Source organism: Nocardioides sp. P4_G10 (assembly GCF_056401175.1).
In genome coordinates, this window is the sequence record NZ_JBFUJV010000007.1 from 114629 (window position 1) to 165868 (window position 51240).

The following is a 51240-nucleotide window of genomic DNA, read 5'->3' on the forward strand; positions in this document are numbered from 1 at the left end:
GGCCGGCTCGTCGAGGACGAGGAGGTCGGGGGCGCCGACGAGCGCGGACGCCAGCGCGACCCGCTGCTGCATGCCGCCCGACAGCGTGCGGATGCGCTTGTGCATCGCGTCACCGAGGCCGACGGCCTCGAGCATCGTCACTGCTTCTCGCCGCCGCTGGCTCGCGTCCGTGTGCTCCTTGAGGATCGCGACGTAGTCGACCATCTCGAGCGGCGTGAACCCGCCGTAGAGCCGGGGCGACTGCGGGAGGTAGCCGAGGCGGCGTCGCACCTCGGCGCGAGCCGTCGGGTGGGCCGGGTCGAGGCCCAGCAGGGACAGGGTCCCGCGGTCGGGTGCGAGGACGGTGGCCAGGATGCGCAGCAGCGTCGTCTTGCCGGCGCCGTTGGGGCCGAGCACCCCCACGATGCCGCGCCCGAGCGTCAGGTCGACCTGGTCGACGGCGGTCTGGGAGCCGAACGCCTTGGTGATGCCGGCCGCGCTCAGCAGCGTGCCGGTGGGCGTGTGGGTGGCGGTGTCGGTGGTGCTCATGCGGTCCTCCGGTAGGCGACGGTGTCGCGACGGGCGAGGGTGAGGGCGATCGCCGCGAGCGCGACCACCAGGGCGGTGAGCTGGCTCGGAGCCGAGGCGACCAGGTGGGTGACGACGTCGGCGGGCACCCTGCGCGAGGCGGCGGGCCACGAGACGGCGACGACCCAGAGCGACCCCAGGGTCGCAGCGACGACCGAGGGATCCAGCCGGGTCGTGCCGGCCAGGACCACCAGTGACGCCAGGGCGGCGCCCGGCAGCAGCCAGCCGAGGGCCACCGGGGTGGGGAGCCCGAGCAGCAGGGCCACGCCGACGCCGACGGGCACGGCCGAGAGGGCGACCAGCACGGCCCGCGCCGCCACCACGCGCAGGCCGGCCGTCGGGGTGGCGAGGGCGAGCTCGCCGGCCGGCTCGGCGTGACGTCCGTAGGTGAGGGCCACCGCCGCGAGCGGGGCGACCGGTGCCAGCGCCATGAAGACGGGCAGGCGGAGGTCGAGGACGGACACGACGACCGGCAGGGCGAGCAGCAGCAGGACCGAGGCGAGCCAGGCGGTGCGCAGCCCGGGGGTGGCCAGTCCGAGGCGCAGCAGCGGGTTGGCGCGCGGCCGGTCGATCCGGTCGGCCAGCGCGTCCCAGCGTCGTACGACGTCGCTGCCGGAGGCGGACGGTGCGAGCGTGGCCATGCGACGGCGGCACTCGTCGCAGCGGAGCAGGTGGGCCTCGAGCGAGGCGGCGGGGACGGGTGCCGCGGAGCCGTCGGCCCACGCGCGCAGCGTCTCCTCGTCGGCGTGCCAGGTCTGCGTCACAGCAGGGCCTCCCTCAGCTCGGTGCGAGCGCGGCTCATCCGGCTCTTGACGGTGCCGCTCGGGATGCCGAGCAGCGCGGCGGCCTCACGCGTGGTGAGCCCGTCGAGGACGGTCGCCTGGACGACCGCCTGGAGGTCGGGGGAGAGGTGCGCGAAGGCGACCCCCACGTCGCTGTGCTCGACGCGGGCCAGCACCTCCTCCTCGGCCGACGTCGCCGGGTGGCTGCGGAGGTTGCGCAGTCGCTCCAGGACGTTGGCGCGGGGGCGGAGCTGGTGCAGCAGGGACCTCACGGCGATCCCCCAGAGCCACGCCGCCACGTCGCCCTCGCCGCGCCACCCCTGGGGCTTGCGCCAGACGGCGAGGAACGTGTCCTGCACGGCCGTGTCGACCAGCGCGCGGTCGGCGCAGCGTCGGGCCAGGCGGGTCGCCAGCCACGGCTCGTGGCGCACGAAGAGCTCGCGCAGCGCACCACGGTCGGACGCCTTCACGGCGTCGACCAGCTGCGCGTCGCTCCAGGCGGCGTACCCCTCCTCGGGGCTCCACCCGTCGTGCACCTCTCCCATCACGTCTCCTAGTAGCGCCGACGCCCATGATCGGTTCACCCGTGCCGCCACGTCGTGCGCCGGTCCAGACCAGCCGTGAACCGAACACCGATCGCGGAGGCACCTCCTGGTGGCGGCCCGATCGGTCCGCCGGACGAGCTCAGTCATGGAGGAGGACCCAGATGTCGAGGATCAGGACAGGAGTGGCGGCAGCAGCCGTCCTTGCCGCAGTGCCCACCGCCGCGGTGGCCGCAGGGGTGCTGGTGGACCACGGGCACGGGCCCACGGTCGTGCACGACACGGCGTACGACCAGGTCAAGACGCAGGTGCACGCCTGGTCCAGCGACGGGATCACCCGCGTCCGGCTCATGGTGACCGGGCTTCCGGCCGGACGGACGTTCGGGGCGCACGTGCACACGGGTGCCTGCGGCGCCGACCCACTCGCGTCCGGCGGCCACTACCAGCACTCGAGCGACGCGACGGTCCCACTCGCCGATCGGGAGGTCTGGCTCGACGTCACCTCGGACGAACGCGGTCGAGGCGTCGCCACGACCACGGTGCCGTGGGCGTTCGAGCCAGGCACCGCGGGGTCGGTGGTGATCCACGCGCTGCCGACCAACACGACCACCGGGGCTGCCGGCGCCCGGTTGGCCTGCACCAGCGTCGCGTTCGGAGGCTGACCGGTCGGCTGACTGGTCGGCTGACTGGTTGGATGGGGCCATGGGTTCCACTCCCGACGCGATCACCCCCGACACGAAGGACTGGACCTGGGTGCTCGAGCGACCGTGCCCCGAGTGCGGCTTCGAGGCCGCCACGCACGACGTGTCCGACCTCCCGGGGCTCCTCGAGGCCACGGCGTCCTCGTGGTCGCGGGTGCTCGGCCGCGGTGACGCGACCGACCGCCCGCGACCCGGGGTCTGGTCGGCGCTGGAGTACGGCTGCCACGTCCGCGACGTGCACGTGCTCTTCGGCGAGCGAGTGCGGCTGATGCTCGTCGAGGACGTCCCCACGTTCGCCAACTGGGACCAGGACGTCACCGCGGTCGAACGTGACTACGGCAGCCAGGACCGCGCGGCGGTTGCGGCCGAGCTGGTCGAGGCCGCTCGCAGCGTGGCGATGCTCTACGCCTCCGTCACCGATGCCACGCGCGGTCGCCGGGGGTTGCGGTCCAACGGTGACGAGTTCACGGTCGAGACCCTGGGCCGTTACCACCTGCACGACGTCGTCCACCACCTCCACGACGTGGCGGCGCCGGCGTGACCAGCGAGACCGTCCGGTCCTACGACCGCGACGCAGCGGCGTACGTCGCCCGCACCGCGACCGTGCCGGACTCGGTCCGCGCCGCCCTGGGGCACCTCGCCGAACGCGTCGGCCCGGGCGCGCGCGTGCTCGAGATCGGCTCGGGCGGCGGTCGTGACGCGCTGCTGATGGAGGAGCTCGGCCTCGCCGTGCGGCGCACCGACGTCACGCCCGCCTTCGTCGAGCTGCTGCGCGAGCAGGGCCACGCGTGCGACCACCTCGACCCCCTCGTGGACGACCTGGCCTCGCCCGACGGGCCGTACGACGCCGTGTGGGCCAACGCGTCGCTGCTGCACGTCGCGCGGGACGACCTGTCCACCGTGCTGGGGCGCCTGGCCGCGGTCACCCGTCCCGGAGGCCTGCTGTCCATGTCGCTCAAGGAGGGCGACGGCGAGGGCTGGTCCGTCCACGGGACGATCAGCGGCCCGCGTCACTTCACCTACTGGCGGGCTGCGGACGTCGAGGCCGTCGTCCGCGGCGCGGGCTGGGGCGACGTCGTCGTCGGGCACGGGCTCGGGGGCGACCGGGGGGAGACCTGGCTCGAGCTGTCGGCGGTCCGTGATGGGGTGTCGCCATGAGGCACACGGAGTTCTGGGCGCGGCTCGACGAGACCCTCGGGCGGGCCTACTCCCGCACCTGGGCCGAGCTCACCGTCGTGCGCGACCTCGACGGCCGCACGACCCAGGAGGCGCTCGACGCCGGTGTCCCGCCCAAGCAGGTGTGGGCCGCCGTGCACCGCCAGCTCGAGCTGCCGGACACCGAGCGGTGACCACGCGGCTGGCCGGAGGCCTCACCGTCGCCGACGTCCAGCGTCGTACGGTCCGCACCCTCGTCGTCTCCCAGGCGGTCGGCGCGGTCGGTGTCACCATCGGTGTCGCGACCGCCTCGCTCCTCGCCCGCGACATCTCCGGCAGCGAGACGATGGCCGGCCTCGCACAGACCTTCCAGGTCCTCGGCACGGCCGCGGCCGCCTACGGTCTCGCGCGTGTCATGCGCCGCCGCGGGCGACGTGTCGGGCTGGTCGCGGGCTACCTCATCGGGGCGACCGGAGCGGTCCTGGCCGTCGTCGCCGGCGTCGTCGACTCCATGGTCGTGCTGCTCCTCGGCGCGCTGATGCTGGGAGCCACCACGGCGGTCAACAACGGGTCGCGCTACGCCGCCACCGACCTGGCCACCGAGGAGCACCGCGCCCGCGCCCTGTCGGTCGTCGTGTGGGCGACCACCGTCGGGGCCGTCGCCGGCCCCAACCTCACCGGCGTCGGAGCGGCCGTCGCCCGCTCCATGGGCGTGCCCGAGCTGACCGGGGGCTTCGCCATCGGCGCGGTCGTCCTGGTCGTCGCAGCCGCGTGGGTGTGGTGGCGGCTGCGACCCGACCCGCTGCTCCTCGCCCAGGAGACCGCCGGGGTCGTGCCGAGCGCGGGTCCCGAGCCGCGCGGCCGGTCGTGGGGCCGCTTCGTCGCGGTCGTGCGTGACGTGCCGGCGGTCGGGGCGGCTGTGGTCGCGATGGCCTGTGCCCATGCGGCGATGGTGACCGTGATGATCATGACGCCGCTGCACATGGAGCACGGCGGCGCTCACCTCGAGGTCATCGGGTTCGTCATCTCGATCCACGTGCTCGGCATGTTCGCCTTCTCGCCGCTCGTCGGCTGGGCCGCCGACCGCTTCGGCAGGTCGGCCGTCCTGGTCACCGGGGGAGTGGTCCTGCTGGTGTCGCTCGTGCTGTGCGGCCTGTCCCCGCAGGGCACGTCGTGGCAGATCTTCGCGGGGTTGTTCCTCCTCGGCCTCGGCTGGTCCTGCGCGACGGTCGCCGCGTCCACGGTCATCGCCGACCGCACGCCCATCGACGCGCGCACCGACGTGCAGGGCACCTCCGACATGGCGATGGCGCTCACCGCCGCGGGGGGAGGTGCCCTCGCCGGGGTCATCGTCGGCGAGCTGGGCTACCCCGCGCTGGCGACGTTCGCCGCCCTGCTGGCGGGGGCGGTCGTGGTCGCCGGAGCGGTCACCCGCCGGCACTCCTGACCTGCTCCTCGCACCCGGGGAAGCTCGGGCCTCGACACGCCGGTGCCGGAGCGCGCGTCGAACACCTGTTCGGGCTACTGTGCATCCACAGGTACGACGAGGGGCGAGGTTGTCCACAGCGTTCGACCGTCCTGATCAGGGACTGTCGGTGGCTCGCCCTAGCGTCGCAGACGTACCCCTCACGACACGACGACAAGACAGGACACTGCAATGGCTGGTGCAGACCGCGAGAAGGCCCTGGACGCCGCGCTCGCACAGGTGGAGAAGCAGTTCGGCAAGGGCTCGGTCATGCGACTGGGCGACGAGACGCGTGCGCCGCTCGAGGTGATCCCCACGGGGTCGATCGCCCTCGACGTGGCCCTCGGGCTGGGCGGCCTGCCGCGTGGTCGTGTCGTCGAGATCTACGGTCCGGAGTCCTCCGGCAAGACGACGGTCGCCCTCCACGCGGTGGCCAGCGCCCAGGCGGCCGGCGGCATCGTCGCCTTCATCGACGCCGAGCACGCGCTCGACCCCGACTACGCGAAGAACCTCGGCGTCGACACCGACGCCCTCCTGGTCTCCCAGCCCGACTCCGGTGAGCAGGCGCTCGAGATCGCCGACATGCTGATCCGCTCCGGCGCCCTGTCGCTGATCGTCATCGACTCCGTGGCGGCCCTGGTGCCCCGCGCCGAGATCGAGGGCGAGATGGGCGACAGCCACGTCGGCCTCCAGGCCCGACTGATGAGCCAGGCGCTGCGCAAGATGACCGGTGCCCTCAACAACTCCGGCACGACCGCGATCTTCATCAACCAGCTGCGCGAGAAGATCGGCGTGATGTTCGGCTCGCCGGAGACCACGACCGGTGGTCGCGCGCTGAAGTTCTACTCCTCGGTGCGCCTCGACGTGCGTCGCATCGAGACGCTCAAGGACGGCACCGACATGGTCGGCAACCGCACCCGCGTCAAGGTCGTGAAGAACAAGGTGGCCCCGCCGTTCAAGCAGGCCGAGTTCGACATCATGTACGGCAAGGGCATCAGCCGCGAGGGCGGTCTGATCGACGTGGGCGTCGAGGCGGGCCTGATCCGCAAGGCCGGCGCCTGGTACACCTACGAGGGCGACCAGCTCGGCCAGGGCAAGGAGAACTCGCGCAACTTCCTGCGTGACAACCCCGACCTCGCCAACGAGATCGAGAAGCTCATCCTCGAGAAGCTGGGCGTGACTCCTGCCGTCGACAAGCCCGGCGACGACCTGAGTGACGAGCCCATCGGGGTCAATGACTTCTGACCGCACAGCCGCCCTCGAGGAACGGGAGGGCGGCGTGGGTGCGGGTAGGTCGAGCAAGCGATCGAGTGAGCCTGCGAGGTCGACGATGCGTGTCGAGACCCGCCGATGAGCGACGAGAACCGTCCCGCACCCGACTGGGTCGGCGACGTCGGGCTCGGAGTCAAGGCGTGGATGCCGACCCCATCCACGCCGGTCGAACCTCGTCCGGCCCGCCCCCGCGACGGGCGCGGGGGCGACGGTCGTCGCGAGGGCGGCAAGGGTGGCCGCAAGGGTGGCCGCAAGGCGACCCGCACGTGGGAGGAGCGCGAGGCAGCCAGGCTCGCCCGGGAGGAAGCTGCGGCCGCCGAGCTCGAGGCCGATCCCGAGGCAGTCGCCCGCAAGATCCTGCTCGACACCCTCACCGGGCAGGCACGCTCGCGCAAGGAGCTGGCCGACAAGCTGGCCAAGCGCGGCGTGCCCGACGAGCTCGCCGGCGAGCTGCTCGACCGCTTCACCGAGGTCGGCCTGATCGACGACGCCGCCTACGCCCGGCAGTGGGTCGAGAGCCGGCACCGCAGCCGGGGGCTGGCCCCCCGGGCGCTGGCGCAGGAGCTGCGTCGCAAGGGCGTCGATGACGAGGACTCCAAGACCGCGCTGGAGCAGATCGACGAGTCCGACCAGCGCGCCGCAGCCCGCGCTCTGGTCGACAAGAAGCTGCGCTCCATGCGCGGCCTCGACCACCAGGTCGCCACCCGCCGCCTCGCTGGGCTGCTGGCCCGCAAGGGCTACTCCGCCGGCCTCGCGTTCTCGGTCGTCCGCGAGGCGCTCGGCGAGGCGGAGGATGACGAGCCGCACCCCGACTTCTGAGTTCCGTCTCGCGAGGTGCCGATCGTTCGCCGCCCGCTGCGTCATACGGACTCGCACCCATCGGTTCCGGTCCGCATGACGCTCCGGGCGGGATCGGCAGACGGGCCGGTCTTCCGGCGAGCGCCGGGCTCTGGTGGGATGGTCCCGTGAGCAGTGAGCGCGAGGTCCTCACGTACGACCTCTTCGGCACGGCCACCCGCGAGCTGGCGCAGGAGGTGGCCGACTCCGGGTTCCGCCCCGACATGATCCTGGCAATCGCCCGAGGCGGGCTCGCCCTCGGCATGGGGCTGGGCTACGCCCTCGCGGTGAAGAACATCTCGGTGGTCAACGTCGAGTTCTACACCGGCGTCGACCAGCGCCTCGACGTCCCGATCATGCTGCCGCCGACGCCGGCGGCCATCGACCTGTCCGGCCTCAAGGTGCTCGTCGCCGACGACGTCGCCGACACCGGTCGCACCCTCGAGCTCGTCCACGCGTTCTGCGAGGGACACGTCGCCGAGGCTCGCACGGTGGTGATCTACGAGAAGCCCCAGTCGGTCATCAAGCCCGACTACTCCTGGCGGAGCACCGAGCAGTGGATCGACTTCCCGTGGTCGGTGCTCCCGCCCGTCGTCGACCCGGACGCCCTCGCGCACTGACGTGCCCGGGAGCGACGCGACGGTCGCCCGCCCCGTCGTCGTACGCCACGGGGACCGGGAGCTGACCGGCACCCTGCTGCCCGGGGAGCCGTGGGCAGCGGCCGCGTCCCGCATCGCCGCGCCGGTCGACGCCGAACCGGTCGCCCACGACCTCTCCGGCGAGACCCTGCGGTTCGACGTCGGGCCCGACCGGGCTGTCTACCTGCGGGCGATGACCCACAGCGACCTCCCGTCACTGACCCGTTGGTTGCAGGCGCCGCACGTCCACCGGTGGTGGCACAACGACGGTGACCCCACCACCGACCGCGTGACGGCGACGTACGGCCCCCGCGTCGACGGCAGCACCCCGACGCGAATGTGGGTGGTGGAGGTCAACGGCCGGTCGGTCGGGTTCGTCCAGGACTACCGGATCCGTGACTACCCCGGCTTCGCCCTCCTCACGCCCGACCCGGACGCCGTCGGCCTCGACTACGCCATCGGGGAGCCCGGGTGGGCGGGACGCGGTCTGGGTGCCCGCCTGCTGTGGGCGTGGATGCAGGATGCGCACCGTCGCTTCCCCGACGCCACGTCCTACTTCGCCGCGCCCCACCACGCCAACGCGGCGTCGCTGCGGATCCTGGACAAGGCCGGGTTCACCCGGGGCACCTGGTTCGACGAGCCGCAGCGCGACGGCACGACCGCGACGGTCGTCGGCTGCACCCTCGACGTGCGCCGCGTCCTCGGCCCGCCGGCACCACGCCGTGCGCCATGATGTGCCCATGACGGACGACATCGCCGCCCACCTGCGCCTGCCCGCGGGACCGGTCGACCTGACCGCGATCGAGACCGACGCCGCCCCCGGCTTCGACGGCGGGAAGAGCGACGGCAAGGCGGCGCTCGCCGGGATGGGTGCCGAGCTCGCCGACCTGCAGGAGCGGCTCTGGGCCGAGCGCACCGTCGGGTCCGAGCGCCGCGTCCTCCTGGTGCTGCAGGGCATGGACACGAGTGGCAAGGGTGGCGTGCTCCGCCACACGATCGGCCTCGTGGACCCGCAGGGCGTGCGGATCACCAGCTTCAAGGCGCCCACCGAGGAGGAGAAGAAGCACGACTTCCTCTGGCGCATCGACAAGGGCCTGCCGCAGGCCGGCTACATCGGGGTGTTCGACCGCTCGCACTACGAGGACGTCCTGATCGCCCGGGTCCGGAACTTCGCCGACGCCGACGAGCTCGAGCGGCGCTACGACGCGATCAACGACTTCGAGGCCCGGCTCGCCGACGAGGGGTTCTCGATCATCAAGTGCATGCTCCACATCAGCGCCGACGAGCAGAAGGCCCGGCTCGCCGAGCGGCTGGCCAACGCCGAGAAGCACTGGAAGTACAACCCCGGTGACCTCGACGAGCGCGCCCTGTGGCCCGCCTACCGAGACGCCTACGAGATCGCCCTCGAGCGCACCAGCACCGACGCCGCGCCGTGGCACGTGGTCCCGTCCGACAAGAAGTGGTTCCGCAACCTCGCTGTCGGCCAGCTCCTGCTCGACACCCTCCGCGGCCTCGACCTGCAGTGGCCGGCCGCCGACTTCGACGTGGCCGCCGAGACGGAGCGCCTGGCCGGGGAGACGCCGGTCCAGTGAGTCCCACCGGTCTTCCGAGCGTCACCGTCACCCGCTACGTCACCCCCCTCCGCGAGGGCGGCAGCCTGCCCGGCGTGGTCGAGGGCGACGACCTCGGCACCTACGTCTGCAAGTTCCGCGGCGCCGGTCAGGGCGCCAAGGTCCTCGTCGCCGAGGTGATCGTGAGCGCCCTCGCCACCCGCCTCGGCCTGCGCACCCCGCGCCTCGTCGTCCTCGACCTCGACCCGGAGCTCGCGCGCTACGAGGCCGACGAGGAGGTGCAGGACCTGCTCAACGCGAGCGTGGGTCCCAACCTCGGCATCGACTTCCTCCCCGGCTCGTTCGGCGTCGACGGACAGGTGAGCGCGGCCGACGACGAGGGTGCGCGCGTGCTGTGGCTCGACGCGTTCACCGCCAACGTCGACCGGTCCTGGCGCAACCCCAACCTGCTGCTCTGGCACGGCGACCTCTGGGTCATCGACCACGGCGCGTCGCTCTACTTCCACCACGGCTGGCGAACCGGCGTCACCGACCCGGAGAAGTTCGCTGCACAGGCGTGGGACGTCGGCGGCCACGTCTTCGAGGAGTGCGCGCACCGCGCACGAGAGCTGGACGAGGAGATCGCGGCGCGGTTGAACCGCGACGTCTTCGTGGAGGTGCTGGGCCAGGTCCCCGACGTCTGGCTCGAGCCGGTGCCCGGCGCCGAGACGCCCGACGCGCTGCGCACGGCGTACGTCGACTTCCTCGTCGCCCGCCTCGGCACCCGCCAGTGGCTCCCGGAGGCGTCGCGATGACCGCCGCCCGGCTGGCCTACCAGTACGTCGTGCTCCGCTGCGTGCCGCGGCCCGAGCGCGAGGAGTTCGTCAACGTCGGCGTGGTGCTGCACTGCCAGGCGGCCGACTTCCTCGACGCGACGTGGTCGGTCGACGCCGAGCGCCTCCGCGCGCTCCATCCCGACGTCGACGTCGACCAGGTGTGCGACGCCCTCACCTTCACCGACTGGGTGTGCCGCGGCGACGAGCGCGGGGGCGAGGCGGCACGGCAGTCGCTCGGACAGCGGTTCGGCTTCCTCAAGGCCCCACGCAGCACCGTGCTCCAGCCCGGCCCCGTGCACGGCGGGCTGACCGGCGACCCGGCGCGGCAGCTGGAGCACCTCCGCGAGCGGCTCGTGGGCTGAGCCGATGACGTACGTCGGCGCCGTGAGGGCCGCCCTCGCCGGGACCGGCGACCCCGAGCGCGCGGCGCAGCAGCAGGCCTACATGAAGTCCGACCTGCCCTATGTCGGCCTCGGCGCCCCGGCGCTCAAGGCGCTGCTGCGGCCCCTGCTGGTCGAGCACCGCTTCGTCGACCGGGCCCAGTGGGAGGCGGCCGTGCTCGAGCTGTGGGAGGACGCCGAGCACCGCGAGGAGTGGTACGCCGCGATCGCCCTGCTGCGGCACCGGTCCTACCGGGCATGGCTCGACCCCGACCTGCTGCCGTTGCTCGAGCAGCTCGTGCGCACCGGCGCGTGGTGGGACGTCGTGGACGAGGTCGCGGCCCACCCCGTGGGGCAGGTCCTCCTCGACCACCGCTCGGCCGCCACGCCGGTCATCGACCGGTGGTCGGTGGACCCCGACAGCCTGTGGGTCCGGCGTACGGCCATGCTGGCGCAGCTGCGTCACCGCGAGCAGACCGACACCGACCTGCTGGATCGGGTGCTGGTCGCCAACCTCGACGCCACGGCGTACGGCCGCGAGTTCTTCGTGCGCAAGGCGCTCGGCTGGGCGCTGCGTCAGCACGCGCGGACTGATGCGGCGTGGGTCCTGGCCTTCGTCAGCACCCACGCCGATCGACTCAGTGGGCTCTCACGTCGTGAGGCCCTCAAGCATCAGACCGGGACGAGCTCGACCGCGCCCACGGCGTAGCGGGCCAGGATCGCGCGGGCGACCGCGGGGTGCGCCCCGAGCGGGTCGGAGACCGCCACCGCACCGGCCTCGACGGCCAGCTCGGTGGCCCGGTCGGGCAGCCGGCCGGGCGCGAGGAAGAACGACGCCACGGCGATGTGGCGCTTGCCCTCGGCGCGGAAGGCGCGCACGGCCTCGCCGGCGGCCGGGGGAGCGGCCGACGCGAAGGCTGCCGTGACGGGCAGCCGGTGCCGTGCGCCCCACGTGCGGGCGATACGAGCGACCGCCTGGTTGGCGAGCGGGTCGGACGAGCCGGCGGCAGCGAGCACCAGCGCGTCGAGCTCGCGCACCCTCGCCGCCTTGAGCGCCTCGCGCAGGCGGACGTCGAGCACCTCGAGGAAGGCGGCCTCCATGCCGAGGATCCGGCTGGCCTGGATGCGGACGCCCTCGTGGCGGGCCATGGCGGCGGCGATCGCCTCCGGCACGTCGACCTTCGCGTGGTAGGCCTCCGTGAGCAACAGAGGGACGACGACGATCTCCTCGTGACCTGCCTTCACCAGGCGGTCGACGACCGTGTCGAAGCTCGGCTTGGAGAGGTCGAGGAAGGCCGTCTCGATCTTGAGGTCGGGGCGCATCGCCTTGACCTCGGCGACGAGCGCCTTGATCGTCGCGGCCGAACGCGGGTCCCGGCTTCCGTGGGCCAGGGCAACCAGAGCAGGAGCAGCCATCAGGGGTGCCTCCGATCGTGTGTGGTGCGGTGGTGGTTCAGGTGGGGGTGCTGCGGGGCGACGGCGCTGTCGCTCCGGTGAAATGAAGTCGCGGGGGGCTTAGGCATGGATGCCGCACTCGGTCTTCGAGGTTCCGGCCCAGCGCCCGCTGCGCGGGTCGTCGCCGGGGGCGACGCGGCGCGTGCAGGGCCAGCAGCCGATGCTGGGGTAGCCGTCGTGGACGAGGGGGTTCACCAGCACGCCGTTGTCGAGGATGTACTGGTCGACCTGCTCGTCGCTCCACCGGGCGAGCGGCGAGACCTTGACCTTGCCCTTGCGGGCGTCCCAGCCGACGACCGGCGCGATGACCCGGTTGTGGGTCTCGGCGCGGCGCAGGCCGGTGGCCCAGGCGTCGTACTCCGCCAGCGTGTCGGCGAGCGGCTTGACCTTGCGCAGGGCGCAGCAGAGGTCGGGGTCGGTCTTGTAGAGGTCCTTGCCGTACTGCTCGTCCTGCTGGGCGACGGTGAGCGGGGTGCTCACCGTGCGCAGGTTGACCGGCAGGGTCGCCTCGACGGCGTCGCGGGTCCCGATGGTCTCGATGAAGTGGTAGCCGGTGTCGAGGAACACGACGTCGATGCCGGGGGCGACCTTGGAGGCGAGGTGGGCAAGCACGGCGTCGCCCATCGAGGACGTGATCGCGAACCGGTCGCCGAACGTCGCGACGGCCCACTCGATGATCACCTCGGCGGGGGCCAGCTCGAGCTCGGCGCCCACGTGGGAGACCAGCTCGCGGAGCTCCTCGGGTGTACGTCCCTCGGTGTGGGTGCCCTTGAAGTCGCGGGCGGCGCGGGTGGAGAGGCTCATGGTGCGCCTCCCCCGACGGCTGGGTCCGTGCCGGGGTGGGGGATCATCCCGGTCATCTGCACGGTGAAGCTGCGCAGGCACGAGCGGCACTCCCAGGCCCCCGCACCCTCGCGGGGGAACAGGTTCTCGTCCCCGCAGTAGGGGCAGTGGAAGGGCTGTGCTCTCTCAGACATGGGCTCGCTCGGACATCAGACCGCCACCGGCTCGCCGCGCAGCAGGACCTCGTCGGCGCGGGCCACCCAGGCGGCGAACCGCTCGCCCTCGGTCCGGTCCTGGAGGTACGCGCTCACGACGGCCGAGACGTAGTCGTCGAGGCCGGCGCTGGTGACCTTGTGGGCGCGGAGCTTGCGGCCCATGGCGGGGTTCAGGCCGAGTGCGCCGCCGAGGTGCACCTGGAAGCCCTCGACCTGGCGGCCGTCGGCGTCCATGACGAGCTGGCCCTTGAGGCCGATGTCGGCGACCTGGGTGCGCGCGCAGGCGTTGGGGCAACCGTTGACGTTGACCGAGATGTCGGTGTCGAGGTCGGGGAAGCGCTTCTCGAGCTCGGTGACGAGCCGGCGGGAGCGCTCCTTGGTGTCGACGATCGCGAGCTTGCAGAACTCGATGCCGGTGCAGGCCATCGTGGAGCGGCGCCAGTTGCTCGGGCGGGCGGTGAGGCCGATCTTCTCGAGGTCGTCGGCGAACGCCTCGGTGTCCTCGGCCGCGACGCCGATCACCACGAGCTTCTGGTATGCCGTCAGCCGGGCGCCGCGGGCGTCGTAGCGCTCGACGAGGTCACCCAGTGCACTCAGCGTGGTGCCGTCGATGCGGCCCACGACGGGGGCGGCGCCGATGTAGAAGCGGCCGTCCTTCTGCTCGTGGATGCCGATGTGGTCGCCGGGGGTGACGGGCGACTCCGGGGACGGGTTGTCGACGAGCGCCTTGTGGAGGTACTCGTTCTCCAGGACCTCGCGGAACTTCTCCTTGCCCCAGTCGGCGAGCAGGAACTTCAGGCGGGCCTTCGAGCGCAGGCGGCGGTAGCCGTAGTCGCGGAAGATCCCGGCGACGCCCTCCCAGGCGTCGGCCACCTCGTCGAGGGGGATCCAGACGCCGAGCTTGTGGGCGAGCATCGGGTTGGTGGACAGGCCGCCGCCGACCCAGAGGTCGAAGCCGGGGCCGTGCTCCGGGTGGACGGTGCCGACGAACGCGACGTCGTTGACCTCGGGCGCGACGTCGTGGCTCGGGTGGCCGGTCAGCGCGGTCTTGAACTTGCGCGGCAGGTTGGAGAACTCCGGGTTGCCGAGGACGCGGCGCTTGATCTCGGCGAGCGCCTCGGAGCCGTCGATGATCTCGTCCTTGGCGATGCCCGCGACGGGGGAGCCGAGGAAGGGGCGCGGGCTGTCGCCGCACGCCTCGAGGGTCGTGAGGCCGACCGACTCGAGGCGCTCCCAGATCGCCGGGACGCTCTCGATCTCGATCCAGTGGTACTGGATGTTGTTGCGGTCGGTGATGTCGGCGGTGTTGCGGCCGTAGGCCGTGGAGACCTCGCCCAGCGCCCGGAGGGCGGCCGCGTCGAGGATCGCGCCGTCGGTGCGCACGCGCATCATGAAGTAGCGGTCGTCGAGCTCCTCCTCCTCGAGCTGGGCGGTCTTGCCGCCGTCGAAGCCCGGTGCGCGCTGCGTGTAGAGGCCCATCCAGCGGAAGCGGCCACGCAGGTCGGCCGGGTCGATCGAGTCGAAGCCCCGGCGGGAGTAGGTGTGGAGGATGCGGTCCCGCACGTTGAGCGGGTCGTCGTCCTTCTTGGACTGCTCGTTCTTGTTGAGCGGCTCGGTGTAGCCGAGCGCCCACTGACCCTCGGCGCGCTTGGGGCGCGGGATCTCGGTGTGCTGGGCGGCCTGGGGCGTGAACCGGAGGTCAGGCATGGTCAGGAGAGTCCTGTTCGCTGAGGTGTGCCGCGCGCGACGTTGAGCGCGGAAGGGATGCAGGGGCGGCGTCAGCGATGCCAACAGGTCGCGCTGCCCACGCGCATGAGGTCGACGTGACGTCGGACCACAAGGTGTGCGTGGGTGGAAGCGGTGACCATGTCAAGAAGTCTCAGGGATTGGACACGCGTTCCACAAGACGAAATCTTGCTATTCGAGATGGCACGCCACGATGTGAGACGAAGTTGCCGCGCCCCGCCCGGTCGCAGCCCCGGGTGCGGCCCAGGTCACACCGTGGTTACGCGCGGGTACGTCGCTCGCACGACGCGATGCCCAGCCAGGTGTGCCGGTTGCCCCACCAGCACCAGCCCAGCTTCGGGGCGTGGCGACGCTCCCGGCCGTCGCGTCCGGTCCCGTTGCTGATCCACAGCGCCGGCGTGCGGGCGTCGTACGACCCGTTCGCCCGGCGCAGCCGCGAGCCGGGTGTCATGAAGCAGGCGTTGCGCTCGAGGATGTCCGGGTCCTGCAGCACCCAGTGCAGCCCCTCGACCAGCGTCAGGGGCGATCGGCCGGCGGCCAGGACCTCCGGCACCGACTCCGCGGGCGTCCGGTTCAGGAACGCGTCGCCGCGGTCGAGCCCCACGACGACGTACGGCGCGGGCGGCACCTCGACGGTGGGGGCGAAGTCGTCGACGTCGGTCAGGTCCTCGACGACGAAGCCCGGCTTGTCGCCGAGGCGGAGCAGCGGGGCGAGCTCCGAGGCGGGCGCGGAGGTCACGAGGAGGGAGCCCGAGGGGCCGGACGCGGCGATCTCGTGCAGCAGGTCGGCCGGGATCCCGGAAAGGTCGTGGACGCCGAGACGGACGAGCCGCTCGGCCTGGTCGGGAAGGGAAGGGAGGGCCACGAGGGCTCAACGGACCGGGCTCCGACGACGTTCCCTCCGGGCGGTGTCCAGCGCCTGCGGGCCGCGGCGCGACGAGGGCCAGGGGCCTCTAGGCTGTGGGCCATGACGGACTCCCTGATCAGCAGTGCGTACTCCCAGGCCCTCGAGGTCATCGCCTCGGTCGAACCTCGCATCGCGGAAGCCACCCGCCAGGAGCTTGCCGACCAGCGGGCCTCGCTCAAGCTGATCGCGTCCGAGAACTACGCCTCACCGGCCGTCCTGATGACGATGGGCACCTGGTTCAGCGACAAGTACGCCGAGGGCACCGTCGGCCACCGCTTCTACGCAGGCTGCCAGAACGTCGACACCGTCGAGTCGCTCGCCGCCGAGCACGCCCGCGAGCTCTTCGGCGCGCCCTACGCCTACGTCCAGCCGCACTCCGGCATCGACGCCAACCTCGTCGCCTTCTGGTCGATCCTGGCCAACAAGGTCGAAAGCCCTTACCTCCAGAAGATGCAGGTCAGAGGAGTCAACGAGCTCTCCGAGGCCGACTGGGAGACGCTGCGCCACGAGTTCGGCAACCAGCGCCTGCTGGGCATGTCCCTCGACGCCGGCGGCCACCTCACGCACGGCTTCCGGCCCAACATCAGCGGCAAGATGTTCCACCAGCAGCAGTACGGCACCGACCCGGAGACCGGGCTGCTCGACTACGACGCCGTCGCCGCCAAGGCCCGCGAGTTCAAGCCGCTGGTGCTCGTCGCCGGCTACTCCGCCTACCCGCGCCGGGTGAACTTCGCGAAGATGCGCGAGATCGCCGACGAGGTCGGCGCCGTGCTGATGGTGGACATGGCCCACTTCGCCGGGCTCGTCGCGGGCAAGGTGTTCACCGGCGAGGAGAACCCGGTCCCCTACGCCCACATCACCACGACCACCACCCACAAGTCGCTGCGCGGCCCGCGCGGCGGCATGGTGCTGGCGCAGGAGGAGTTCGCCGCCGACGTCGACCGCGGCTGCCCGATGGTGCTGGGTGGCCCGCTGTCGCACGTGATGGCCGCCAAGGCCGTCGCCATGGCCGAGGCCCGGACCACCGAGTTCCAGGACTACGCCCAGCGCATCGCCGACAACGCCAAGTCGCTCGCCGACGGCTTCCTGACCCGCGGCGCCAACCTCGTCACCGGCGGCACCGACAACCACCTCGTCCTGCTCGACGTGTCGTCCTTCGGCCTCACCGGTCGCCAGGCGGAGTCGGCGCTGCTCGACGCCGGCGTCGTCACCAACCGCAACTCGGTCCCGTCCGACCCCAACGGCGCCTGGTACACCTCCGGCGTCCGGCTCGGCACCCCCGCGCTCACCACCCGCGGCTTCGGCCACGACGAGTTCGACACCGTGGCGGAGCTGATCGTCGACGTGCTGTCCCACACCGAGGCCGGMACGACCAAGGCCGGCGGGCCCAGCAAGGCGTCGTACGTCCTGGGCGACGGAGTCGCCGACCGGGTCACCAAGCGCTCGGCCGAGATGCTCGACAAGCACCCGCTCTACCCCGGTCTCGTCCTCAGCTGACCGGCGTCGGGTCGATGTCGAGGTACGCCGCCCGCAACCGGTTCATCCCCTTGATGAACATGTAGTCCTCCTGGCTGGCGTTGTGCACCCGGAAGGCTCGTCGGTCGGACGGACCGAACGTCCCCGCGGACACTCCGTCACGCGGGGGCCGCGTGCGCCAACGCTCGTTCGGTCCGTACGACGGTCGCCCGCAGCACCGCCCGGACGAAGTCCGGGTCGTGCATGACGTCCTCCCACGAGAAGCGGAGCACCGTCCAGCCGTTGGCGACGAGGAGGTCGTAGCGCCGTGCGTCACGCCGCAGGGCGGTGCGGTCGCCGTGCCACTCGAAGGAGTCCGCCTCGATGACGATCCGCAGGCGGCGATCGACCAGGTCCGCGCGGACGTTCAGACCGAGATCGCCCGAGATCCGAACCTGGGGTTCGACCTCGATCCCGGGTACGTCGATCGCGATGGCGCGCAGCACCGACTCGAACGGGTTGTCCGACCGGCCGTCCGCGTGGGCGGCCACGCGTCTGAGGCGCGCCGAGCCGGGACCTCGCGCTGCCGCGGCCATCGCGTGGAGCCGGGCGACGGGGAAGCCGTCGCGCAGTGCCGAGTCAGCGACGGCCAGCGCCTCGTCGAACGGCAGTCGTCGTCCGCACATCGCGAGCGTCGTCGCCGCGTTCGTGGCGAGCCCCTCGACCTGCGCGTCGTCCAGGTCCGTCCACGTCAGCGTCATGCGGGCCCGGAGGGCCTCGTCGATCCGGCGGTCCTTCGGAACGGCGACCTGGGGCACGGCGGGAACGACCTTCACCTTCCAGCCGTGGGCGAGGGCGGCCGAGACCAGGCACACGTGGCCCGTCACCATGAGGGCGAGCTCGGTGCCCTGGTGGACGCCGGGTACGGCGTACCGGCCCCTGTTGACCCTCACGAGCTCGCCGGTCGCGAGCGCCGACTCGAGCGCGCGTCGCGAGGTCAGGCGCACCAGCAGGTCGCGCGTCGCCACGCCGCCGAGGACCGGCATCAGGTCCGAGATCTCCATCCACCCAGCGTCGTGCAGTGTCAGGCCGACCGGATCGTTCTCCACAGGTCCGTCGTGCGGACCGAACGGACCCACGCGGAGCCGGCTCTCGCGGGCGGCCCTGCCCTGCCGGGTCGTTCGGTCCGATCGACCGTCAGCGCAGGAGCGAGGAGTAGAGGTCGAGGGTGCGGGTCGCGATCGAGCCCCAGCTGAAGGACTCCTCGGCCCGCCGGCGCCCAGCCTCGCCGTAGGCACGGGCGCGGTCGGGGTCGCTGACGGCGTCGGTCAGGGCGGCGGCGAGGTCGGCGACGTAGCGCTCGGGGTCGAGCGGGGTGCCGGTTCCGTCGGTGGCCTGCTCGATGGGGACCAGCCAGCCCGTCTCGCCGTCGACGACGACCTCGGGGATGCCGCCGGTGGCGGTGGCGACGACGGCGGTCTCGCAGGCCATCGCCTCGAGGTTGACGATGCCGAGCGGCTCGTAGATCGAGGGGCAGGCGAACACGGTGGCGGCGGTCAGCAGGGCGACGACGTCGGGGCGGGGCAGCATCTCGGCGATCCACACGACCCCGGACCGCGTCGCGGCGAGGTCCTCGACGAGGCCGCGCACCTCGGCCTCGATCTCGGGGGTGTCGGGCGCACCGGCGCACAGCACGAGCTGGACCTCGGGCGGCAGCGCGGCGGCGGCACGAAGGAAGAGCGGCAGGCCCTTCTGGCGGGTGATCCGGCCGACGAAGATCACGCTGGGGCGGTCGGGGTCCACGCCGAGCTCGCGGACGCGGTCAGGGTTGGGCACGGGCGCCCACTCGGTGGTGTCGATGCCGTTGTGCACGACGTGCACCCGCGCGGGGTCGACCAACGGATAGCTCCGCAGCACGTCGTCGCGCATCGCTGCGCTGACCGCGACGATGCCGGCGGCGCCCTCGTACGCCGTGCGCTCCGCCCAGCTCGACAGGGCGTAGCCGCCACCGAGCTGCTCGGCCTTCCACGGCCGCATCGGCTCGAGGGAGTGGGCGCTGACGACGTGGGGGATGCCGTGCATCAGCCCGGCGAGGTGGCCGGCCATGTTGGCGTACCAGGTGTGCGAGTGGACGAGGTCGGCGCCGGCGCAGTCGTCGACCATCGCGAGGTCGACGCCCAGCGTGCGGATGGCCGGGTTGGCTCCGGCCAGGGACTCCGGCTCGGCGTACGCCGTCGTGCCGGGCTCCGAGCGGGTCGCCCCGAAGCAGCGCACCCGCGCGTCGACGTCGGGCTGCACCCGGAGCGCGCGGACCAGCTCGGCGACATGGACGCCGGCGCCGCCGTAGACCTCCGGTGGGTACTCCTTGCTGAGGACGTCGATGCGCATGCGCCGAACCTAGCCGCAAAACATGGACCCGAGGGAGGTCGACCGCGCCCCTGCGGACGGCTAGTTTCGTCGCATGGCCATCACGCCCCCGCGCAAGAAGGTCCTCGCCGTCGTCCTCGCCGGAGGCGAGGGCAAGAGGCTGATGCCGTTGACGGCCGACCGGGCCAAGCCCGCGGTGCCGTTCGGCGGCATCTACCGGCTCATCGACTTCGCGCTGTCCAACGTCGTCAACTCCGGCTACCTCAAGGTCGTCGTGCTGACGCAGTACAAGTCGCACAGCCTGGACCGCCACGTCACGACGACCTGGCGCATGTCCAACCTGCTGGGCAACTACGTCACGCCGGTGCCGGCGCAGCAGCGCGTCGGCAAGCGGTGGTACCTCGGCAGCGCCGACGCGATCTACCAGTCGCTCAACCTGCTCACCGACGAGCAGCCCGACATCGTCGTCGTGGTGGGTGCCGACCACGTCTATCGGATGGACTTCTCGCAGATGGTGGCCGACCACGTCGAGTCGGGAGCCGGCTGCACGGTCGCCGCCATCCGCCAGCCGATCAACCTGGCCGACCAGTTCGGCGTGATCGACGTGGACCCAGGCAACCCGCAGAAGATCCGCGCGTTCCTCGAGAAGCCGACCGACCCGGTCGGGCTGCCGGACTCGCCCGACGAGGTGCTGGCCAGCATGGGCAACTACGTCTTCACCGCCGACGCGCTGCGCGACGCCGTCACCCGCGATGCCGATCGCGAGCAGTCCAAGCACGACATGGGCGGCGACATCGTGCCGTGGTTCGTCGACAAGTCGGAGTCGGCCGTCTACGACTACAAGGACAACGAGGTACCCGGCTCGACCGACCGCGACCGCGGCTACTGGCGCGACGTCGGCACGATGAGGTCGTACTACGACGCCCACCTCGACCTGGTCTCGCCGCTGCCGGTCTTCAACCTCTACAACAAGGCCTGGCCGATCTACACCAGCTACGGACCGCACCCGCCCGCCAAGCTCGTCGAGGGCGCGAGCGGCGCGGGGGTCTCGACGTTCAACTCCATCCTCTCGCCCGGCGTCGTCGTCAGCGGTGGCACCGTCAACCAGTCGGTGCTCTCGCCGGCGGTCTGGGTCAAGGACGGCGCGGAGGTCTCCGACTCGGTGCTGATGGACGGCGTGCACATCGGTGAGGGCGCGATCGTGCGCAACGCCATCATCGACAAGGGCGTCGTCGTCCCGCCCGGCGTGCAGATCGGCGTCGACCAGGAGGCCGACCGCGCGCGCGGCTTCGTCGTCGACGAGGGACTGACCGTCCTCGCCAAGCAGCAGCCGGTCCCCGAGGGGTAGCCGGACTAGCGGGCCGGCAGCGCGTCGCGCTGCGCGACGAGGAAGGCCGTCTCGACCTCGTTGCGGCAGGCCGCGATCGCCTGGTCGTACGCCGCCCGCGCGGCGTCGACGTCACCCGCGCGGGACAGCAGCTCGGCCCGCACCGCGGCGGGCCGGTGGCTCTGCGGGACCTCCAGCCCCTCGAGCGCGTGGAGGCCGGCGACCGGTCCGTGCTGCTCGGCGACCGCGACGGCTCGGGCCAGCCGGGCCGACGGGGTGGGTGCCACCCGCAGCAGGACGTCGTACAGCCCCACGACGCGGTCCCAGCGAGTCTCCTGGGCCGATGGCGCGGTGGCGTGCTCGGCGGCGATCCGCGCCTGCAGGACGTACGACGCCGCCAGCGGGGTCAGCGGCCCGGCGAGGTGCGGCCGGGCGAGCAGCCGGGTCGCCTCCGCGATCTCGTCGTGGTGCCACCGGGTGCGGTCCTGGTCGGCGAGGAGCACCAGTCGCCCCTCACCCACGCGGGCGTCGCGCCGGGAGTGCTGGAGCAGCATCAGCGCGAGCAGCGCGACGAGCGCCGGCTCGTCCGGACGCAGGCCGAGCACCACGCGCACGAGCCGGATCGCTTCCCCGGACTGGTCGGCGCGCAGCAGGTCGGGGCCGGTGCCGGGGGAGTAGCCGGCGGTGAAGGTGAGGTAGGCGGTCTGCGCCACGACCTCGAGGCGTTCGGGCAGCACACCGGCGTCGGGCACGGAGAACGGGATGCCGGCCCCGACGATGCGCTTCTTGGCGCGCGTGATCCGCGCGGCCATCGTCGGCTCGGGCACGAGGAACAGCCGGGCGATGTCGGCCGTCGGCACGCCGAGGACCAGCCGCAGGCTCAGCGCGCTGGCTGCCTCCGGTGCCAGCGCCGGGTGGGCGCACATGAGCACCAGGCGCAGCACGTCGTCCTCGACCATGCTGCCGGCGTCGGCCATGGTGCGGACTCCTTCCTGGTGCTGCTCGACGTCGAGGAGCAGCAGCGGCTCCTTGCGTCGGGCCACCTCCTCGGTGCGGAGTCGGTCGAGCACCCGTCGTCGCGCCGCGGTCATCAGCCACGCCGGTGGGTTGGCGGGCACGCCGTCGGCTGGCCAGGTGCGGCTCGCCGCCTCGACGGCGTCCCCCAGCGCGTCCTCGACGAGGTCGAGGCGACGGAACTGCGCGAGGAGCAGGGCCACGAGGCGGCCCCACTCTTCACGCACGACCTGCTCCAGGTCTCCCGAGGCGTCGCCCACGCGCTCGCTCAGAGCTCCACGTCCACCGTCGGGTGGATCTGGATGTCGTACGGCGGCAGCACCCGCAGCAGCTCCACGACGACGTCCAGGTCGGGGGCCTCGAGCAGGTAGAACCCGCCCATCCCCTCGATGACCTCGGCGTAGGGCCCGTCGGTCAGGTGGACCCTGCCGTCGGTCGTGCGCATCACCGTGGCATCGGAAGGGCCGCTCAACGCCTCGCCGGCGAGGATCCGGACACCGTCGCGCGCGTCGCAGGCCTCGCCGAACGCACCGAACTTCGCCATCGCTGCCCCCTGCTCCTCCTCCGTCTGCTCGGACCACGGCTTCTCCGCGCCGTCCCCGATCAGCAGCACCAGGTACTTCATGACGTGCCCTCCTCGCTCGTGCAGTCGGTCATGACCCTCTCCTCATTCCGCCAGCCGGCGCAGCTCGATGTGCTCGCCGCGCGCGGCGAACCGCTCGCACGCCGCTCGCAGCGCGTCCCCGTCCTCCGAGTCGATGAGGTAGAACCCGACCACCTGCTCCGCGGTCTCGCTGAACGGCCCGTCGGTCACCAGTGCGCCACCCGCGCCGTCGGGGCGCATCGACGTCGCCTGCGCCGAGGGCTCGAGCGGGCTGACGGTCACGAGGGTGTGCCCCTCGGCCTCCAGGTCACGCTGGAACTCCTGGTGGGAGCGGTGTCCCTTCTCGTGCTCCTCGGGCGGCAGGTCGGCCCAGTCGGCCTCGGGGGCGGGCAGCAGGATCAGGTAGCGGCTCATCGCCGGTGGCTCCTTCGTGTCGCGGACCGCAGGGTTGCGGCCTCACCACTCTGACGGACCGGCCCGACCCGGATCGACAGCCGACACGGCACTTTCTCGGGCGATCTCCGGACATCTCGGGCCACGGACGCGCCGGGGGTCTTGCCCAACCCACGGCATGACCCGACAAGATGGGCCCATGGCCACCCACGAGAGAGCCGGACAGCCCGCCCGCACCGAGGACCTGGTGGACGTCTCCCACCTCGTGACGGCCTACTTCGACCTCGAGCCCGATCCCGACGACGTGTCCCAGCAGGTCGCCTTCGGCACGAGCGGCCACCGTGGCACCTCGCTCACCACCTCCTTCAACGAGGTGCACATCGCCGCGACCACCCAGGCGATCTGCGACTACCGCAGGGAGCAGGGCTACGACGGCCCGCTGTTCATCGGTCGTGACACGCACGCCCTGTCCGAGCCCGCGTGGGCCACGGCGCTGGAGGTGCTGGTCGCCAACGACGTCACGGTGCTGGTCGACGACCGCGACGGCTTCACCCCGACCCCTGCGGTCAGCCACGCGATCCTGCGCGCCAACCAGGGGCGCACGACCGGTGCCGGGCTCGCCGACGGCATCGTCGTCACGCCCTCGCACAACCCGCCCCAGGACGGCGGGTTCAAGTACAACCCGCCCCACGGCGGCCCGGCCGACTCCGACGCCACCAGCGTGATCGCGGCCCGCGCCAACGAGCTGATCCGCGGCAACATCGCTGGTGTCCGCCGGGTGTCGTTCGCCAGGGCGCGCGCAGAGGTCGGGTCCTACGACTTCCTCGGCACCTACGTCGACGACCTGCCGTCGGTGCTCGACCTCGACGCGATCCGCGACGCCGGGGTGCGGATCGGCGCCGACCCGCTGGGCGGTGCGAGCGTCGCCTACTGGGGCGAGATCGCCGAGCGGCACCGGCTCGACCTGACGGTGGTCAACCCGCTGGTCGACCCGACGTGGCGGTTCATGACGCTCGACTGGGACGGCAAGATCCGCATGGACTGCTCGTCGCCCTACGCCATGGCGTCGCTGGTGAGCCGCAAGGACGAGTACGCCATCGCGACCGGCAACGACGCCGACGCCGACCGCCACGGCATCGTCACCCCCGACGCCGGCCTGATGAACCCCAACCACTTCCTCGCCGTCGCCATCGCCCACCTGTTCGGCGGGGCGCGCCCGGAGTGGTCCGCGGACACGCGCATCGGCAAGACCCTGGTGTCGAGCTCGATGATCGACCGCGTCGCCGAGTCGATCGGCAAGCCGCTGGTCGAGGTGCCGGTCGGCTTCAAGTGGTTCGTGCCCGGCCTGATGGACGGGTCCTTCGGCTTCGGCGGCGAGGAGTCGGCGGGCGCCTCCTTCCTGCGGCGTGACGGCTCCACCTGGACCACCGACAAGGACGGCCTGCTGCTCGCCCTGCTGGCCAGCGAGATCCTCGGTTCGACCGGGCGGACGCCCAGCGAGCACTACGCCGAGCTGGTCGCCCGGCACGGCGACCCGGCGTACGCCCGCATCGACGCCCCGGCCGACCGCGAGCAGAAGGCCAAGCTCGGCGCGCTGTCGCCCGACGACGTGTCGGCGACGACGCTGGCCGGGGAGGAGATCACCGGCAAGCTCACCGAGGCGCCCGGCAACGGAGCCAAGATCGGCGGGCTCAAGGTCACGACCGAGTCGGCATGGTTCGCCGCCCGCCCGAGCGGCACCGAGGACGTCTACAAGATCTACGCGGAGTCGTTCCGCGGTCCCGACCACCTCGCCCAGGTGCAGGACGAGGCGCGGGAGGTCGTCAGCGCGGCCCTGCGCTGAGGCCCTGCAGCATCTCGAGGGACTGCTCGCCCCGCGAGGGGTGCGGCACCGTCACCGGGCCTGCCTCGATCGGCCCGCGCCCGGCCTCACCGTGCGGGCGGGCGTCGGTGGTGTCGGCGTGCTCCATCTGTCCGCGGCGGAACCTCACCGCCGTGACCGCGTCGAGCCGGACCAGCGCCTGCCCGTCGCCGTCGTCGAGCACCGCGCCGAGCCCGTCGCAGCCGATCACCCGTCCCTCGAGCCAGCTACCGGCGACCAGGACGCTCACCTCGGCACCGGTGTCCTCGGCGCGCCGCAGCAGCGTCCCCACGCTGAGCATCGTGCTGGAGATCTTCGTCATCCCCCACCTCCCCACAAGGCATCACCCACACCGTGTGGGTGCGGTGAACGTAGGGCTGGCGCGGCCGTCGTACGACGGCTCGGACGAGGGTGGGGCGAGCGTGGGGCAGGACTTCGACGAACCTGCGACGAGCCTGCGGGACAGGACGCCGACCGGTGTGGACCAGTCAGCCGCCGACCGGGCCGGCCTCGATCGGGTCCCGTCTCCGGCGTCCGTGGGGCCGGGCGGACTCGTCGCCCGCCTCGCCACCGGGGTCGTCGATGTCGGCCCGCGAGAAGCTCACGGCGACGATCGAGTCGAGGCGGACGAGCACCTGCTGGGTGTTGCCGTCGTCGAGCACCACCCCGAGGCCGTCGGCGCCGACGATCCGGCCGTCGAGCCAGGTGCCCTGCACCAGCAGGCGCACGGGGGCGCCGGCGTCCTGCGCGTGGCGCAGCAGGGTGCCGACGGTGAACAACGTGCTGCCCTTGCCCGACATCACGACTCCTCTCGATCGGGGGCCCACGCTACGTGGTCGCGGCCGTCGCGAGGCGCCGTCGGTCAGGTGTGTCCTGACAGCCTCGCGCACCCGGTCAGATCCGGGGTGTCGCCCGGTCCACGACCTCGCGCAGCGACCCGCTGTCCAGCATCCCGAACGTGCCGCCGTACGACGTCCCGAACCGGCTGCCGCAGAACGCGTCGGCGACCTCGGCGGGCGCGAACCGCACGAGCAGCGATCCCTGCAGGCAGGCCGCCATCCGGCCGGCCAGCCGGCGCGCGCCTGCCTCGAGGCCGGCGCCCTCGCCGAGGAGGGCGAGCGTGTCGTCGACGGCCCGGTCCAGCCGGCTGTCCGCCCCGCGGGCCGCGCCGACCTCGGTGATCCAGGCCTGCAGCACCTCCGGCTCGCGGCCAAGCGCGCGCAGCACGTCGAGGGCGTTGACGTTGCCCGACCCCTCCCAGATCGAGTTGAGTGGCGACTCGCGGAACATCAGCGGGAGCCCGGAGTCCTCGACGTAGCCGTTTCCGCCGAGGCACTCCAGTGCCTCGGCGACCATCGCCGGGGTGCGCTTGCACACCCAGAACTTCGCGAGCGGCAGTGCGATTCGGCGCAGCGCCACCTCGTGCGGGTCGCCGGGCCGGTCGACGGCGGCGGCGAGGCGCATCGCGAGCGCCGTCGCGGCCTCCGACTCCACCGCCAGGTCCGCGACGACGTTCTGCATGAGCGGCTTGTCGACCAGCAGGCCGCCGAACGCCGAGCGGTGGGCGACGTGCCACGACGCCTCGGCCAGCGCGTGGCGCATCAGCGCCGCCGAGCCGAGGACGCAGTCGAGGCGGGTGGCGGCGACCATCTCGATGATCGTCCGGACGCCGCGCCCCTCGTCACCGAGGCGCTGGGCGAGCGTGCCGGTGAGCTCGAGCTCGCTCGACGCGTTGGACCGGTTGCCGAGCTTGTCCTTGAGCCGCACCACGTCGATCCGGTTGCGGGTGCCGTCCTCGAGCACCCGCGGGACGACGAAGCACGTCATCCCGCCGTCGGCCTGAGCCAGCACGAGGAAGACGTCGTTCATCGGGGCCGAGGTGAACCACTTGTGGCCGTCGAGGCGGTACCACCCGTCGTCCGTCGTCGGGGTCGCGCGGGTCTGGTTGGCGCGGACGTCGGAGCCGCCCTGCTTCTCCGTCATGCCCATCCCGGCCAGCGCCCCGGTCTTGGTGGAGCGGCTGCGCACGCCGGGGTCGTAGGACCGGGCGGCCAGCAGCGGCGCCCACTCCTTGGCGACGGCCTCGTCGGCCCGCAGCGCCGGCACGGCGGCGTACGTCATCGAGATCGGGCACCCGTGACCCGGCTCGGTCTGCGACCACGCGAAGAAGCCGGCCGCACGGCGCAGGTGGGCATGCGGGTCGCCGGCCTCCTGCTGCTCCCAGGGCGCGGCCTGCAGCCCGTGGCCGACCGCTCGCTCCATGAGCCAGTGCCACGACGGGTGGAACCTCACCTCGTCGACGCGGTTGCCCCAACGGTCGTACGGCACCAGCTCGGGGTGGTGGCGGTTGGCCAGCATGCCGTGCTCGCGGGCCTCCTCGGTGCCCGCCTCGGCCCCGAGCGGGGTGAGCTCCTCGACGAGCGACGCCGACCCGTGACGGGCCAGCGCCTCGGTGAGGGCGAGGTCCGAGGTGACGACGTTGTGCCCGACGAGGGCGGGTGCCTGGTTGGTCGCGGTGCGGGCATCGACGGAAGGGCGGTCACTCATGGGGCCCACGGTAGAGCCCGCCCGGACGGGGGTGACGAGGACCACGTCGCCGGTCGAACCGCCGCGCAGGTCCGGTCCATCGGTGCACCCTGTGGATAGCGTGGCCGACATGGTCGAGGCGCGCGAGGACACCCCCGCCCCGCGCCGGGCAGAGGTGCTGCTGCGGCGCTGGCGTGAGCACCTCTGGCGCATCATCGTCACGACCGTCGGGTCGTGCCTGCGGCACCGGGTGACCGGGCTCGCCGCCGAGGCCGCGTTCTTCGCGGTGCTGTCCGTCCCGCCGCTCATCTTCGCCCTCGCCGGCGCGGTGGGCTTCGTGAGCGAGCGGTTCACCGCGACCCAGGTCGAGGACGTGAGCAACGCCGTCCTCGAGGTCTCCCGCCAGGCGCTGACCGACCGGGCCGTCGACCGGATCATCGCGCCGACCCTGCAGGAGGTGCTCGACGGGGGACGCTACGACGTCATCTCGATCGGGTTCATCCTCGCCCTCTGGTCGGGCTCCCGCGCGCTCAACGTCTTCGTCGACACCATCACGATCATGCACGGCCTGGGCGGCCACCGGGGGATCGTCGCCACCCGTGCCCTGTCGTTCGTGCTCTACGCGCTGGCGATGGTGACCGGCGCGGTGAGCATCCCGCTGGTCGTCGCGGGGCCGTCGCTGGTGGACCGGGTCCTGCCGGAACGGCTCGACTTCGTCAACAGCCTCTACTGGCCGGTCGTGCTCGTGCTGTGCATCTGCTTCCTGGCCACGCTCTACCACGTGTCCGTCCCGGTGCGGACCAACTGGAGCTTCAACCTGCCTGGTGCAGTGTTCGCCCTCTTCTGCTGGATCGCCGGGTCCTACACCCTCCGCTGGGTGCTCACGGTGACCGCGGCCGAGTCGCGCTCGATCTACGGACCGCTGGCGGCACCGATCGCCGTGCTGCTGTGGCTCTACCTGCTCGCGCTCGCCGTGCTGATCGGGGCCGCCGTCAACGCCGCCTTCGACACCGTCTACCCGCAGAAGAGCACGACGCGGGCCCGGCTGGAGCTGGTGCAGCGGCTGCGCGAGCGCATCAGCGTGCGAGACTCCTGACCGTGCGTGCCGACAGCGTCCACCCCAGCGTGGGGCGGGTCTCTCTCCCGGAGACCGAGCGGTCGCCGTGGTGGGAGCTCGGGCGGCGGCTCCTCCTGGCCGCCGCGATCCTCTTCGGCACCGTCCTGCTCGTCTACCTCGACCGCGAGGGCTACAACGACAACGCCCACCCCGGTCGCGACCTGACGCTGCTCGACTCGTTCTACTACACGACCGTCACGCTCAGCACGACCGGCTACGGCGACATCGCCCCGGAGTCGGAGCAGGCCCGGCTGGTCAACGCCCTGGTGATCACGCCCCTTCGCATCGCCTTCCTGGTGCTGCTGATCGGCACCACCCTCGAGGTCCTCGCCTCGCAGGGACGCGAGATGTTCCGGGTCGCCCGGTGGAGGAAGAAGAAGATGGAGAAGCACGTCGTCGTGGTCGGCTACGGCACCAAGGGCCGCAGCGCGATCGATACCCTCGTCAGCAACGGCTACGCCCGCGAGTCGATCGTCGTCGTCGACCCTGGCCTCGTCGCGATGGAGGAGGCCAACCGCGACCAGCTCGTCGGGATCGCCGGCGACGCCACGCGGCGTGGGGTGCTGCGTCAGGCCGGCGTCGAGAAGGCGACCCACGTCATCATCACCACCGACCGCGACGACTCCAACGTGCTGGTCACCCTCACGGTGCGCCAGCTCAACCCGGACGCCTGGATCGTCGCGTCGGTGCGCGAGCACGAGAACGTGCCGCTGATGCGCCAGTCGGGCGCCAACTCGGTGATCACCTCCTCCGACGCCGTCGGCCGCCTGCTCGGCCTGTCGTCGATGTCGCCGATGCTCGGCTCGGTGATGGAGGACCTGATGACCTACGGCGAGGGACTCGAGGTCGCCGAGCGCGAGCTCCTGGTCACCGAGGTGGGCAAGCAGCCGCAGCGGCTGCCCGACCAGGTCATCGCGGTCGTGCGCGACGAGAAGGTCTACCGCTACTTCGACCCCGTGGTCTCGCTGCTGGCCCGCGGCGACAAGCTGATCGTCATCCGCCCGGCCAAGGAGCTGCCGTGGGCGCCGCGACCCGGCACGCACGGCGAGGAGCTGGCCGACGAGGACGACCAGGCGTGATCCCGTGATCGCCTCGCACCGCCACCGCTTCGTCTTCGTCAAGACCCGCAAGACCGCCGGCACGAGCCTCGAGATCGCGCTGTCGCGCCACTGCGGTCCGACCGACGTCGTCACCCGGATCAGCCCCGAGGACGAGGAGCTGCGCGCCGCCGCCGGGGGAGTGGGACCCCAGAACGACGACACCGAGCCCAGCTCGTACGCCCACATGGGAGCCCGTCGCGTCATCGAGGTGATCGGGCGCGACACCTGGGACGCCTACTTCACCTTCGCGGTCGAGCGGAACCCCTTCGACGTGGTCGCCTCGTCCTACCGCTACAGCGCCCGCAAGCCCACCTTCACCAAGACCTTCGCTGAGTTCGTCCGGACGCCGAAGCGGATGGAGCGGCTCGCGCTCAACGAGCGCCTCTACCGGCTGGGCGGCCGCGTCGTCGTCGACCGGGTCTACCGCTACGAGGAGCTGCCGGACGCGGTCGCGGACGTCTCCGCCCGCCTCGGCATCGAGCTCGACCTGCCGCACGCGAAGCAGGGGAGCGGCCCGCACTACCGTGAGCTCTACGGCCCCGGTGACGCCGAGATCGTGGCGGCCCGCTTCGAGCGGACCATCCGCGAGTTCGGCTACGAGTTCTAGCCTCGCCCAGCCCTCGTCAGGACGCCCGGTGGCCGAGGCGCCCGGAGATCCGGGCCGCCGCGTCCTGGAGCTGGGGCAGCAGCTCGTCCATCCGGCCGGCGGGCAGCCGCTCCGCGGGAGCGGTGACGGACAGCACCGCGGCCAGCGCGCCGTCGGCGCCACGCACGACCACCGACATGGTGTGCACCCCCTCGATGGTCTCCTCGAACGCGCGCGCGTGGCCGGTCCGACGTACCTCCTCGACCTCGCGGCGCAGCTCGTCCGCCGCGGGCGGGTTCACCGGATCGATGTCGGTGTGCTCGCGGTCGTCGAGGACGCGCAGGATCTCCTCTGCGGGGCGTGCGGCGAGGAGCACGCGGGCCGGCGCGCCGAACCACAGCGGCAGCGGGCGCCCGACGTGGAACCGCGCACTGAGCCGGCGCTCGGGCTCCACCTGCTCGACGTGGATCAGCCGGTCGCCGTGCCCCACGGACAGGCCCACCGTCTCGCCCACCTCGGCGGCGAGGTCGGTCATCGGCCCGATCGCGGCGGCGTGGAGGCTGAGCCCGCGCTGGTACGCCGATCCGAGCGCGAGGGTGCGCGGACCGAGGCGGTAGCGCCTGGTCGCCGGGTCCCGCACCGCGAGGTCCACGGACTCGAGCTCGACCAGGATCCGCTGGACGGCCGACTTGGACAGCCCGGTCCGCTCGGCGATGGCGCGCACGCTCGGCGGGGCGGTGTCGGCGGCGAGGAGGTCGAGGACGGCGACCGCGCGACGCAGCGTCCCGCGCTCCTCCACACGACTCGCCGGGACGGGTGACAGGTCCACGCGGGCACTCCTCGGTCAGTGGCAGGGGATGGCAGGCACTCCTTGACACGTGCCGTGAGGCACCCGAACACTGTCCGCGGTGTCCCATTACGGGGAGCACTGTCCCATTCATCGGGACATGACGCAAGGAGATGACATGTCGCAGCCGGGCACGACGGCAACCGCCGGACCGGACTCCGTCCGGGACGAGGCCGAGATCCGACGAGTGGCGGGCGCGAGCCTGCTGGGCTCGGTCGTCGAGTGGTACGACTTCTTCCTCTACGGGACGATGGCCGCGCTGGTCTTCAACAGCCAGTTCTTCCCGACCTTCGACCCGCTGGTCGGCACCATGATCGCCTTCGCGACCTTCGCCGCCGGCTTCGTCACGCGGCCGCTCGGCGGTTTCATCTTCGGCCACTTCGGCGACCGCGTCGGGCGCAAGAAGATGCTCGTGCTGACCATGCTGATCATGGGCCTGTCGACCTTCGCCATGGGCCTGCTGCCCACCTACGCCAGCATCGGCGTCTGGGCGCCCATGCTGCTGCTCCTCCTGCGGATGCTGCAGGGCATCGGCCTGGGCGGCGAGTGGGGCGGTGCCGTCCTGCTGTGCGTCGAGCACGCACCCGACGACCGCCGCGGCTGGTTCTCGTCGTGGCCCCAGCTCGGCGTGCCGATCGGCCTGCTGACCTCCACCCTCGCGGTGACCGTGGTGACCCAGCTGCCCGAGGAGGCGTTCCAGTCGTGGGGCTGGCGCGTGCCCTTCCTCGTCTCGATCGTCCTGGTCGCGGTCGGCCTGGTGATCCGGCTCAAGATCGACGAGCCGCCGGCGTTCAAGGAGATCGAGGAGGCCGACGCCACGGCCGCGCTCCCGCTGGTCGAGGTGTTCCGCAAGTACCCCAAGGTCACCCTGCTGGCGATGGGCGCCCGGGTGAGCGAGAGCGTCACGTTCAACATCTACAACGCCTTCCTCGTCACCTACACCGTCACCGTGCTCGGTCTCGCCGCGTCGGTGGTGCTCGACGCCCTGCTGGTCGCCTCCGTCGTCGGCTTCGTCGCGATCCTGGTCGCCGGCCGCCTCTCGGACCGCTTCGGCCGGCGCCCGGTCTTCGCGACCGGTGCCGGGCTCGCCCTGGTCAGCGCCGTGCCGATCTTCGCGCTGGTCAACACCGAGAACGCCGTGCTGATCACCCTCGGCGTCGTCGTCGGCTGGGGCCTGGCCGCCTGCATCATGTTCGGCCCCGAGGGCGCGATGTTCGCCGAGGTGTTCCCCACCCGCGTGCGCTACTCCGGCATGAGCGCGGTCTACCAGATCGGCGTCATCCCGACCGGCGCCGTCGCACCGCTCATCGGCACCTCGCTGGTGAGCGCGTGGAGCGGCTCGGTGTGGCCGGTGGCGGTCTACGTGATGGCGATGGCCGCGATCTCGCTCGTCTCGGTGCTCTTCCTGCCGGAGACCCACCGCCGCGACCTGCGTGACGCGAGCGCGTACGACGCCACGCCCGACCCGGCGCTCACCGGTGCGGGGTCGCCGCGATGACGGCACCCGACGCCCGCCCCGACGTCCTGCTGGTCCTGGCCGACGACATGGGGTTCTCCGACATCGCCTCCTACGGCGGTGAGATCAGCACGCCGTCGCTGGACCGCCTGGCCGCGGGCGGGGTCCGGATGACGCAGTTCTACAACACCGCCCGCTGCAGCCCGTCGCGTGCGTCGCTGATGACCGGGCTGCACCCGCACCAGGTGGGGATCGGCATCCTCAACTTCGACGACGCCCCCGACGGCTACCCGGGCAACCTCAGCGAGGAGTGCGCCACCGTGGCCGAGGTGTGCCGCGACGCCGGCTACGCCACCTACCTCTCGGGCAAGTGGCACCTCGCCGTCGACATGGACAAGCCCAACCCGGCGTGGCCCACCCGGCGCGGCTTCGACCGGTTCTTCGGGACGCTCGAGGGGGCCGGATCGTTCTACCGCCCGCGCACCCTCGTGCGGCAGGAGACCAACATCGAGCACGAGGCGGAGGAGAGCGGCTGGTTCTACACCGACGCGATCTCCGACACGGCGGTGCAGTTCCTCGCCGAGCACGAGGAGGAGCGGGGTGACGACCCGTTCTTCCTCTTCCTGTCCTACACCGCGCCGCACTGGCCGCTGCACGCCCACGAGGAGGACATCGCCTCCTACGCCGGTCGCTTCGACGCGGGCTGGGACCAGCTGCGCGAGGAGCGGCTGGAGCGGCTCGTCAAGGAGGGGATCATCGACGCGGCGTGGCCGCTCACGCCGCGCGACGAGCGCGTCCCCGCGTGGGAGGAGGTCGTCGACCGCGAGTGGGAGGCCTCCCGCATGGCGACGTACGCCGCCCAGGTCGACCGGATGGACCAGGGGATCGGGCGGGTCCTCGACCAGCTCGAGGCCACCGGCCGCCTCGACAACACGCTCGTGGTGTTCCTCTCCGACAACGGCGGGTGCGCCGAGGAGATGCCGCCGGGGGAGGGCGCCCGTGAGTTCGTGACCGCCTTCGTGCCGCTGCAGGAGACGACGCGCGAGGGCGACCCGGTGGTGCCGGGCAACGACCCGTCGCTCCGTCCCGGGCCCGAGTCGACGTACATGTCCTACGGCCGGTCGTGGGCCAACCTCTCCAACACGCCGTTCCGCGAGTACAAGCACTGGGTGCACGAGGGCGGGATCTCCACCCCCTTCATCGCGCACTGGCCGGCGGGGCTGCCGACCGACGGCTCGCTGTGCCGGGTCCCGAGCCAGCTCGTCGACGTGCTGCCCACCATCGCCGACGCGGCCCGTGCCGGCTACCCGACGCAGCGCAACGGGCACGACGTGCCGGCCGTGGAGGGCGTGAGCCTGCTGTCCGCGCTCCGCGGCGAGCCCGACGCCGGCGAGCGCGACCTCTTCTGGGAGCACGAGGGCAACTGCGCCGTACGCCGTGGCCGCTGGAAGCTGGTCCGGAAGCACCGCGGCCCGTGGGAGCTCTACGACATCGAGGCCGACCGCACCGAGCTGGACGACCTGTCGTCGGCGCACCCGGACCTGGTGGCGACCCTCATCGACGCGTGGCAGTCCTGGGCGGACCGCTGCGGCGTCATCCCGCGCGAGAAGGTGCTCGAGCTCTACGCCGCGCGTGGCCACGGTCTCCCGGAGGAATGACTCCGGAGGGGTGAGCGCAGCGGGCGACCGGCACGGGGGTGTGGTCGCCCGCTCCTGCTCGCCCGGGAGCGGCCCTGCCGGCGTCGCCTCACAGCGCGAGCCGGCAGGGCCTCGACCGAGGCCCCACGCACTCGGTCTGCTCGGGAGGTGCTCGTCAGGACCGCCTTGATACATCGGCTCACCCCTGGGGCTGGGTCGACCGGTCGCAGGGTGACGCTCCTCACGCGTTTCACGGGGCGAAGGAGAATTACATGATTGATGTTCGTCCATCGGCGTGGCGGGCTTGACTTTTCCCCCATACGATCGCTTCTCGTGCACCAGCAGTCACACGAACCCCACGCGTCACAGCGCCGATCGGCACCCCTCCGAGGCGCCGTACGACGTGCCGTCGGCACGGCGAAGCTGCTCACCGGGGTGCTCGTCCTCCTGGTGCTCGTCATGCCGACCACCGCGGGTCGGATGAGCCTCGCGTCCTCGACGTACCTGTGCACCGGCTACCAGGGCTGTGAGGCCGCCGGCTACGGCAACGGCGGCTACCGGCAGGCGTCCTCGACGATGTACTGGCGCATGTTCGCCGGGCACAACTGCACCAACTACGTCGCGTACCGCCTGATCCAGTCGGGCATGCCGGACGTCCGGCCGTGGCAGGGGAGCGGCAATGCCTCGAACTGGGGCGTGGCGATGGCATCGATCACCGACCAGGTCCCCACGGTGGGGTCCATCGCCTGGTACAGGCCGAACGTGACGCCGGCGGGCTCTGCCGGCCACGTCGCCTACGTCGAGCAGGTCGTGTCCGACACGGAGATCATCGTGTCGGAGGACTACTGGGGCGGCGACTTCTACTGGCGCCGCATCACCAAGACCGGCGGTGGCTGGCCGAGCGGGTTCATCCACTTCAACGACCGCGTGGTCCAGCCCACGTCACCTCCCACCATCGCCGGGTCGCCCATGGTCGGCGCGCCGTTGGAGGTGGCAGCGGGTGCGTGGACCCCGGCGCCCACCAGCATCACGTACCGCTGGCTCGCCGACGGTGCCGAGATCCCCGGGGCCACCGGTGCCAACTACGTGCCCACGCCCGACGTCAAGGGCAAGGCCCTGACCGCCGAGGTGACCGCCCAGCTGAGCGGCTACACCCCGGGCGAGGCGGCCCTCGCCACGGCGCCCGTCGCCCCCGGAACCTTCCAGAAGGCCCAGCTGCCGGCGATCCAGGGTGCCCCGGAGGTCGGCACGACCCTCACGCTCACCCCGACGTCCTGGGCGCCGCAGCCCACGAAGGCCAAGACCCAGTGGTACGCCGACGGCGCCCCCCTGTCCGGGGCGACCGGGTCGACGCTGACCCTCAGCCGCGACCAGATCGGCAAGAAGATCAGCGCCCGCGTGATCGCCAGCGCCAAGGGCTACAAGAAGTCGAGGTCGACCGCGCCGGAGACCGCGCCCGTCCTCGCCAAGCCGGTCACGCTCGTCCGCCCGTCCCGGATCAAGGGCGCGGCCCAGGTGGCGAGCCGCCTCGTCGTGAAGCCCGGCCGTGTCCGGCAGAGCGGTGCGACGGCCAGCTACCAGTGGATCCGCGACGGCCGCCGCATCGCCAAGGCCACGCACCCCACCTACACGGTCCGTCGGGGGGACATGGGCCACGGCCTGTCCGTCGAGGTCACGTGGAACCGGCGCAACTTCCGGAACACGACCGAGACCCTCACCGTCGCGTCCCCCGTCACGACCGTCCCTGAGATGCGGGTCCGATCCGAGGCCAAGCGCGGACGCGTGGCCGTCGACATCCGCGTCAAGGCCGTGGGAGCGCCGAAGCCGACGGGTGCGATCACCGTCAGCGTCGGTGGACGGACGGTCGAGGGCCAGCTCGTCGACGGCAGGACGCGCCTCGTCGTACGTGACGTCCGGCCGGGCACGAAGCCCGTGGTCGTGCGCTACGCCGGCACCGACCTCGTGCAGGCCGCGGTCTCGCGCTCGAGCGTGACGGTGCCGAAGCGCACGTAGGTCGTGACGCCGGGGAGGTGTCAGCCGCCAGGTTGTGGTTCGGCCTCGGGTTTCTCGTCCGCGACCTGCGCATCGATCAGCGGGGCCACCCAGGACGCGCGGTCGTCGGCGTCGAGGAAGATCGCCCGCAGGAGCAGCGTCATGGGCACGGCGAGAAGCGCACCGAGCGCGCCGAGCAGGAACGTCCAGACGACGAGCGAGATGAAGGTGATCTCGGCGCTCAGGCCGACCGAGTTCCCGACGATGCGCGGCTGGATGAACGTCTGGATCGTGACGTTGAGCAGCGAGTAGGCCACGATCACCCACAGCATGGCCTCCCAGCCGCCGTCGAGCAGCGCTAGGAAGGCCGGCGGGATCACGCCGATCACGAAGCCGATGTTGGGGATGAAGTTCGTGAGGAACGAGAAGAAGCCCCAGACCAGCGGCAGCGGGACGCCCAGGAACCACAACGCTCCCGCGTCGAGCACGCCGACGATGGCGCCGAACAGGGCGGTCATGACCAAGTAGGTCTGCGAGCCCCGGACGAACTTCCCCAGCGCGGCGGTCAGCCGGGGCTTGGTGCCTCGCAGGGCCGCGACGCGCGGCGCGAAGCCGGGAACGGCGACCACGAAGAAGAACATCAGCGTGACCAGGAAGAACAGGTCGCCGACCGCTCCGAGGATGCGCGAGATCAGGTCGCCCAGGAAACCCGCGAGCTTCGACAGGTCCACCTTCGACAGGGCATCGCTCGTCGCGCTCGTGCTCAGGCCGACCTGCGCCAGGCCGTCCTCGACGTCTCCGGTGAGGTTCTTGGTCTCCGCGGCGTAGGTGGGGAGCAGGTCCGCGAACTTGATGAGGCAGACGACGAGGCCCGCGACCATGACGAGAAGGATCAGGTAGGCCGCAACGAGGGCGGCGAGCGTCGCCAGCCAGCCCGGCCAGCGGTGTCGGCGCGCCCACCGGCCGACGGGCAGGACCGCGATCGTGAGCACGAGGGCCAGCACCGCCGGCGCGACGATCCCGGAAGCCGCCTTGATGCCGACGCCCATCGCGACGACGCCGGCGATCCCGAGCAGGATGACGATCGAGCGCGGCAACGCACCCGCGGTGGCACCGCCGACGTCGTCGGCGGTGCGAGGGCTGTCCGCGGGAACCAACGGCATGTGGTCACGATAGGAACGGGCGCTCCCGCGGGGGTCACCCACGGGGGGTGACGCACGTCCGACGGGGCGGCAGCCGGTCAGGGCTCGGTGGTGCGGACGGGTGCAGCGCCGTCGTACGCGATGCCCTCGCGGTGCCCGCAGTGGCGCAGCATCTCGCACAGCGCCACGTGCATGGCGTCGGCGCCGATGATCCGGTCGGTCGGGAACGGCAGGTCGGCTGGCACGACGACCATGGCCCGGTCCTGCCATCCCCCCAGCCCGCCGTGGCAACCCACGAGGCCCTCGAAGGCAGCGACCTCCTCGGTGCCCGGGTCGACGAGGCTGTTGACGTAGATGTCGGGGGCCTCGGGGCGGTGGGCGACGCGCGTGACGAACTCCGGGGCGTGGATCCCGAACGGTGCCAGAGGGTCCTCGCCCTCGATGTGGCCGTCGTCGAGCCGGTGCGAGCCCCGGTTGCCGAGTGCGATCGGTCCGTCCCGGTCCATGACGACCACGAAGCCCACGCCGGGGTGCAGGGCCAGCCCGTCGACGAGGCGGGGGAAGCGCCGGTCGAGCTCGGCGCGGTCCAGGCGGGCCTTCTCGCCCTTCACGTAGATGAGCCCCAGGTTGCCGGAGCCGAAGACGTGGAAGGTCTCAGCGCCGGTGGCACCCCGATCTGCGGACCGGGTGGAGGCGTCTCCGGGGGTCACCTGCTCGGGCTGGTTGCGGTTGCTCTTGTCCATCGCCCGGGAGGCGCTGGTCATCCCGCGTCCGCTCACGTTGCCCGCGGAGGCCAGCTCGTCGACGAGGGCCTGCGTCCGGCCCCAGCCCTCGACGCTGTCGTCGGACGCGGCCACCTCGCTGTCCGCGAGGCGCGCCACCAGCGCAGCGAGATCCTCGCCGTAGCGGTCGGCGAAGATGGCGCCCTGGGCCTGGCCGTGGTCGGAGAGGATCACGAAGCGGTAGCGCCGTGGCGCCGCCGTCGCCACGAGCTCGAGCTGGTGGAGCACGGCGTCGACCGCCTCGAGCGCCTCCAGGCTCTCGGGGCGCAGCACGCCGGCGTGGTGGGCGATCTCGTCGTAGTCGACGTAGTCGACGTAGATCGACCGGGTGCCGCGCAGCATGTGCTGCGCCACCAGGATGGTGTTGAGGTCGCGCAGGGCGCCGTTGGTGACCGCCCTCAGCAGCGCGGTCTCCCAGGTGCGCTCGCACCGTGGTTGCACGTCGCGCCGGATCGCCCGCTTGGCCTGGAACCGGTCCCGGGTCAGCTCGGACACCGAGCGGGACAGCGCCCTGGTCAGGCCGGACGGACTCACCACGAAGTTGGCGACCGCCCGTTGGGCGAGCTCCCCGCCCCGCGCACGTCGACTCATCGTCAGCACCGCTGTGGGTGCGTCGCCGGTGAAGAGGTTGCTGATGCTGACGCCGTCGTCGACCAGCAGCCCCCGACCGGTGGTCAGGTCTGCCTCGATGACCGCGGCGTCGGCGGGCTTGTTCGCCACCATCACCTTGTCCCTCGCCCGGTCGTACCAGCGGAACGCAGGTATCCCGTCGATGACTCCGTGCAGGATGCCCATCTGGCTCGCCGGAGTCGTCGCGGGCAGCTTGGGAGTCCACTCCGCCATCGTGTGGCTGCCGGACCGGATCCACCGGGTCAGCGTCGGCACCGTGCCCGCAGAGACGGCCATCTGGAGCACCGGGAACGGGACCCCGTCCATCTGGACGAACAGCACGCCGTCCACCTCGGGGTCATCGACCTCGACCCCGCGACGACGATGGGCCGACACGAGCCGCCCCACCAGCACCTGGGAGGTTCCCGCGCTCCCGATCCAGCCCAGGACCGTCCCGACCAGTCCGATGACGATGGCGACGACCAGGGCCGACCAGTAGTCGTCGAGGGAGACCATGGGCAACAGCCGGGCCGTGACCATCACGACGACGGCCTGCCCCAGGAAGGCGAGCAAGAGCACCCCCAGCCAGCCGAGCCGGACCGCCGCACCCACGAGGACCGGTTGCAGGACGATCCCGACGAGCGCCAGGACCGCGGCGAACAGGAGCGGCCCGCCCGGCGGGCCCGCGTGGAAGCCCGGCAGCGCCCAGTCGCAGATCCACACTGCGGGGACCGTGACCAGGACGGTCATCACGTAGGCCCCGAGCTGGGCAGCCCACGGCCGCCGGAAGCTCTCGCGGGTCAGCTCACCCGCCACCTGCGCGTGGCCCGACCCGGTCTCGTGGCTCGCCATGGATCTCCTCCTGCCCGCGCCCGGCTCCGATACCAGCCGACCGCGCGCCGCCGCGCCTCACCCGAGGTGGATGAACAGCAGCTCCCGGGCTCAGAGCAGGAGCCGCAACAGCCCGTCCAGGAAGAGAGCCCCGCCGACCAGGAGGGCGAGCCACGTCCGAAGTCCTGCGGAGTGCGCGCTGAGCCACGACTGACCGCGGGCGAGGATCGCCGTGGCGCGATCGCCCGCGACGACCACGATGCCGATCGGCACCGATACCGACATGGTGGACACGGCGATGTACACCACCACGAGGGTCGCGTCGACGACGTTGCGCAGCCCCGCGTCGGTGACCGAGGCCATGGCGATGAACGTGAGCAGGAGCCGCTTGGGCCCTCCGAAACCGAGGAGTCCGGCCATGGAGGAGGACGCCGCGGGACCGACATTGCTGAGCCCGTCGAGGATCGCCGCCGCGCGACTGCTCCGCGCCTCCGGTGCTGCCGGCCCCGTGCGTCTGGTCCGGAGGCCGACCGCGAGCAGAGCCAGGCCGAGACCCAGCGTGAGCACGGCCTTGAACGTCTCGTGGGAGTCGAACCGGGTGACGGCTGCCTGGCCGACGGCGAGGCCGAGGCCACAGGCGACGACGGTCCCGAACACGAAGCCGCTCAGGAACGCGATCCCGTTCGTGCGCGGACGCCCGCTGCGAACGACGATCAGGGTCGCGGTCAGCACGAGGAAGCTGGCCGCCGCAGCCAGAGCGTAGAAGACRACCTCCGCAGCGGCGTAGATCATCTGCGGCACCGTCCCCCGAAGTCCCCGGCCATGGCTGTTCCTTCCTCAGCGGTGTCCCACGCACCGGAAGACCGGGTGCGAGGGGTGTCGCTGACGCTGTCCCGGGGCAAGGCGGACGCTAGTGAGAGCGACGTGCGGCGCCATCACCCGAGGAGGGTGAGCAGCTCGACCAGGGTGCTCCTCGGTGGGCGATCGACCGCGCCGGCCACCCGCGAGCTGCTCGCGGACACGGGCGTGCGCGGCGCCGACGGTCAAGCTCACCCTCGGAGGGTGAGGGCCGGGCAGGGGTCAGGAGAGCATCGTCGTCGGCAAGGCCACCGTCGACCCGGGCGTGGGCTGCGTGCACCGTGTGCGCGATGGAGAGGCAGACCATGACAGGCATCGGCCGTTCCCGTCGGAGCGGTCTCAGACGGATCGTCGGTGTCGTCAGCGACGGCACCGGACGTTCGCAGGACGAGGTGGTCGTGCTGGCGACCCTGGGGGCGGCCGTGATCGTGATCGTGGCCGCGCGGCGAGGCGTCGCCTGGGCCGTGGAGGCTGCGACGGACCAGGACCCCTGGCCGGCTCCACCGGCGCGGCGCCGCCTGTAGGCACCTGGTGCAAATCTGCCTCTTGAGAAGCGCCGTCGGCAGGTGCAACATTTCCTCGTGAACGGACGGAGGTCGGGCGGCGAGCTCACGGCATCGTGTCCCGCCCTGGTCGGTCGGTACACGTACCGGCCGAAGACCGACGAGTGGTGGTGGTCGGACAACATGTTCCGCATCCACGGGTTCGACCCGGGCTCGGTCGTACCCACCACCGATCTGGCGATGCGGCACATCCATCCCGACGACCTCGACAGGGCATGGGAGTCACGCGAAGCGGTCGTCGAGGAGCAGGAGCCGTTCTCGTTCCTGCATCGCCTGGTGACTGCGACCCGGGCCGAGCGGGTCGTCCTGGCGGCAGGGCACCTGGAGGACGACGACGGGGTGCCCGTGGTCAACGGGCACCTGATCGACATCACCGACGTGCGCGAGGACGCGGTGAACGTCGAGCTGGACTCCGCGGTCTCCGACTTCGTCGGGCAACGGGCGGTCATCGAGCAGGCCAAGGGTGTGCTCATGCAGCTCTACAGCGTCGACGCGGACACGGCATGGGCGCTGCTGCGAGCGTTCTCGGCCGACAGCAACCGGAAGGTGCGCGACATCGCGGGCCTGCTGACCGCCGCGGCGAGCGAGGACGTGACGCCGGCGAAGGGTCGCGCCCCGTCGGTGACCCTGATGCTCGAGCGGCTCTACGCCGGCATCCCGGCCAACGACGGCCCACGCTGAGCCGCGCGCCCTCCCGGTGCCCGATGAGCGGCTGACTGTTGTGCTACGGGGAACGGCGCGAGACCATCGGACCGGAGGTGCGGCGGATGAAGGTGCGACCAGGGGCTGTGGTCCGGGGAACCGGCGTAGCGCTTGCCTGCCTCGTAGGTGATGCCTCCAAGCGCACGCCCATCCTCCTCGCAGGTTTCGCCGGCGGCTGGTTCCTGAACAGGCCCGGCCTGCAGATCTTCACCGTCATCCCTGACACCGAAGAGCCGTGGAAACGCACGACCGTGCCCTTCGCGACCTCGGTTGCGTCGTGGTCGGCCGTGATGCTGGCGGCCATGACCGCTCTGCGGAGGACGAGGCTGCCGGTGCCCATCGCCGCGGTCGTGCTCGGAGGCGGCCTCGTCGTGGCCGACTCCCTCCTCGCCGACCTGGGTGAGGCTCGTCCCGCGGCTGGCGTCGAGGAGGCTCACGCGGAGACCGAGACTGCCGCCACCTAGGGGTGTCGATTGACAGGCTCAAGTGCTTCTGTGGTGCCGCCCGGCAGGCGACGGCTGGTGAGCGCATGCACAGGGGCCGGTCTCCTGTAGGAAACCGGCCCCTGACCTGCATCTTCGCTGGTGGGCGATACTGGGTTTGAATTTTTCTACAGGAATAGCGGCGATACTGGACAAGAGTGCTCATTAGCGCCCTGACCTGCGGTTATGCTGTTTTGTATCGCCTTCTGACGTGGACGGAAACGGACAGTTTCTGCCATCCTTGTTGCACGTTGTTGCACGCGAGGGGAACTCAAGTTGGCACGCAGGCGCGGTTTCGGAGCCATTCGGAAGCTGCCATCTGGCCGGTGGCAAGCCTCCTATCTCGGCCCCGACACGCTCCGACACAAGGCAGCGGTCACCTTCGAGACGGCAGAGGATGCCGAGGGCTGGCTCACTGATCGACGTCGCGAGATCAACAGCGAGGACTGGACCCCGCCCACGACCAAGCCTCCGATCACGTTCGGAGAGCACGCCGAACGCTGGCTGACGAACCGCACCCTCAAGCCGCGCAGCCGCTACCACTACCGAAAGATGCTCGACGCGAAGCTTCTGCCCACCTTCGGCTTCGTACCGCTCAAGCACATCACCGCCGACCTCGTCGACGACTGGTACTACCGGCTGGGGGACTCGGCCCCTACGTCTCGAGCTCACGCCTACGGGCTGTTCAGGACCATCCTCGGAGACGCCGTGCAACGGCGCCTCATCACTCACAATCCTTGCCACATCCGCGGCGCCGGGAACGTCAAGCGTGCCAAGCAGATCGAGCCAGCGACTCTGCCAGAACTGGAAGCGCTCGCCCAGGCGATGCCGGAGCGCTACCGGCTGATGGTGCTGCTCGCCGCCTGGTGTGGCCTCCGGTTCGGCGAGATCACCGAACTACGCCGACACGACGTTGACCTCACGCACGGCGTGGTGAAGATTCGCCGCGCGGTCGTGCGGGTCGACGGCGCGTTCGTCATCGGCACACCCAAGTCAGACGCAGGCACACGAGATGTAGCCATCCCGCCGCACCTGCTCCCCGTCGTCAAGACCCACTTGGCCAGCAACATCACTGGAGGCCGTGACGGACTCCTCTTCCCCGCAGCCGGAGACCCGACCAGGCACCTGGCGCCCGCCACGCTCTACAAGGTTTTCTACAAGGCACGCGAGGAAGCTGGGAGACCCGACCTCCGGTTTCACGACCTTCGCCACACCGGAGCGGTCCTGGCTGCCAGTACCGGCGCCACTCTGGCCGAGCTGATGGCGCGCCTCGGACACTCCACTGCCGGCGCGGCACTGCGCTACCAACACGCGGCCCAGAACCGCGACAAGGTCATAGCGGAAGCCCTATCTGGTCTGGTGGCGAAGGATCCGTTCTGAGCGCTCCACCTACTGGGTTCGGAGCCGCATTCAACCGCCTTCGCGATGCGCCGTGCAGCGGCTCATGCATAGCTTGTGACGTGTTGGCCATGACCGAGACGTTCCCCATCACAGCCCGAAGGCGGCCTTCATGTCGGGGGCGGTGGCTCCGTTTTGCAGCGGCTTGACGCCGAGGACCTGAGCGATGAAGCGGGTCAACGAGTAGTGAGTGAGGGGGGTGTGCACCACCTTGTGGGAGATGCTGGGCGTCAGCACCGAAGTGAGCACGACGTTGCCGGAGTGCTTGTCATCCTCGTCGGCGGTGACGATCACGACAAGCCGGCCGCTCATGAAGTCAGTACTGCGAAGGACCGGGGTGAGCTGCCGCTTGAGCCAGGAGTCAGCCACCGAGAGCGACGCGTCGTGGGCGTCGTGGGCGAGGTTGGGGATCAGGAAGCCAACGTTGGGAAGACCATTGCCGGCCGCGTCAGCGGGAAACGGGTTCAGGTTGCGGTCGTGTGCCAGGCAGTTGGTGCGCCCTTTGGGGAAGTAGGCCCACGGGTTGTGGCGCACGGCGTACTGCGGCGTTCCGACGGCCCGGTTGGGGGAGTCATTGACCTGGCAGGTCTCGGGCATCGTCTCGGCGTACGTTCTTGCGGTCTTGCCAGCTGCGATCGCCTGGTCGAAGACCGACGTGGCCGACCCGACGTCGGATGTGTGTGTCGTCGGTGGTTTGTCGTCGTGGACGCCGAAGGTGGATCCACCGGCGATGCCGAGGTAGTTCGGCAGGCTGGGGTGCGCGAGGGCAGTCCAGTGGGTGGCGTAGCCGTACTTGGCCGAGAGGCCCGCGAGGAACGGCATCCCCGCCTTCATCTGGGCGTAGGAGTGGTTCTCCTCGATCACGATGAGCACCTTGCTCGGCGTGACCATGGTGCTCCCTGAGGCCAGCCTCGCGGTGGGGGCGGACCCGGAGGGCGTCGCCGGCGAGGACGTGTTGCTGGCGTCTGATGTTGCCTTGGATGCGGTTGTGGACTGATGCTGGCTGAAGCCGCATGCAGCGAGGCCTGCCAGGAGCACGCCTGCACAGGCAACGGCCGCTGTGCGGGAGCGTGCCTTGGTCATGTGGACATCCTGCTCGATCGGGCTGAGTGGCCAGCGTCCCGTCGCGAACCTGCACGCCTCCTGACTGCCGTGCTCCGTGGCCGAACTGAGCCGGTGTGTGACGTGCAGTCTCGGATGTCCAGTCAGCTGCCGACCGGTAGTCGTTGGGACCGTCGCGCCGTGACCAATGCCCCGGACGCGGCTCGGCGCGTCTGGCCGGGTCGTGTCTCGGTGCGACGCCAGACCACGTAGGGCCCCACGCTCGTGGCTCGCTGGTAGTCGGCGTCGAGCACTCGCTCTGCGGTCGTGGCGTCCACACCCCATGTGGCGAGGGACGGCCCGCTGACGACGACCCACGTCGGGGCCTGCCGCCCCTGCAGCACGCGTGTGAGCTCGGAGAGGGAGGAGTCACGGACCCGCACGGGGAGGCTCCACAGGTTCTCGTAGGGGCTGTCGAGCCCGGAGTCGTAGACGATGTTGGGATGCCCGAAGCCGACGACCACGGAGTCGCCGGGGGAGCGGTGGCTGCGGAGGTAGGTCGCCACAGCGAGATCGGCCGTATTCGGTGGTGTGGCGTTCGCGACGACCACGAGCGCGGTGAGGCACGACGCCAGCGCGAATGCCAGGGCGAGGCCGGTGGAGCGCCTGAGCCGGGTGCCCCGCTGGGCGGCCGCGACGGCGAGAAGGACCATCCCCGGAACCAGCCCGACCAGGTAGTGGAGCCAGTAGCTTCCGCCTCCGGCGACCGCTGCGAGCTCCCAGACCAGCACGGCGAGGGCCGGCAGGCGCAGGTCCGGGACGGAACGGTCCGGAACGACTTCGTCGGGGTCACTGTCGGCCCGGACGGGTCCACGCAGCCCGAGGGCCAGCGCGGCGACGACGAGGGGGCCGCCGCTGAGGACGGCCGCAACGAGCAGCGTGACCAGGCGGTCGGTGGTGCTGATGGTCGCGGAGGCGTGGATGACGGACATCGCGTGTGCGCGGAACACGACGAGGGCGTCCCACAACATCGACGGCTCGGTGCCTCGTACCTCCGCCATCGCAAGGGCGACGCCCAGGCCGCCGGTGGCTCCCGCTGCCGTGCCTGCCGCCAGGACCAGGGCCCGCCTGAGCCCGGAGCCGGTCGCGATCACGCCGACGAGGACGGCGGCGACGACGAAGACGTCAACGACGTTCTGCTTGACGAGTGCTGCTGCCATCCCCGCGATTCCTGCGCCGGCGCACCAGGCCGCCGCCGCCGGCGGTGAGGCGCGGCAGGCGCGCACGAGCCACACCATGCCGAGCAGGACGAACGGGACGGACAGCAGCTCACCGTCGACCTCGGTGCCGAACAGTGGGGTGCTGATGAAGATGGCGGCCACAAGCACCGGCGTCAGGGTGCGACCGTTCGCGGCGACCCGGGTGAGCACAGACGTCAGGAGCACCGTGGACACCACGACACCCGTGCTGAGGATCCTCAGCCCCGTTTCACCGCCGAGGTGGTCGGCGAGGTCGAACAGCGCCACCAACAAGGGTGGACGGTCCACCCAGTAATGACCGTAGAGAGACGGCCCCGGGTGCCACTGCGAAGCAACAAGGAGGAAGCCCCCCTCGTCCGGGCTCAGAGGCCACTCGACGAAGGGCACCCCTGCCAGGGCAGCGAGGGCCGCCAGCAGCCACGCGGGCCGCCCGATGGCGCTCATCCGTTGCCGACCGGCGCGCCCGACGTCGTCGAGACCCATCGCACCACAATCCGTCGGCCCACCTGCACGCCGCCTGACTGCAGGGCAGACTGGGACAGTCAGGTTGTGTGCAGGCGGCGCGCAGCATCCTGAGCAACCGACGAGGACGAGGAACCCACCGATGGCGCGTGTAGGACTGTGCGAGGACGACGCCGCCATCCGCCGCGTGGTCACCGAAGCCATGCGCCTCGCGGGCCACGAGGTCCTCATCGCCCACGACGGCGGCGAGGCGCTGCGGCTCTTCACCGAGGACGACCGGCTCGACGTCGTCATCCTCGACATCGGGCTGCCTGACGCGGACGGGCGCGACGTGTGCCAAGCCCTGCGATCGGGCGGCCAGACTGCCCCGGTCCTATTTCTCACAGCGCTCGGTGCGGTGCACGAGCGACTGGCTGGGTTCAGCGCGGGCGCTGACGACTACCTCCCCAAGCCGTTCGACGTCCTGGAGCTCATCGCCCGCGTGGAAGCCTTGGCCAAGCGGGGACGCCTGGTCGTCGCCGCCGCGCCCACCGACCTCGTGCTGGACCCCGCCCGCCACTCCGTGGCCTGCAACGGCAAGGAGTCCCTGTTGACACCGACCGAGTTCCGGATGCTCGCCGCCATCACCTCGCGTCCCGGCGAGGTCGTGCGTCGACGGGCGGTGGTCGCAGCGGCGTGGCCCCAGGGCGGGATGGTCAGTGACAACACCGTCGACTCCTACGTCCGGCGCATCCGGGTCAAGCTCCGTCAGGTGGGCTCGCCGATCGAGCTCGCCACCGTGCGCGGCGTGGGCTACACCCTGAGGTGATGGACCGACGTGGTCGATCACCAAGGTCGCGTGACCTCTGAGGCCGGGCGGCACGGGCTGCGCCGCCTGTCACCGAGGTCGTTCCGCGCGACGATCGTCACCTCGACGGTCGGGTTGATGGCGGTCGCGATGGTCCTCGTGGTGCTCGGCATCCAGGTCGTCCTCGACTTCACCGCGCAGCGCGACATCCGACAGGTCCTCGAGGACCGTTCCAACGCGATGGTCTCGGTCATCGAGCAGGCGTCCTCGACCCGCTTGACCGTCCCGGACGACACTCTCGAGCCCGGCATGGTGGTGTACGACGCCAGCGGTGATCGCGTCGCAGGATCGGTCGAGTCGGTCGTGCGCGACGCGGCCGACGACCTGGCGACGACCGACCGGGTGCGCACGGTGCGGGGGCCGGCCGACCAGGAGCGGCTCCTCGGCACTCCGTTCACCACGCCCAGTGGTGACAACGGCGTCCTCGTCGTGAGCCAGGAAACCGGCCCCTACGAGCGCTCGGAGCTCTACGCACTCCTCGCCACGGTCGCGCTCGGCCTGGTCTTCATCGGGGGGACGGCCGTCATCGCGCTGCGAGTCACCCGCCAGGCACTGAGGCCGGTCGCACTGATGGCCGACCGGGCCGCCGAGTGGAGCGAGCACGACCTCACCCACCGCTTCGAGCTCGGCCCGCCCACCAACGAGCTCTCGGCGCTCGGCGAGACCCTGGACCACCTCCTCGACCGCGTCGCGTCCGCAATCCGCTCCGAGCAGCGGCTCACCTCGGAGCTGGCCCACGAGCTCCGGACCCCGCTGACCGCCATCCAAGGATCAGCCGACCTCGCCCTGCTACGGGGCGTCGAGGACGACGCACTGCGCGAGAACCTGACCCAGATCTCCGCCTCCAGCCGGGAGATGGCCGCCGTGATCTCCACGCTCCTCGATCTCGCCCGGGACGGCTCCGCGATGGGGCGGGAGCAGACATGCGACATGGCCGACGTCGTGCCCGCCCTGATGACGTCCGCCGGCGATCGGGTCGACGTGGTGGACCGCACCGGCAGCCGGACCGCGCGTATCGCCGCCCCTGCCGCGCTCGTCGCACGTGCTGTGTCCCCTGTGGTCGACAACGCCGCCCGGCACGCGCGGCGCCGCGTCGAGCTCACCTCGGTCGAGCACGCGGACCGGGTGGAGCTAGTGGTCTCCGACGACGGCGACGGGGTCGACCCGAGCGTCCGAGACGATCTGTTCGAGCCCGGCGTCTCCACCGAGGGTGGGGCTGGCCTGGGCCTCGGCATCGCCCGTCGCGTCGCGCGATCGTTCGGGGGAGACATCCGCCTGGACGACGACGTCGCCGTCGGCGCGTCCTTCCGGATCACTCTTCCGCGTCGCTGATGGGCAGTCAGGTGGCGTGCAGGTTGGGTGCGCCACGGTGTTCTCTGCGGCCCTCGCACCCCCGGAGAGGGCACGCCCACTGGGGAAGGAGCGCAAGTGGCGTCACGCGAGGCCGTCCGGTACTGGTCAGCCGCGCTGGTCCTCGGTGTGTGCCTTCTGATGCTCAGCGTCGCGGTGGGGCTGGCGTGGTCACCCCTTGCGCAATTGGATCGTGAGGTGTCTGCCCACGCCTTCGCAGCGACCTACGGGCACCACCAGCGGATCACGGCGTGGACTGCCGTCACGGACTGGGGTGGCCCGTGGCCGATGCGACTGGTCCTGGTCGGCGTCGGAGTCATTCTTCTCGTCCGCCGAAAGATCGTCCTGGGGTTGTGGCTCGTGGTCCTGGCCGCGTTCGAAGGCGTTGTCGCGCCGATCACGAAGTACGTGCTCGACCGTCCAAGACCGTCGTGGCCGGACCCGATCACCGTGACAGCTTCGGCGTCCTATCCCTCAGGGCACGCGGCGGCGGTCGCCACGACAGCCGTTGCACTCGCACTCCTGGCCCGACGAKCGGCGGTCACGTGGGCCTGTCTGGTCGTCGCCGTCGCGGTCGCCGCGAGCCGGGTGTATCTCGGCGCCCATTACCTCAGCGACGTGGTGGGCGGGCTGCTGCTCGGTGCGGTGCTCGCCGTGTCGACGCACGCGGTCGTGACCTGGTGGACACGATCTCACTCGGAGCCGGACTCCTCGGAGTCGTCCTCGATGACGACGATGCCGTAGTTCTCGTCGAGGCGGACGTCGACGGTGGTGCCGTCGGGCTTAGTCACCTCGACCTCGTAGGTGGCGCCGTTCTCGTTGTCGGTCTCGACGCTGTTCGCGGTGCCCCCGCCCGTAGCCTCCAGGGCCGCCTTCGTGGCGGCGTCGGCCTGCTCCTGGGTGTAGTGGTGGCTGGCGGGGCCGTCGTCGCCGCCGTCTCCGGCCACTGCCACGCCGCCGACGACGGCGGCTCCTGCTGTCCCCAGCGCCACGCCTGCTGCCCAGATCCGCTTGCGCATCTCGACTCCTCCATCGCTCGTGTGTTCGTTCCCCCACTGTGCGCCAGCGGTGCTGAAGCGGCGCTGAACGGACCGTTCAGCCCGCGTTCAGCGGGCGTACAGGTGGGGTGTGGGACTCTCGCACGGTGCGGGTCCTGGTGGTCGAAGACGACAAGCAGCTGGCCGCAGCCCTGCGTCGCGGACTGGAGGCGGAGGGGTACGCCGTCGACACCGCTCTCGACGGGCGAGAGGGTTCCTGGCTTGCCGGCGAGAACCCCTATGACGCGATCGTGCTCGACGTGATGCTGCCGCACGTGTCGGGTGACGAGATCTGTGCGCGTCGTCGCGAGCAGGGCGACTGGACGCCGATCCTCATGCTGACCGCGCGTGCCGGTCCGGACCAGGAGGTGCGGGCCCTGGAYGCGGGGGCGGACGACTTCCTCGCCAAGCCGTTCTCCCTGGCGGTGCTCCTCGCTCGGCTGCGGGCGCTCGTGCGACGGGGGAGTGGCGAGCGACCGACCGTGCTGGTGGTCGGCGACCTCGAGCTCGACCCGGCCGCACACCGSGTCKCGCGRGCGGGGACSAGCATCGACCTCACGCCSCGCCAGTTCTCCATGCTGGAGTTCCTCATGCGGCGCTCYGACGAGGTCGTGTCCAAGGCCACGATCCTCGACCACGTGTGGGACTTCGCCTTCGAGGGTGACCCCAACATCGTCGAGGTCTACGCGCGCCAGCTGCGCCAGCGGATCGACCACCCGTTCGGSAGGGCGAGCCTCGAGACGGTGCGGCTGGTGGGCTACCGGGTGGTCGACGACMGGTGAGTCGCCTSGACRCCCTCTCCCTSCGSAGCCGTACGACGTCCACAGCGGTCGTGATCGTCTCCGTGCTCCTGGGCGCGGGTGCCTGGGTGCTCCTGACGACGCTGGACCGGCAGCTGGTCGCCGCCACCGACCGTGCCTCCCAGACCACCGCGCACGACCTGGTCGCGATGGTGCAGACGGACCGGCTGCCAGACGTGCTGACCCAGGTGGGCGACGACGGGGTCGCCCAGGTCTTCGCGGCGGACGGCACGGTGCTCGCCGCCTCCGCCAACATCACCGGCCGCGGACCCATCACGCAACCGGCCGGCCCGGCGGCGCGGCAGCGCACGTTCGACGGCCCGGACGACCAGGAGACGGAGACCTACCGGGCGTGGGTCGTGCCGGGCGCCTCCCCTGGCGGCGACGTGACCGTCGTGGTCGGCAGCAGCCTCGAGGCGGCGCACGAGGCCTCCCGGCGCCTGCGCACGCTGCTGCTCCTCGGCGTGCCGCTGGCCGTGCTCCTGCTCGGCGCCGTGGTGTGGGTGCTGGTCGGGCGCGCCCTCGGCCGACTCGACCGCATCCGTGCCGAGGTCGACGCCATCGGCCCCCAGCAGCTCGACCGGAGGCTGGTCGTGACCGGACCGCGCGACGAGGTCAGGCGGCTCGCCGCGACGATGAACCGGATGCTGGACAGGGTCGAGTCGGCCGTGACCAGGCAGCGCCAGCTCGTCGCCGACGTCTCCCACGACCTYCAGAGTCCGTTGGCGACGCAGCGCCTGTCCCTCGAGGTGGCCCTGCGTGAGCCGGGGGCGGTCGATGCCGACGAGCTCCGGTCGGGTGTGCTCGGTCCGGCGCAGGCGATGGAGCGGCTCGTCGACGACCTGCTCGTCCTCGCGGCGGCCGACGAGCACGCACCTGCGGCCATGAGCAGCGTGGACCTCGACAGCCTCGTGCTCGAGGAGGCGGAGCGTGCCCGCGGCCACAGCCGCGTGAGCATCGACAC

The 51240-nt window shown here is 71.6% G+C and carries 54 protein-coding genes (1 of these 54 running past the window's edge); 31 read left to right on the forward strand and 23 right to left on the reverse strand.

The genetic code is table 11. The annotated features are described in order from the left end of the window. The 3 genes in view from AC1DP1_RS10325 to AC1DP1_RS10335 are tightly spaced (each overlapping or abutting the next) and all read right to left on the reverse strand, a layout consistent with a single transcriptional unit that may run on beyond the window. On the reverse strand, positions 1-528 hold the 5' portion of the coding sequence (locus AC1DP1_RS10325) for an ABC transporter ATP-binding protein (RefSeq protein ID WP_477506782.1). Its footprint begins 351 nt before the window's first position; only the first 528 of its 879 coding nucleotides appear in the window; it begins with the start codon at positions 526-528; its stop codon lies off the left edge, out of view. Further along, positions 525-1331, reverse strand: a complete 807-nt coding sequence (locus AC1DP1_RS10330) for a cupin domain-containing protein (protein WP_477506783.1) — start codon at positions 1329-1331, stop codon at positions 525-527. The genes AC1DP1_RS10325 and AC1DP1_RS10330 overlap by 4 nt, the downstream gene beginning before the upstream one ends. Then, the gene (locus AC1DP1_RS10335; RefSeq protein WP_477506784.1) at positions 1328-1894 is read right to left on the reverse strand and encodes an RNA polymerase sigma factor; all 567 of its coding nucleotides are present in this window, start codon (positions 1892-1894) and stop codon (positions 1328-1330) included. The genes AC1DP1_RS10330 and AC1DP1_RS10335 overlap by 4 nt, the downstream gene beginning before the upstream one ends. A gap of 161 nt (positions 1895-2055) precedes the next feature. Here AC1DP1_RS10335 and AC1DP1_RS10340 point away from each other — a divergent pair, with 161 nt between their 5' ends. From AC1DP1_RS10340 to AC1DP1_RS10400, 13 genes are all read left to right on the forward strand, one after another. After that, on the forward strand, positions 2056-2553 hold the full coding sequence (locus AC1DP1_RS10340) for a superoxide dismutase family protein (protein WP_457190267.1): 498 nt from the start codon (positions 2056-2058) through the stop codon (positions 2551-2553). 40 nt (positions 2554-2593) lie between these two features. Further along, positions 2594-3133: a DinB family protein gene (locus AC1DP1_RS10345; RefSeq protein WP_477506785.1), complete on the forward strand. Its 540-nt coding sequence runs from the start codon at positions 2594-2596 to the stop codon at positions 3131-3133. Continuing rightward, entirely contained in the window at positions 3130-3750 is a 621-nt protein-coding gene (locus tag AC1DP1_RS10350) for a class I SAM-dependent methyltransferase (RefSeq protein ID WP_477506786.1), read from the forward strand. The genes AC1DP1_RS10345 and AC1DP1_RS10350 overlap by 4 nt, the downstream gene beginning before the upstream one ends. Continuing rightward, positions 3747-3941 carry a DUF3046 domain-containing protein gene (locus AC1DP1_RS10355; protein WP_300052749.1) on the forward strand — a complete coding sequence of 65 codons (195 nt, stop codon included), beginning with the start codon at positions 3747-3749 and terminating at the stop codon, positions 3939-3941. Before AC1DP1_RS10350 ends, AC1DP1_RS10355 begins: the two co-directional genes overlap by 4 nt. Next, positions 3938-5194, forward strand: a complete 1257-nt coding sequence (locus AC1DP1_RS10360) for an MFS transporter (protein ID WP_477506787.1) — start codon at positions 3938-3940, stop codon at positions 5192-5194. Before AC1DP1_RS10355 ends, AC1DP1_RS10360 begins: the two co-directional genes overlap by 4 nt. A 210-nt stretch (positions 5195-5404) precedes the next feature. Continuing rightward, positions 5405-6457, forward strand: coding sequence for a recombinase RecA (gene recA, locus AC1DP1_RS10365; RefSeq protein WP_300052755.1), 1053 nt, complete (start codon positions 5405-5407; stop codon positions 6455-6457). A gap of 105 nt (positions 6458-6562) precedes the next feature. Continuing rightward, positions 6563-7303, forward strand: a complete 741-nt coding sequence (locus AC1DP1_RS10370; protein WP_477506788.1) for a regulatory protein RecX — start codon at positions 6563-6565, stop codon at positions 7301-7303. A gap of 146 nt (positions 7304-7449) precedes the next feature. Then, positions 7450-7941 carry a phosphoribosyltransferase gene (locus AC1DP1_RS10375; protein ID WP_300052760.1) on the forward strand — a complete coding sequence of 164 codons (492 nt, stop codon included), beginning with the start codon at positions 7450-7452 and terminating at the stop codon, positions 7939-7941. Between the two features lies 1 nt (position 7942). Beyond that, a complete protein-coding gene (locus AC1DP1_RS10380) occupies positions 7943-8692 on the forward strand; it encodes a GNAT family N-acetyltransferase (protein ID WP_477506789.1) in 750 nt (249 codons plus the stop codon). A 7-nt stretch (positions 8693-8699) separates the two neighbouring features. Beyond that, positions 8700-9551 (forward strand): PPK2 family polyphosphate kinase, encoded by an 852-nt coding sequence (locus tag AC1DP1_RS10385; protein WP_477506790.1) that lies wholly within the window; start codon positions 8700-8702, stop codon positions 9549-9551. Then, positions 9548-10324 (forward strand): HipA family kinase, encoded by a 777-nt coding sequence (locus AC1DP1_RS10390; protein WP_477506791.1) that lies wholly within the window; start codon positions 9548-9550, stop codon positions 10322-10324. The genes AC1DP1_RS10385 and AC1DP1_RS10390 overlap by 4 nt, the downstream gene beginning before the upstream one ends. Further along, a complete protein-coding gene (locus tag AC1DP1_RS10395; protein WP_457190246.1) occupies positions 10321-10707 on the forward strand; it encodes a DUF3037 domain-containing protein in 387 nt (128 codons plus the stop codon). Before AC1DP1_RS10390 ends, AC1DP1_RS10395 begins: the two co-directional genes overlap by 4 nt. 4 nt (positions 10708-10711) lie before the next feature. Further along, entirely contained in the window at positions 10712-11434 is a 723-nt protein-coding gene (locus AC1DP1_RS10400; RefSeq protein ID WP_477506792.1) for a DNA alkylation repair protein, read from the forward strand. Here the strand turns inward: AC1DP1_RS10400 and AC1DP1_RS10405 are convergent. The 5 genes from AC1DP1_RS10405 to AC1DP1_RS10425 form a co-directional block, all read right to left on the reverse strand. Next, complete coding sequence (locus AC1DP1_RS10405) at positions 11398-12141, reverse strand: sirohydrochlorin chelatase (protein ID WP_191195829.1); 744 nt, start codon at positions 12139-12141, stop codon at positions 11398-11400. The genes AC1DP1_RS10400 and AC1DP1_RS10405 overlap by 37 nt on opposite strands. A gap of 99 nt (positions 12142-12240) precedes the next feature. Continuing rightward, positions 12241-12984 (reverse strand): phosphoadenylyl-sulfate reductase, encoded by a 744-nt coding sequence (locus AC1DP1_RS10410; RefSeq protein ID WP_477506793.1) that lies wholly within the window; start codon positions 12982-12984, stop codon positions 12241-12243. Continuing rightward, positions 12981-13157 (reverse strand): hypothetical protein, encoded by a 177-nt coding sequence (locus AC1DP1_RS10415; protein WP_477506794.1) that lies wholly within the window; start codon positions 13155-13157, stop codon positions 12981-12983. Before AC1DP1_RS10415 ends, AC1DP1_RS10410 begins: the two co-directional genes overlap by 4 nt. Positions 13158-13172: 15 nt before the next feature. Next, on the reverse strand, positions 13173-14885 hold the full coding sequence (locus AC1DP1_RS10420; RefSeq protein WP_477506795.1) for a nitrite/sulfite reductase: 1713 nt from the start codon (positions 14883-14885) through the stop codon (positions 13173-13175). Positions 14886-15183: 298 nt separating this feature from the next. Next, entirely contained in the window at positions 15184-15789 is a 606-nt protein-coding gene (locus AC1DP1_RS10425) for a DUF5701 family protein (protein ID WP_477506796.1), read from the reverse strand. Positions 15790-15891: 102 nt separating this feature from the next. On the opposite strand from AC1DP1_RS10425, the gene AC1DP1_RS10430 reads away from it, so the two are divergent. Next, the gene (locus AC1DP1_RS10430) at positions 15892-17328 is read left to right on the forward strand and encodes a glycine hydroxymethyltransferase (RefSeq protein ID WP_477506797.1); all 1437 of its coding nucleotides are present in this window, start codon (positions 15892-15894) and stop codon (positions 17326-17328) included. Between the two features lie 137 nt (positions 17329-17465). Here the strand turns inward: AC1DP1_RS10430 and AC1DP1_RS10435 are convergent, their stop codons facing one another. Together AC1DP1_RS10435 and glgA are read right to left on the reverse strand one after the other, a co-directional pair. Further along, complete coding sequence (locus AC1DP1_RS10435) at positions 17466-18350, reverse strand: endonuclease domain-containing protein (protein WP_477506798.1); 885 nt, start codon at positions 18348-18350, stop codon at positions 17466-17468. A gap of 133 nt (positions 18351-18483) precedes the next feature. Next, a complete protein-coding gene (gene glgA / locus AC1DP1_RS10440; protein ID WP_477506799.1) occupies positions 18484-19674 on the reverse strand; it encodes a glycogen synthase in 1191 nt (396 codons plus the stop codon). 79 nt (positions 19675-19753) lie between these two features. On the opposite strand from glgA, the gene glgC reads away from it, so the two are divergent. Further along, positions 19754-21001 carry a glucose-1-phosphate adenylyltransferase gene (gene glgC, locus AC1DP1_RS10445; protein WP_477506829.1) on the forward strand — a complete coding sequence of 416 codons (1248 nt, stop codon included), beginning with the start codon at positions 19754-19756 and terminating at the stop codon, positions 20999-21001. A gap of 5 nt (positions 21002-21006) precedes the next feature. On the opposite strand, the gene AC1DP1_RS10450 is transcribed toward glgC, so the two are convergent. Genes AC1DP1_RS10450 through AC1DP1_RS10460 form a run of 3 tightly spaced genes read right to left on the reverse strand, consistent with a single transcriptional unit; the run spans position 21007 to position 23012 of the window. Further along, positions 21007-22221: an RNA polymerase sigma factor gene (locus tag AC1DP1_RS10450; protein ID WP_477506800.1), complete on the reverse strand. Its 1215-nt coding sequence runs from the start codon at positions 22219-22221 to the stop codon at positions 21007-21009. Positions 22222-22262: 41 nt separating this feature from the next. Beyond that, complete coding sequence (locus tag AC1DP1_RS10455; RefSeq protein WP_477506801.1) at positions 22263-22619, reverse strand: YciI family protein; 357 nt, start codon at positions 22617-22619, stop codon at positions 22263-22265. A gap of 42 nt (positions 22620-22661) precedes the next feature. Continuing rightward, complete coding sequence (locus AC1DP1_RS10460) at positions 22662-23012, reverse strand: YciI family protein (protein ID WP_477506802.1); 351 nt, start codon at positions 23010-23012, stop codon at positions 22662-22664. Between the two features lie 178 nt (positions 23013-23190). On the opposite strand from AC1DP1_RS10460, the gene pgm reads away from it, so the two are divergent. Continuing rightward, positions 23191-24834 (forward strand): phosphoglucomutase (alpha-D-glucose-1,6-bisphosphate-dependent), encoded by a 1644-nt coding sequence (gene pgm, locus AC1DP1_RS10465; protein ID WP_477506803.1) that lies wholly within the window; start codon positions 23191-23193, stop codon positions 24832-24834. Here pgm and AC1DP1_RS10470 read toward each other — a convergent pair. The 3 genes from AC1DP1_RS10470 to AC1DP1_RS10480 form a co-directional block, all read right to left on the reverse strand. After that, positions 24815-25174 (reverse strand): hypothetical protein, encoded by a 360-nt coding sequence (locus AC1DP1_RS10470; RefSeq protein WP_477506804.1) that lies wholly within the window; start codon positions 25172-25174, stop codon positions 24815-24817. The genes pgm and AC1DP1_RS10470 overlap by 20 nt on opposite strands. A 166-nt stretch (positions 25175-25340) precedes the next feature. Continuing rightward, positions 25341-25652: a hypothetical protein gene (locus AC1DP1_RS10475; protein ID WP_477506805.1), complete on the reverse strand. Its 312-nt coding sequence runs from the start codon at positions 25650-25652 to the stop codon at positions 25341-25343. Positions 25653-25746: 94 nt separating this feature from the next. Next, a complete protein-coding gene (locus tag AC1DP1_RS10480; protein ID WP_477506806.1) occupies positions 25747-27399 on the reverse strand; it encodes an acyl-CoA dehydrogenase family protein in 1653 nt (550 codons plus the stop codon). Between the two features lie 109 nt (positions 27400-27508). Here AC1DP1_RS10480 and AC1DP1_RS10485 point away from each other — a divergent pair, with 109 nt between their 5' ends. Genes AC1DP1_RS10485 through AC1DP1_RS10495 form a run of 3 tightly spaced genes read left to right on the forward strand, consistent with a single transcriptional unit; the run spans position 27509 to position 30202 of the window. Beyond that, on the forward strand, positions 27509-28474 hold the full coding sequence (locus AC1DP1_RS10485) for a YihY/virulence factor BrkB family protein (RefSeq protein ID WP_477506807.1): 966 nt from the start codon (positions 27509-27511) through the stop codon (positions 28472-28474). Positions 28475-28476: 2 nt separating this feature from the next. After that, the gene (locus AC1DP1_RS10490) at positions 28477-29574 is read left to right on the forward strand and encodes a potassium channel family protein (RefSeq protein WP_457190212.1); all 1098 of its coding nucleotides are present in this window, start codon (positions 28477-28479) and stop codon (positions 29572-29574) included. 4 nt (positions 29575-29578) lie between these two features. Next, positions 29579-30202 carry a hypothetical protein gene (locus AC1DP1_RS10495; protein ID WP_477506808.1) on the forward strand — a complete coding sequence of 208 codons (624 nt, stop codon included), beginning with the start codon at positions 29579-29581 and terminating at the stop codon, positions 30200-30202. Positions 30203-30218: 16 nt separating this feature from the next. Here the strand turns inward: AC1DP1_RS10495 and AC1DP1_RS10500 are convergent, their stop codons facing one another. After that, positions 30219-31010, reverse strand: coding sequence for an IclR family transcriptional regulator (locus AC1DP1_RS10500; protein WP_477506809.1), 792 nt, complete (start codon positions 31008-31010; stop codon positions 30219-30221). 136 nt (positions 31011-31146) lie between these two features. Here AC1DP1_RS10500 and AC1DP1_RS10505 point away from each other — a divergent pair, with 136 nt between their 5' ends. The 3 genes from AC1DP1_RS10505 to AC1DP1_RS10515 all read left to right on the forward strand — a co-directional run bounded on the left by AC1DP1_RS10505 (position 31147) and on the right by AC1DP1_RS10515 (position 36134). Next, positions 31147-32526 carry an MFS transporter gene (locus tag AC1DP1_RS10505; protein ID WP_477506810.1) on the forward strand — a complete coding sequence of 460 codons (1380 nt, stop codon included), beginning with the start codon at positions 31147-31149 and terminating at the stop codon, positions 32524-32526. Then, positions 32523-34142 (forward strand): arylsulfatase, encoded by a 1620-nt coding sequence (locus AC1DP1_RS10510; RefSeq protein WP_477506811.1) that lies wholly within the window; start codon positions 32523-32525, stop codon positions 34140-34142. The genes AC1DP1_RS10505 and AC1DP1_RS10510 overlap by 4 nt, the downstream gene beginning before the upstream one ends. A gap of 312 nt (positions 34143-34454) precedes the next feature. Next, positions 34455-36134 carry a CHAP domain-containing protein gene (locus AC1DP1_RS10515; protein ID WP_477506812.1) on the forward strand — a complete coding sequence of 560 codons (1680 nt, stop codon included), beginning with the start codon at positions 34455-34457 and terminating at the stop codon, positions 36132-36134. A 20-nt stretch (positions 36135-36154) separates the two neighbouring features. Here the strand turns inward: AC1DP1_RS10515 and AC1DP1_RS10520 are convergent, their stop codons facing one another. The 3 genes from AC1DP1_RS10520 to AC1DP1_RS10530 all read right to left on the reverse strand — a co-directional run bounded on the left by AC1DP1_RS10520 (position 36155) and on the right by AC1DP1_RS10530 (position 40269). Then, entirely contained in the window at positions 36155-37276 is a 1122-nt protein-coding gene (locus AC1DP1_RS10520; protein ID WP_477506813.1) for an AI-2E family transporter, read from the reverse strand. 77 nt (positions 37277-37353) lie between these two features. Beyond that, positions 37354-39498, reverse strand: coding sequence for a phage holin family protein (locus tag AC1DP1_RS10525; RefSeq protein ID WP_477506814.1), 2145 nt, complete (start codon positions 39496-39498; stop codon positions 37354-37356). Positions 39499-39588: 90 nt separating this feature from the next. Next, positions 39589-40269 carry a GAP family protein gene (locus tag AC1DP1_RS10530; RefSeq protein WP_477506815.1) on the reverse strand — a complete coding sequence of 227 codons (681 nt, stop codon included), beginning with the start codon at positions 40267-40269 and terminating at the stop codon, positions 39589-39591. Positions 40270-40625: 356 nt separating this feature from the next. Between AC1DP1_RS10530 and AC1DP1_RS10535 the strand changes: the two genes are divergently transcribed. The 4 genes from AC1DP1_RS10535 (at position 40626) to AC1DP1_RS10550 (ending at position 43462) form a co-directional block, all read left to right on the forward strand. Next, positions 40626-40859 (forward strand): hypothetical protein, encoded by a 234-nt coding sequence (locus tag AC1DP1_RS10535; protein ID WP_477506816.1) that lies wholly within the window; start codon positions 40626-40628, stop codon positions 40857-40859. A gap of 57 nt (positions 40860-40916) precedes the next feature. Then, positions 40917-41579 carry a PAS and ANTAR domain-containing protein gene (locus AC1DP1_RS10540; RefSeq protein WP_477506817.1) on the forward strand — a complete coding sequence of 221 codons (663 nt, stop codon included), beginning with the start codon at positions 40917-40919 and terminating at the stop codon, positions 41577-41579. Positions 41580-41665: 86 nt separating this feature from the next. Further along, positions 41666-42064 (forward strand): hypothetical protein, encoded by a 399-nt coding sequence (locus AC1DP1_RS10545; RefSeq protein WP_477506818.1) that lies wholly within the window; start codon positions 41666-41668, stop codon positions 42062-42064. A 294-nt stretch (positions 42065-42358) separates the two neighbouring features. Further along, positions 42359-43462 carry a tyrosine-type recombinase/integrase gene (locus AC1DP1_RS10550; RefSeq protein ID WP_477506819.1) on the forward strand — a complete coding sequence of 368 codons (1104 nt, stop codon included), beginning with the start codon at positions 42359-42361 and terminating at the stop codon, positions 43460-43462. A 108-nt stretch (positions 43463-43570) separates the two neighbouring features. Here AC1DP1_RS10550 and AC1DP1_RS10555 read toward each other — a convergent pair whose 3' ends face one another. Together AC1DP1_RS10555 and AC1DP1_RS10560 are read right to left on the reverse strand one after the other, a co-directional pair. Further along, on the reverse strand, positions 43571-44371 hold the full coding sequence (locus AC1DP1_RS10555) for an alkaline phosphatase family protein (RefSeq protein WP_477506820.1): 801 nt from the start codon (positions 44369-44371) through the stop codon (positions 43571-43573). 314 nt (positions 44372-44685) lie between these two features. Continuing rightward, positions 44686-46047: a hypothetical protein gene (locus AC1DP1_RS10560; RefSeq protein ID WP_477506821.1), complete on the reverse strand. Its 1362-nt coding sequence runs from the start codon at positions 46045-46047 to the stop codon at positions 44686-44688. Between the two features lie 337 nt (positions 46048-46384). Between AC1DP1_RS10560 and AC1DP1_RS10565 the strand changes: the two genes are divergently transcribed. The 3 genes from AC1DP1_RS10565 to AC1DP1_RS10575 all read left to right on the forward strand — a co-directional run bounded on the left by AC1DP1_RS10565 (position 46385) and on the right by AC1DP1_RS10575 (position 49183). Further along, complete coding sequence (locus AC1DP1_RS10565; RefSeq protein WP_477506822.1) at positions 46385-47050, forward strand: response regulator transcription factor; 666 nt, start codon at positions 46385-46387, stop codon at positions 47048-47050. A 30-nt stretch (positions 47051-47080) separates the two neighbouring features. Further along, on the forward strand, positions 47081-48421 hold the full coding sequence (locus tag AC1DP1_RS10570) for a sensor histidine kinase (RefSeq protein WP_477506823.1): 1341 nt from the start codon (positions 47081-47083) through the stop codon (positions 48419-48421). Between the two features lie 216 nt (positions 48422-48637). Continuing rightward, positions 48638-49183 carry a phosphatase PAP2 family protein gene (locus AC1DP1_RS10575; RefSeq protein ID WP_477506824.1) on the forward strand — a complete coding sequence of 182 codons (546 nt, stop codon included), beginning with the start codon at positions 48638-48640 and terminating at the stop codon, positions 49181-49183. Here AC1DP1_RS10575 and AC1DP1_RS10580 read toward each other — a convergent pair. Further along, positions 49132-49458 carry a PepSY domain-containing protein gene (locus tag AC1DP1_RS10580; RefSeq protein WP_477506825.1) on the reverse strand — a complete coding sequence of 109 codons (327 nt, stop codon included), beginning with the start codon at positions 49456-49458 and terminating at the stop codon, positions 49132-49134. The genes AC1DP1_RS10575 and AC1DP1_RS10580 overlap by 52 nt on opposite strands. 125 nt (positions 49459-49583) lie before the next feature. Between AC1DP1_RS10580 and AC1DP1_RS10585 the strand changes: the two genes are divergently transcribed. Next, the gene (locus AC1DP1_RS10585; RefSeq protein WP_477506826.1) at positions 49584-50258 is read left to right on the forward strand and encodes a response regulator transcription factor; all 675 of its coding nucleotides are present in this window, start codon (positions 49584-49586) and stop codon (positions 50256-50258) included. A 50-nt stretch (positions 50259-50308) separates the two neighbouring features. Continuing rightward, positions 50309-51240 (forward strand): histidine kinase dimerization/phospho-acceptor domain-containing protein (locus tag AC1DP1_RS10590; protein ID WP_477506827.1); only part of this gene is annotated, 932 nt, incomplete at its 3' end.

Excerpts from the sequence above, each read along its gene's own strand:
- AC1DP1_RS10370 (WP_477506788.1), top strand. The coding sequence starts at position 6,563 with ATGAGCGACGAGAACCGTCCCGCACCCGACTGGGTCGGCGACGTCGGG.
- AC1DP1_RS10400 (WP_477506792.1), top strand. The coding sequence starts at position 10,712 with ATGACGTACGTCGGCGCCGTGAGGGCCGCCCTCGCCGGGACCGGCGAC.
- AC1DP1_RS10580 (WP_477506825.1), bottom strand. The coding sequence starts at position 49,458 with ATGCGCAAGCGGATCTGGGCAGCAGGCGTGGCGCTGGGGACAGCAGGA.
- AC1DP1_RS10435 (WP_477506798.1), bottom strand. The coding sequence starts at position 18,350 with ATGGAGATCTCGGACCTGATGCCGGTCCTCGGCGGCGTGGCGACGCGC.
- AC1DP1_RS10335 (WP_477506784.1), bottom strand. The coding sequence starts at position 1,894 with ATGGGAGAGGTGCACGACGGGTGGAGCCCCGAGGAGGGGTACGCCGCC.
- AC1DP1_RS10505 (WP_477506810.1), top strand. The coding sequence starts at position 31,147 with ATGTCGCAGCCGGGCACGACGGCAACCGCCGGACCGGACTCCGTCCGG.
- AC1DP1_RS10520 (WP_477506813.1), bottom strand. The coding sequence starts at position 37,276 with ATGCCGTTGGTTCCCGCGGACAGCCCTCGCACCGCCGACGACGTCGGC.
- recA (WP_300052755.1), top strand. The coding sequence starts at position 5,405 with ATGGCTGGTGCAGACCGCGAGAAGGCCCTGGACGCCGCGCTCGCACAG.
- AC1DP1_RS10485 (WP_477506807.1), top strand. The coding sequence starts at position 27,509 with ATGGTCGAGGCGCGCGAGGACACCCCCGCCCCGCGCCGGGCAGAGGTG.
- AC1DP1_RS10525 (WP_477506814.1), bottom strand. The coding sequence starts at position 39,498 with ATGGCGAGCCACGAGACCGGGTCGGGCCACGCGCAGGTGGCGGGTGAG.
- AC1DP1_RS10410 (WP_477506793.1), bottom strand. The coding sequence starts at position 12,984 with ATGAGCCTCTCCACCCGCGCCGCCCGCGACTTCAAGGGCACCCACACC.
- AC1DP1_RS10470 (WP_477506804.1), bottom strand. The coding sequence starts at position 25,174 with ATGACGAAGATCTCCAGCACGATGCTCAGCGTGGGGACGCTGCTGCGG.
- AC1DP1_RS10510 (WP_477506811.1), top strand. The coding sequence starts at position 32,523 with ATGACGGCACCCGACGCCCGCCCCGACGTCCTGCTGGTCCTGGCCGAC.
- AC1DP1_RS10545 (WP_477506818.1), top strand. The coding sequence starts at position 41,666 with ATGAAGGTGCGACCAGGGGCTGTGGTCCGGGGAACCGGCGTAGCGCTT.
- glgA (WP_477506799.1), bottom strand. The coding sequence starts at position 19,674 with ATGCGCATCGACGTCCTCAGCAAGGAGTACCCACCGGAGGTCTACGGC.
- AC1DP1_RS10475 (WP_477506805.1), bottom strand. The coding sequence starts at position 25,652 with ATGTCGGGCAAGGGCAGCACGTTGTTCACCGTCGGCACCCTGCTGCGC.
- pgm (WP_477506803.1), top strand. The coding sequence starts at position 23,191 with ATGGCCACCCACGAGAGAGCCGGACAGCCCGCCCGCACCGAGGACCTG.
- AC1DP1_RS10555 (WP_477506820.1), bottom strand. The coding sequence starts at position 44,371 with ATGGTCACGCCGAGCAAGGTGCTCATCGTGATCGAGGAGAACCACTCC.
- AC1DP1_RS10420 (WP_477506795.1), bottom strand. The coding sequence starts at position 14,885 with ATGCCTGACCTCCGGTTCACGCCCCAGGCCGCCCAGCACACCGAGATC.
- AC1DP1_RS10565 (WP_477506822.1), top strand. The coding sequence starts at position 46,385 with ATGGCGCGTGTAGGACTGTGCGAGGACGACGCCGCCATCCGCCGCGTG.
- AC1DP1_RS10455 (WP_477506801.1), bottom strand. The coding sequence starts at position 22,619 with ATGAAGTACCTGGTGCTGCTGATCGGGGACGGCGCGGAGAAGCCGTGG.
- AC1DP1_RS10405 (WP_191195829.1), bottom strand. The coding sequence starts at position 12,141 with ATGGCTGCTCCTGCTCTGGTTGCCCTGGCCCACGGAAGCCGGGACCCG.
- AC1DP1_RS10480 (WP_477506806.1), bottom strand. The coding sequence starts at position 27,399 with ATGAGTGACCGCCCTTCCGTCGATGCCCGCACCGCGACCAACCAGGCA.
- AC1DP1_RS10460 (WP_477506802.1), bottom strand. The coding sequence starts at position 23,012 with ATGAGCCGCTACCTGATCCTGCTGCCCGCCCCCGAGGCCGACTGGGCC.
- AC1DP1_RS10535 (WP_477506816.1), top strand. The coding sequence starts at position 40,626 with ATGGAGAGGCAGACCATGACAGGCATCGGCCGTTCCCGTCGGAGCGGT.
- AC1DP1_RS10355 (WP_300052749.1), top strand. The coding sequence starts at position 3,747 with ATGAGGCACACGGAGTTCTGGGCGCGGCTCGACGAGACCCTCGGGCGG.
- AC1DP1_RS10345 (WP_477506785.1), top strand. The coding sequence starts at position 2,594 with ATGGGTTCCACTCCCGACGCGATCACCCCCGACACGAAGGACTGGACC.
- AC1DP1_RS10385 (WP_477506790.1), top strand. The coding sequence starts at position 8,700 with ATGACGGACGACATCGCCGCCCACCTGCGCCTGCCCGCGGGACCGGTC.
- AC1DP1_RS10395 (WP_457190246.1), top strand. The coding sequence starts at position 10,321 with ATGACCGCCGCCCGGCTGGCCTACCAGTACGTCGTGCTCCGCTGCGTG.
- AC1DP1_RS10415 (WP_477506794.1), bottom strand. The coding sequence starts at position 13,157 with ATGTCTGAGAGAGCACAGCCCTTCCACTGCCCCTACTGCGGGGACGAG.
- AC1DP1_RS10340 (WP_457190267.1), top strand. The coding sequence starts at position 2,056 with ATGTCGAGGATCAGGACAGGAGTGGCGGCAGCAGCCGTCCTTGCCGCA.